Source organism: Actinoplanes missouriensis 431 (assembly GCF_000284295.1).
Lineage (GTDB): Bacteria > Actinomycetota > Actinomycetes > Mycobacteriales > Micromonosporaceae > Actinoplanes > Actinoplanes missouriensis.
Window position 1 is genome coordinate 627522 of the sequence record NC_017093.1, and the last position, 54107, is coordinate 681628.

68 protein-coding genes, 4 tRNA genes and 1 riboswitch (2 of these 73 cut by a window edge) are annotated in these 54107 nt (G+C 68.0%); of the genes, 67 read left to right on the forward strand and 5 right to left on the reverse strand.

Annotated features, from left to right (window positions below; all coding sequences use genetic code 11):
- The 3 genes from AMIS_RS02925 to AMIS_RS02935 form a co-directional block, all read right to left on the reverse strand.
- Window positions 1-322, reverse strand: partial view of a barstar family protein gene (locus tag AMIS_RS02925; RefSeq protein ID WP_386934276.1) — the 5' portion only. The gene continues 71 nt to the left of window position 1, outside the view; 322 of the gene's 393 nt are visible here — the first part of the coding sequence; the start codon lies at window positions 320-322; the stop codon falls past the left edge of the window.
- A 167-nt stretch (window positions 323-489) separates the two neighbouring features.
- Window positions 490-798, reverse strand: a complete 309-nt coding sequence (locus AMIS_RS02930; protein WP_014440698.1) for a hypothetical protein — start codon at window positions 796-798, stop codon at window positions 490-492.
- Between the two features lie 284 nt (window positions 799-1082).
- Window positions 1083-1163 (reverse strand) — tRNA-Tyr (locus tag AMIS_RS02935).
- 147 nt (window positions 1164-1310) lie between these two features.
- Between AMIS_RS02935 and AMIS_RS02940 the strand changes: the two genes are divergently transcribed.
- The 3 genes from AMIS_RS02940 to AMIS_RS02950 all read left to right on the forward strand — a co-directional run bounded on the left by AMIS_RS02940 (window position 1311) and on the right by AMIS_RS02950 (window position 3011).
- Window positions 1311-1802, forward strand: coding sequence for a YajQ family cyclic di-GMP-binding protein (locus tag AMIS_RS02940; protein WP_014440699.1), 492 nt, complete (start codon window positions 1311-1313; stop codon window positions 1800-1802).
- Between the two features lie 31 nt (window positions 1803-1833).
- A complete protein-coding gene (locus AMIS_RS02945; RefSeq protein ID WP_014440700.1) occupies window positions 1834-2121 on the forward strand; it encodes a hypothetical protein in 288 nt (95 codons plus the stop codon).
- Window positions 2122-2195: 74 nt separating this feature from the next.
- Window positions 2196-3011 (forward strand): sulfurtransferase, encoded by an 816-nt coding sequence (locus AMIS_RS02950; protein WP_014440701.1) that lies wholly within the window; start codon window positions 2196-2198, stop codon window positions 3009-3011.
- Here AMIS_RS02950 and AMIS_RS02955 read toward each other — a convergent pair.
- Window positions 3008-3319 (reverse strand): hypothetical protein, encoded by a 312-nt coding sequence (locus tag AMIS_RS02955; RefSeq protein WP_014440702.1) that lies wholly within the window; start codon window positions 3317-3319, stop codon window positions 3008-3010. The two genes, AMIS_RS02950 and AMIS_RS02955, sit on opposite strands and share 4 nt — an antisense overlap.
- Before the next feature lie 436 nt (window positions 3320-3755).
- Between AMIS_RS02955 and AMIS_RS02960 the strand changes: the two genes are divergently transcribed.
- From AMIS_RS02960 to truA, 55 genes are all read left to right on the forward strand, one after another.
- The gene (locus AMIS_RS02960; protein ID WP_014440703.1) at window positions 3756-6284 is read left to right on the forward strand and encodes a putative bifunctional diguanylate cyclase/phosphodiesterase; all 2529 of its coding nucleotides are present in this window, start codon (window positions 3756-3758) and stop codon (window positions 6282-6284) included.
- A 96-nt stretch (window positions 6285-6380) separates the two neighbouring features.
- Window positions 6381-6453 (forward strand) — tRNA-Thr (locus AMIS_RS02965).
- Window positions 6454-6502: 49 nt separating this feature from the next.
- Window positions 6503-6575: transfer RNA gene (locus tag AMIS_RS02970), tRNA-Met, on the forward strand.
- A 116-nt stretch (window positions 6576-6691) separates the two neighbouring features.
- Entirely contained in the window at window positions 6692-6859 is a 168-nt protein-coding gene (gene rpmG / locus AMIS_RS02975; protein ID WP_014440704.1) for a 50S ribosomal protein L33, read from the forward strand.
- A gap of 69 nt (window positions 6860-6928) precedes the next feature.
- A complete protein-coding gene (locus tag AMIS_RS02980; protein ID WP_014440705.1) occupies window positions 6929-7381 on the forward strand; it encodes a MaoC family dehydratase N-terminal domain-containing protein in 453 nt (150 codons plus the stop codon).
- A complete protein-coding gene (locus tag AMIS_RS02985; RefSeq protein WP_014440706.1) occupies window positions 7378-7785 on the forward strand; it encodes a MaoC family dehydratase in 408 nt (135 codons plus the stop codon). Before AMIS_RS02980 ends, AMIS_RS02985 begins: the two co-directional genes overlap by 4 nt.
- A gap of 81 nt (window positions 7786-7866) precedes the next feature.
- Window positions 7867-7939, forward strand: a tRNA-Trp gene (locus AMIS_RS02990).
- A gap of 108 nt (window positions 7940-8047) precedes the next feature.
- Window positions 8048-8416 (forward strand): preprotein translocase subunit SecE, encoded by a 369-nt coding sequence (secE, locus tag AMIS_RS02995; protein ID WP_014440707.1) that lies wholly within the window; start codon window positions 8048-8050, stop codon window positions 8414-8416.
- Window positions 8417-8479: 63 nt separating this feature from the next.
- Window positions 8480-9229, forward strand: a complete 750-nt coding sequence (gene nusG, locus AMIS_RS03000; protein WP_014440708.1) for a transcription termination/antitermination protein NusG — start codon at window positions 8480-8482, stop codon at window positions 9227-9229.
- A gap of 76 nt (window positions 9230-9305) precedes the next feature.
- Entirely contained in the window at window positions 9306-10025 is a 720-nt protein-coding gene (rplA, locus tag AMIS_RS03005; RefSeq protein WP_014440709.1) for a 50S ribosomal protein L1, read from the forward strand.
- A 72-nt stretch (window positions 10026-10097) separates the two neighbouring features.
- Window positions 10098-11024: an ATP-binding cassette domain-containing protein gene (locus tag AMIS_RS03010; RefSeq protein WP_014440710.1), complete on the forward strand. Its 927-nt coding sequence runs from the start codon at window positions 10098-10100 to the stop codon at window positions 11022-11024.
- Window positions 11021-11719: a hypothetical protein gene (locus tag AMIS_RS03015; protein ID WP_014440711.1), complete on the forward strand. Its 699-nt coding sequence runs from the start codon at window positions 11021-11023 to the stop codon at window positions 11717-11719. Before AMIS_RS03010 ends, AMIS_RS03015 begins: the two co-directional genes overlap by 4 nt.
- Window positions 11720-12042: 323 nt before the next feature.
- Entirely contained in the window at window positions 12043-12588 is a 546-nt protein-coding gene (gene rplJ / locus AMIS_RS03020; protein ID WP_014440712.1) for a 50S ribosomal protein L10, read from the forward strand.
- Window positions 12589-12645: 57 nt separating this feature from the next.
- Window positions 12646-13029: a 50S ribosomal protein L7/L12 gene (gene rplL, locus AMIS_RS03025; RefSeq protein ID WP_014440713.1), complete on the forward strand. Its 384-nt coding sequence runs from the start codon at window positions 12646-12648 to the stop codon at window positions 13027-13029.
- Between the two features lie 570 nt (window positions 13030-13599).
- Complete coding sequence (rpoB, locus tag AMIS_RS03030; protein WP_014440714.1) at window positions 13600-17040, forward strand: DNA-directed RNA polymerase subunit beta; 3441 nt, start codon at window positions 13600-13602, stop codon at window positions 17038-17040.
- Between the two features lie 88 nt (window positions 17041-17128).
- The gene (locus AMIS_RS03035) at window positions 17129-21019 is read left to right on the forward strand and encodes a DNA-directed RNA polymerase subunit beta' (RefSeq protein ID WP_014440715.1); all 3891 of its coding nucleotides are present in this window, start codon (window positions 17129-17131) and stop codon (window positions 21017-21019) included.
- 66 nt (window positions 21020-21085) lie between these two features.
- The gene (locus AMIS_RS03040; RefSeq protein ID WP_014440716.1) at window positions 21086-21433 is read left to right on the forward strand and encodes a hypothetical protein; all 348 of its coding nucleotides are present in this window, start codon (window positions 21086-21088) and stop codon (window positions 21431-21433) included.
- A 44-nt stretch (window positions 21434-21477) separates the two neighbouring features.
- Window positions 21478-21960, forward strand: coding sequence for a hypothetical protein (locus tag AMIS_RS03045; RefSeq protein ID WP_231859221.1), 483 nt, complete (start codon window positions 21478-21480; stop codon window positions 21958-21960).
- Between the two features lie 459 nt (window positions 21961-22419).
- The gene (rpsL, locus tag AMIS_RS03050) at window positions 22420-22794 is read left to right on the forward strand and encodes a 30S ribosomal protein S12 (protein WP_014440718.1); all 375 of its coding nucleotides are present in this window, start codon (window positions 22420-22422) and stop codon (window positions 22792-22794) included.
- A 1-nt stretch (window position 22795) separates the two neighbouring features.
- Window positions 22796-23269 (forward strand): 30S ribosomal protein S7, encoded by a 474-nt coding sequence (gene rpsG / locus AMIS_RS03055; protein WP_014440719.1) that lies wholly within the window; start codon window positions 22796-22798, stop codon window positions 23267-23269.
- An 85-nt stretch (window positions 23270-23354) separates the two neighbouring features.
- Complete coding sequence (gene fusA / locus AMIS_RS03060; RefSeq protein WP_041830459.1) at window positions 23355-25451, forward strand: elongation factor G; 2097 nt, start codon at window positions 23355-23357, stop codon at window positions 25449-25451.
- A gap of 118 nt (window positions 25452-25569) precedes the next feature.
- The gene (tuf, locus tag AMIS_RS03065; RefSeq protein WP_014440721.1) at window positions 25570-26763 is read left to right on the forward strand and encodes an elongation factor Tu; all 1194 of its coding nucleotides are present in this window, start codon (window positions 25570-25572) and stop codon (window positions 26761-26763) included.
- Window positions 26764-27139: 376 nt separating this feature from the next.
- Window positions 27140-27448, forward strand: coding sequence for a 30S ribosomal protein S10 (rpsJ, locus tag AMIS_RS03070; protein ID WP_007073037.1), 309 nt, complete (start codon window positions 27140-27142; stop codon window positions 27446-27448).
- A gap of 12 nt (window positions 27449-27460) precedes the next feature.
- Window positions 27461-28111 carry a 50S ribosomal protein L3 gene (gene rplC, locus AMIS_RS03075; RefSeq protein ID WP_014440722.1) on the forward strand — a complete coding sequence of 217 codons (651 nt, stop codon included), beginning with the start codon at window positions 27461-27463 and terminating at the stop codon, window positions 28109-28111.
- Window positions 28108-28758, forward strand: coding sequence for a 50S ribosomal protein L4 (rplD, locus tag AMIS_RS03080; protein WP_014440723.1), 651 nt, complete (start codon window positions 28108-28110; stop codon window positions 28756-28758). Before rplC ends, rplD begins: the two co-directional genes overlap by 4 nt.
- On the forward strand, window positions 28755-29057 hold the full coding sequence (gene rplW / locus AMIS_RS03085) for a 50S ribosomal protein L23 (RefSeq protein WP_014440724.1): 303 nt from the start codon (window positions 28755-28757) through the stop codon (window positions 29055-29057). Before rplD ends, rplW begins: the two co-directional genes overlap by 4 nt.
- A gap of 14 nt (window positions 29058-29071) precedes the next feature.
- Entirely contained in the window at window positions 29072-29911 is an 840-nt protein-coding gene (gene rplB / locus AMIS_RS03090; protein ID WP_014440725.1) for a 50S ribosomal protein L2, read from the forward strand.
- 12 nt (window positions 29912-29923) lie between these two features.
- Window positions 29924-30205, forward strand: a complete 282-nt coding sequence (gene rpsS, locus AMIS_RS03095; RefSeq protein WP_014440726.1) for a 30S ribosomal protein S19 — start codon at window positions 29924-29926, stop codon at window positions 30203-30205.
- A gap of 37 nt (window positions 30206-30242) precedes the next feature.
- Window positions 30243-30683: a 50S ribosomal protein L22 gene (rplV, locus tag AMIS_RS03100; RefSeq protein WP_014440727.1), complete on the forward strand. Its 441-nt coding sequence runs from the start codon at window positions 30243-30245 to the stop codon at window positions 30681-30683.
- Window positions 30683-31534, forward strand: coding sequence for a 30S ribosomal protein S3 (rpsC, locus tag AMIS_RS03105; protein WP_014440728.1), 852 nt, complete (start codon window positions 30683-30685; stop codon window positions 31532-31534). Before rplV ends, rpsC begins: the two co-directional genes overlap by 1 nt.
- A gap of 3 nt (window positions 31535-31537) precedes the next feature.
- A complete protein-coding gene (gene rplP, locus AMIS_RS03110; protein ID WP_014440729.1) occupies window positions 31538-31963 on the forward strand; it encodes a 50S ribosomal protein L16 in 426 nt (141 codons plus the stop codon).
- The gene (gene rpmC, locus AMIS_RS03115) at window positions 31963-32196 is read left to right on the forward strand and encodes a 50S ribosomal protein L29 (RefSeq protein WP_014440730.1); all 234 of its coding nucleotides are present in this window, start codon (window positions 31963-31965) and stop codon (window positions 32194-32196) included. The genes rplP and rpmC overlap by 1 nt, the downstream gene beginning before the upstream one ends.
- Entirely contained in the window at window positions 32193-32468 is a 276-nt protein-coding gene (gene rpsQ, locus AMIS_RS03120) for a 30S ribosomal protein S17 (protein WP_014440731.1), read from the forward strand. Before rpmC ends, rpsQ begins: the two co-directional genes overlap by 4 nt.
- A gap of 97 nt (window positions 32469-32565) precedes the next feature.
- Window positions 32566-32934, forward strand: coding sequence for a 50S ribosomal protein L14 (gene rplN / locus AMIS_RS03125; protein WP_007073026.1), 369 nt, complete (start codon window positions 32566-32568; stop codon window positions 32932-32934).
- Window positions 32931-33251: a 50S ribosomal protein L24 gene (rplX, locus tag AMIS_RS03130; RefSeq protein WP_157434727.1), complete on the forward strand. Its 321-nt coding sequence runs from the start codon at window positions 32931-32933 to the stop codon at window positions 33249-33251. Before rplN ends, rplX begins: the two co-directional genes overlap by 4 nt.
- Window positions 33251-33820 (forward strand): 50S ribosomal protein L5, encoded by a 570-nt coding sequence (rplE, locus tag AMIS_RS03135; RefSeq protein WP_014440733.1) that lies wholly within the window; start codon window positions 33251-33253, stop codon window positions 33818-33820. Before rplX ends, rplE begins: the two co-directional genes overlap by 1 nt.
- A 2-nt stretch (window positions 33821-33822) precedes the next feature.
- Window positions 33823-34008 carry a type Z 30S ribosomal protein S14 gene (locus tag AMIS_RS03140; protein ID WP_014440734.1) on the forward strand — a complete coding sequence of 62 codons (186 nt, stop codon included), beginning with the start codon at window positions 33823-33825 and terminating at the stop codon, window positions 34006-34008.
- Window positions 34009-34124: 116 nt separating this feature from the next.
- Window positions 34125-34532 carry a 30S ribosomal protein S8 gene (rpsH, locus tag AMIS_RS03145; protein ID WP_014440735.1) on the forward strand — a complete coding sequence of 136 codons (408 nt, stop codon included), beginning with the start codon at window positions 34125-34127 and terminating at the stop codon, window positions 34530-34532.
- 14 nt (window positions 34533-34546) lie between these two features.
- The gene (gene rplF, locus AMIS_RS03150; protein ID WP_014440736.1) at window positions 34547-35086 is read left to right on the forward strand and encodes a 50S ribosomal protein L6; all 540 of its coding nucleotides are present in this window, start codon (window positions 34547-34549) and stop codon (window positions 35084-35086) included.
- Entirely contained in the window at window positions 35083-35478 is a 396-nt protein-coding gene (rplR, locus tag AMIS_RS03155; protein WP_014440737.1) for a 50S ribosomal protein L18, read from the forward strand. Before rplF ends, rplR begins: the two co-directional genes overlap by 4 nt.
- 13 nt (window positions 35479-35491) lie before the next feature.
- Window positions 35492-36115 carry a 30S ribosomal protein S5 gene (gene rpsE, locus AMIS_RS03160; RefSeq protein ID WP_014440738.1) on the forward strand — a complete coding sequence of 208 codons (624 nt, stop codon included), beginning with the start codon at window positions 35492-35494 and terminating at the stop codon, window positions 36113-36115.
- Entirely contained in the window at window positions 36115-36297 is a 183-nt protein-coding gene (rpmD, locus tag AMIS_RS03165) for a 50S ribosomal protein L30 (RefSeq protein WP_014440739.1), read from the forward strand. The genes rpsE and rpmD overlap by 1 nt, the downstream gene beginning before the upstream one ends.
- Complete coding sequence (rplO, locus tag AMIS_RS03170; protein WP_014440740.1) at window positions 36297-36746, forward strand: 50S ribosomal protein L15; 450 nt, start codon at window positions 36297-36299, stop codon at window positions 36744-36746. Before rpmD ends, rplO begins: the two co-directional genes overlap by 1 nt.
- A 401-nt stretch (window positions 36747-37147) precedes the next feature.
- On the forward strand, window positions 37148-38488 hold the full coding sequence (gene secY / locus AMIS_RS03175; protein ID WP_014440741.1) for a preprotein translocase subunit SecY: 1341 nt from the start codon (window positions 37148-37150) through the stop codon (window positions 38486-38488).
- A 74-nt stretch (window positions 38489-38562) separates the two neighbouring features.
- Window positions 38563-39216 (forward strand): adenylate kinase, encoded by a 654-nt coding sequence (locus AMIS_RS03180; RefSeq protein ID WP_014440742.1) that lies wholly within the window; start codon window positions 38563-38565, stop codon window positions 39214-39216.
- 1 nt (window position 39217) lies between these two features.
- Window positions 39218-40051: a type I methionyl aminopeptidase gene (map, locus tag AMIS_RS03185; protein WP_014440743.1), complete on the forward strand. Its 834-nt coding sequence runs from the start codon at window positions 39218-39220 to the stop codon at window positions 40049-40051.
- 48 nt (window positions 40052-40099) lie between these two features.
- The gene (locus AMIS_RS03190) at window positions 40100-40534 is read left to right on the forward strand and encodes a DUF1707 SHOCT-like domain-containing protein (protein WP_231859222.1); all 435 of its coding nucleotides are present in this window, start codon (window positions 40100-40102) and stop codon (window positions 40532-40534) included.
- A 236-nt stretch (window positions 40535-40770) separates the two neighbouring features.
- Window positions 40771-40992, forward strand: coding sequence for a translation initiation factor IF-1 (gene infA, locus AMIS_RS03195; protein ID WP_007073013.1), 222 nt, complete (start codon window positions 40771-40773; stop codon window positions 40990-40992).
- A 52-nt stretch (window positions 40993-41044) separates the two neighbouring features.
- A complete protein-coding gene (rpmJ, locus tag AMIS_RS03200; RefSeq protein WP_014440745.1) occupies window positions 41045-41161 on the forward strand; it encodes a 50S ribosomal protein L36 in 117 nt (38 codons plus the stop codon).
- A gap of 163 nt (window positions 41162-41324) precedes the next feature.
- Window positions 41325-41705 (forward strand): 30S ribosomal protein S13, encoded by a 381-nt coding sequence (gene rpsM, locus AMIS_RS03205; protein ID WP_014440746.1) that lies wholly within the window; start codon window positions 41325-41327, stop codon window positions 41703-41705.
- A 17-nt stretch (window positions 41706-41722) separates the two neighbouring features.
- A complete protein-coding gene (rpsK, locus tag AMIS_RS03210) occupies window positions 41723-42130 on the forward strand; it encodes a 30S ribosomal protein S11 (protein ID WP_014440747.1) in 408 nt (135 codons plus the stop codon).
- Between the two features lie 14 nt (window positions 42131-42144).
- Complete coding sequence (gene rpsD / locus AMIS_RS03215) at window positions 42145-42771, forward strand: 30S ribosomal protein S4 (RefSeq protein WP_014440748.1); 627 nt, start codon at window positions 42145-42147, stop codon at window positions 42769-42771.
- Between the two features lie 83 nt (window positions 42772-42854).
- Window positions 42855-43877: a DNA-directed RNA polymerase subunit alpha gene (locus AMIS_RS03220; RefSeq protein WP_014440749.1), complete on the forward strand. Its 1023-nt coding sequence runs from the start codon at window positions 42855-42857 to the stop codon at window positions 43875-43877.
- An 83-nt stretch (window positions 43878-43960) separates the two neighbouring features.
- Window positions 43961-44542 carry a 50S ribosomal protein L17 gene (gene rplQ / locus AMIS_RS03225; RefSeq protein WP_014440750.1) on the forward strand — a complete coding sequence of 194 codons (582 nt, stop codon included), beginning with the start codon at window positions 43961-43963 and terminating at the stop codon, window positions 44540-44542.
- A gap of 101 nt (window positions 44543-44643) precedes the next feature.
- Entirely contained in the window at window positions 44644-45459 is an 816-nt protein-coding gene (truA, locus tag AMIS_RS03230) for a tRNA pseudouridine(38-40) synthase TruA (protein WP_014440751.1), read from the forward strand.
- Between the two features lie 52 nt (window positions 45460-45511).
- Here the strand turns inward: truA and AMIS_RS03235 are convergent, their stop codons facing one another.
- A complete protein-coding gene (locus AMIS_RS03235) occupies window positions 45512-46225 on the reverse strand; it encodes a hypothetical protein (protein WP_014440752.1) in 714 nt (237 codons plus the stop codon).
- A gap of 96 nt (window positions 46226-46321) precedes the next feature.
- On the opposite strand from AMIS_RS03235, the gene AMIS_RS03240 reads away from it, so the two are divergent.
- From AMIS_RS03240 to thiC, 9 genes are all read left to right on the forward strand, one after another.
- Window positions 46322-46927, forward strand: a complete 606-nt coding sequence (locus AMIS_RS03240) for a class I SAM-dependent methyltransferase (RefSeq protein ID WP_014440753.1) — start codon at window positions 46322-46324, stop codon at window positions 46925-46927.
- 29 nt (window positions 46928-46956) lie between these two features.
- Entirely contained in the window at window positions 46957-48603 is a 1647-nt protein-coding gene (locus tag AMIS_RS03245; RefSeq protein ID WP_041829530.1) for an ABC-F family ATP-binding cassette domain-containing protein, read from the forward strand.
- A 171-nt stretch (window positions 48604-48774) separates the two neighbouring features.
- Window positions 48775-48885: riboswitch (TPP riboswitch) on the forward strand.
- Window positions 48879-49469: a thiamine phosphate synthase gene (locus AMIS_RS03250; protein WP_014440755.1), complete on the forward strand. Its 591-nt coding sequence runs from the start codon at window positions 48879-48881 to the stop codon at window positions 49467-49469. Its footprint overlaps the riboswitch before it by 7 nt.
- A complete protein-coding gene (gene thiO, locus AMIS_RS03255) occupies window positions 49466-50473 on the forward strand; it encodes a glycine oxidase ThiO (protein WP_014440756.1) in 1008 nt (335 codons plus the stop codon). The genes AMIS_RS03250 and thiO overlap by 4 nt, the downstream gene beginning before the upstream one ends.
- Window positions 50473-50673 carry a sulfur carrier protein ThiS gene (gene thiS / locus AMIS_RS03260; RefSeq protein ID WP_014440757.1) on the forward strand — a complete coding sequence of 67 codons (201 nt, stop codon included), beginning with the start codon at window positions 50473-50475 and terminating at the stop codon, window positions 50671-50673. Before thiO ends, thiS begins: the two co-directional genes overlap by 1 nt.
- A 1-nt stretch (window position 50674) precedes the next feature.
- A complete protein-coding gene (locus tag AMIS_RS03265) occupies window positions 50675-51418 on the forward strand; it encodes a thiazole synthase (protein WP_014440758.1) in 744 nt (247 codons plus the stop codon).
- The gene (locus tag AMIS_RS03270) at window positions 51412-52014 is read left to right on the forward strand and encodes a thiamine phosphate synthase (RefSeq protein ID WP_014440759.1); all 603 of its coding nucleotides are present in this window, start codon (window positions 51412-51414) and stop codon (window positions 52012-52014) included. The genes AMIS_RS03265 and AMIS_RS03270 overlap by 7 nt, the downstream gene beginning before the upstream one ends.
- On the forward strand, window positions 52011-52778 hold the full coding sequence (thiD, locus tag AMIS_RS03275; RefSeq protein WP_041830462.1) for a bifunctional hydroxymethylpyrimidine kinase/phosphomethylpyrimidine kinase: 768 nt from the start codon (window positions 52011-52013) through the stop codon (window positions 52776-52778). The genes AMIS_RS03270 and thiD overlap by 4 nt, the downstream gene beginning before the upstream one ends.
- 73 nt (window positions 52779-52851) lie before the next feature.
- Window positions 52852-54107: the 5' portion of a phosphomethylpyrimidine synthase ThiC gene (thiC, locus tag AMIS_RS03280; RefSeq protein ID WP_014440761.1), read on the forward strand. It continues 268 nt past the right edge of the window; only the first 1256 of its 1524 coding nucleotides appear in the window; the start codon lies at window positions 52852-52854; its stop codon lies beyond the right edge, outside the window.

Genomic DNA, 54107 nt, shown 5'->3' on the forward strand with positions numbered 1-54107 from the left:
CGTGACCAACCCGAGCCGCTTCGATCCGTACCCGCATAGATTCGCGATGACTCGGATGACAGGTAAGAAGCCACCGTTCCATATTCCGTGCGGCTTCGGCATGTCCGAGCGCTTCTCGGCTGCGCTCATGATGACGCCAGACAACCCGGAAATCACCGTCGTCGGGCGTACCGAAGCCGCCGCGTAAGCAGTCGGCGAAGGCGTCGAGGTTGCGGCCGAAGTACCCACCGCAGCCCATCGTCTCGCCGACGACGGCGTAGAAATCATCCAGGCTGTTGATCCGCCGGCCATCGAGAACATAGATCTCCGTCACGAGCGCCATGGTAGGAGCGAAAGAGACTGAGGCTGGGAGATTTTGGCTGAAGCGTTCGCAGCGGCACACCGGCCAGATCGCCATTTCAAGAGCCTGGTCCCAGATTGCGAAGGTGAAGCGGCTGGTGGTCTGGTGCGGATCCCAGCCGGAAAGCGGGGGCTGTTCGTACGCGCCGTTCAAGGCACCGGAGAGCGATCATCATTCTCCGGCCGGCTCAGCGACTTCGCCTGCTCCACGAGTTGCTGGACCTGCTGCGGAGCGAGCCTGCTGGCCGCTGCAACCAGGCTGCCGATCTCTCGGGCAGCCGGGTACGAATCGGGCGGCGCGGCGTGGCTGCCGGCAGGCAGCCCAGCGATCACCAGCAGGTCGGCAAGCGGCATCTCCAGGATCGGCGCGATGTCGTGGAGGAGTTCCGGGCTCGGCTCCAACCTGCCACTGAGTAACTGATTGATGGTCGACTCGGCACGCGCCGATGCGCGGCTCACGGCCCGTGCGGTGAGTCGACGGTTGGAAAGCAGGCCCCGATGATCTCTGCGAAGTCGGCGCTCATCGATGTACGCTACCGGCCGCCTCCGCGCGGCAGCGAAGGGTGCGGTAGGTCTTCTCCACTCTGAGCCCCGGCTGCGCGGTGCCGAGGAGGCCCATGGCCGGAGGACGAGTGTGCTCTCGTCTGCCCACGACTGCTCGTCGAGAGTTGGGCTCACTGGATCACAACGAGAACGGCCCCGGACCGCGTTTCCGCTGGCACCGGGGCCGTTCTACTTCCCTGTGGCGGGTAGAGGATTCGAACCTCTGTAGCTTTCGCGACGGATTTACAGTCCGCTCCCATTGGCCGCTCGGGCAACCCGCCTGGGAACCACCGCGGTCTCCCGCAGCAGCGGACATCAGGATAGCCGTACCGCGGGCGGCCCTCGCAACCGGGTACGGTCGGCATGTCGCGGGGCCCGGATTGCCCCGCTGAAGCACCACTGGGACGAAGACAAGCAGGAGTCTGATCATGGCAGCCAGCCCGTCGTTCGACATCGTGAGCAAGGTCGACCGGCAGGAGGTCGACAACGCGTTCAACCAGGCGGAGAAGGAGCTCGCCACCCGGTTCGACTTTCGGGGTACGGGCACCGTCGTCGCCAAGTCGGGGGAGGCGTTCACCATCACGTCCGAGACGGAGGAGCGGGCCACCGCGGCGCTCGACGTCTTCAAGGAGAAGCTGGTGAAGCGGAACATCTCCCTGAAGTCGCTGGACGCCGGGGAACCGCGGCAGTCCGGCAAGACGTACAAGATTGATCTGAAGGTCGTCGAGGGCATCGAGTCCGACAAGGCCAAGGCGATCAGCAAGAAGATCCGCGACGAGGGGCCGAAGGGCGTGCAGGCGCAGATCCAGGGCGACCAGCTGCGCGTCACCGGCAAGAAGCGGGACGACCTCCAGGCGGTCATCGCGCTGCTCAAGCAAGAGGATTTCGGCGTCGCCCTGCAGTTCACGAATTACCGCTGAGTGACGGCCGCCCGCGTCGCAGACTGATGCGGTGGGTACAGCGGTGCTGGGCGGCCTGATCGGGCTGCTGTTGCTGGCGTTCGGCGCGCGCGTCCTGGTCAGTGGGCGCGCCCCGGCGGTGATCGGCCGGTCGTTCCGGACCGATCGGGAGGCCGGCTTCTATCACCTGCTGTTCGGCCTGGCAGTCCTGATCTTCGTGGGGGGTGCCCGCCTGGCGGGTGGGTCCTCCGGCACGACCGCGTCCGTCATCTCGGTGGCCCTGGTCGCGGTCGCCGTCGTCCGCTTCCGGCCACGGGCCCGGGCCCGCAGAGACGACTGATCGGGTACGGGAAATCGCGGCGTACCGTCGATGCGGGAACCGCACCGGCCCGTAGTCATAAGGAGACGGACATCGTGATCGACCCGGTCGTGGACGTGGAGTGGCTGCGCGATCACCGTGACGACGTCGTCCTGGCGGACGTCCGGTGGTATCTGGACGGGCGGTCCGGCCGTGACGCGTACGCGAAGGGCCATCTTCCCGGCGCCGTCTTCATCGACCTGGACACCGCGCTGGCCCGGCACGGCTCGCCGGCTGAGGGCCGGCATCCGCTGCCGGATCCGGGCACGTTCGCCGCGGCGATGGCGGCGGCCGGGATCGGGGACGACGACACCGTGATCGGTTATGACGACGCCGGCGGCGTGATCGCGGCCCGGCTCGTCTGGATGCTCCGGGCGATCGGCCACGACGCGGCGCTGCTGGACGGCGGGCTGGCCGCCTGGACCGGCGACCTGACCACCGAGGTGCCGCAGCCGGCGCCGGCGTCGTTCACGGCGCGGGACTGGCCGGCCGGGCGGCTCGCCACCATCGACGAGGCGGCGGCCGGTGATCGGGTGGTGCTGGACGCCCGGGACCGGTCCCGTTACCGGGGTGACGCGGAGCCGGTGGATCCGCGGCCCGGTCACATCCCGGGCGCGCGGAGCCTGCCCACCCGGGAGAACCTGGGCGCCGACGGGCGGTTCCGGCCGGTGGGCGAGCTGCGGGACCGGTTCGCGGAGCAGGGCGTGAGCGACGCCGCCGACGTCATCTCCTATTGCGGGTCCGGCGTGACGGCCTGCCACAACCTGATCGCGTTGGAGCACGCGGGTCTCGGTGCCGGCCGGCTCTTCCCGGGCTCCTGGTCGCAGTACGCGCACACCACCCGCCCGGCCGCGACCGGCGACCAGCCCTAGTTCTGCGCGTCGAGCCAGCGCTGGTGTGCCTCCCAGGCAGCCTGTTTGCTGCTGCCGACGGCGGCGCCGATCTGTGCCCAGGAGGCCCCGGCGCCCCGGGCGGTGCGGATCATCGGCTGCCGTCCGTAACCGGCTTTGCGGATCACCACCTCGCTGAGCGCGAGCATCTCCAGGGCTTCGTCGCGGGTGAGGCGGGGGCTGCCCTCCGGGTCCATGGTGGCGAGGGCGTCGCGCATGCGCAGATCGTTGTACCGGGCGGTCGCCGTCACGAGGGTGTGGCGGGGTTCGAGTTCCTCCGGTGTCGTCACTGGACGATGGTTGCGTCAAGCCAGCCTGACGTCAAGCAACCTTGACGGACAGAGGCGAATTGCCCTCACTTCTACCCGTAAATCCGGCACAAAGCCCTCAATTTTTGAACTCGCTGTCGCGGGATTGACTCAACCGTTCGGCCATTGTTTCGGGAAGTCTCGGTTCGACCCGCCGGTGGACGCTCCCCGTCGCACAACTGGTGTGGCAACATCAGGATACCGAACCTGAGTACACGCGCCAACAGGAGTCATGCATGTCTGCAAGGAAACTGAGCCGCCTCGCCGGTTTGGTGCTAGTGCTTGCGGCTGTTTTCGGTGGACTCGCCGCTGGTCACACCGCGTCTGACAGTGCCACGGCGGTTCGCTACACCACGCTTGACTTCGACTGGACCTGATCGTCCAGCTCACTTTTCCGCGCGACCTGAAGAGGAGCGCCATGGCCGGCCCTTCACGATCCCGGCGGCGTTCCGCGGATTACGCGTGGCTGATCACCGGTCCGCTCGGTCTGTTCGCATTCGCCTGCACGATCGGGTTCTGGATCGACGATCCGGGGTGGTACCGGGACGCACTTCCGGCCCTGGTCATCCTGGCGCTCTATCTGGTCAGCCAATTCGCCGCGTTCAACGTGGTGATCCGGCGCAGCGGCCTGACCGTGACGGTGACCGAGGTCCCGCTCGTCCTCGGCCTCTACTACATATCGCCGGTCCTGATGATCGGTGTGGTCGTCATCGGCGCCCTGTCCATGCAGGTGCGCTACACGACTGCACCGGTCAAGGCCTGGTTCAACGTGGCCAAGCAGGCGGCGAGCATCTGTGCGTCGCTGCTGGTGATCGAGGCCTTCCCGCCGATCGTGAACGCCGGACCGGGCACCTGGGGGATCCTGGCCGTCGCCGTGGCGGTCAACGTCCTGGTGCAGCTGGCCTGCTTCGCCGGTGTGATGAGCGTGGTGCAGGGCGGCCGGGCCGCCCCGGACATGCTCCGGGCCAGCCTGCCCAACCAGATGATCGCCGGGGTCAACGCGGCGGTCGGCCTGCTCTTCCTGATCGCCCTGGAGGCGACCAAATGGTCGGCGATCCTGCTCGGGGTCCTGGCCGTCGCCCTGACGCTGCTGCTGCGCTCGTTCGCCGGCTTCTTCCGGCAGCACCGCACCCTCGCCGACGTCTACGAGCTCACCCAGGCGCTGCGCAAGGAGAGCTCGGACAGCGCGCTGCCCGACGTCCTGCTCGGCCGGGTCCGCGAGCTGATGCGCTCGGAGTACGCGACGCTCTGGCTCGCCCCGCAGGACCGCTATCCCGAGGTGCTGCTCACCGCTCAGGTGGACAACAAGGGACTGCTCGACATCTCGCCGGTGCCCGCCGTGATCCGCGACCACGCGATCCAGGAGCACCGGGTGATCGGGGTCGGTTCCCGGTTCCCGGAGACCGAGCACCTGCGTGCGGAGCTGCGCTCGACCCGGGCGAAAGACGTGCTGGTCGTCCCGCTCCGGTCCGGTCAGACGGTGATCGGCACCCTCGAGGTGGTCAACCGGCTGGGGGAGAGCCGCAGCTTCCGGGACAGCGACGTGCAGGTCCTGGAGACCATCGCGGCGCACGCCGCGGCCACCGTGGAGAACTCGCGCCTGGTCGACCGGCTGCGCCACGACGCGTACCACGATCGGCTGACCGGGATGCCGAATCGGCGCCGGATCGTCGACGCGCTGGCCGAGTCGGTGCGGGTGCACGCCGAGCACGAGGTCGTCGCGGTGGTGCTCTTCGACGTGGACGGCCAGCGCAACGTCAACGAGTCGATGGGCCACGCGGCCGGCGACAAGCTGCTCTCCGAGGTCGCGGCCCGGCTGCGCGGCATCGCGGACTCCGGCGCGCTGGTCGGCCGGATCGGCGGCGACGAGTTCGTGGTCACGCTGCGGGCCGAGAGCCTCGAGGCGACCATCACGCTCGCCACCCAGATGCGGGAGCGCCTGCGCGGTCCGATGGCGGTCGGCTCGCTCACCCTGGACGTGGACACCGCGGTCGGCGTGGCGGTCTATCCGGATCACGGCAGCGACCCCGAGACCTTGCTGCAGCGCGCCGAGCTCGCTGCCAACGCGGCCAAGGCCCTTCCGTACGGTGTTCAGCCCTTCCACCCCGCCCTGGAGTCCCGTGCGGTCCGCCGCCTGGGCATCGCCGCCGACCTGCGCCGCGCTCTGGACAACGGGCAGCTGGAGGTCTACTTCCAGCCCATGGTCACGCTCGCCGACCGGCACGTGGTGGGCGTGGAGTGCCTGGCCCGCTGGTCGCATCCGGCGCACGGCGAGGTCGCCCCGGAGGACTTCGTGGCGGTCGCCGAGCACACCGGCCAGCTGGCCCGGCTCACCGAGGTGGTGCTCCGGGCCGGCCTGCAGCGCTGCCGGGACTGGGCCGCGGCGGACCGCCCGCTGGCGATCGCGGTGAATCTCTCGGCGCGGACGCTGCTCGACTCCCGCTTCCCGGACCTGGTCGAGGAGATGCTGACGGAGTACCGGGTCGATCCCGGCCAGCTGACCTTCGAGATCTCCGAGCCGGGGATGCTCAACGACATCGAACGGGTGCTGCCCACGCTGTACCGGCTGCGTGACCTCGGCCTCCGGCTCAGCGTCGACGACTTCGGCACCGGTGCCTCCTCACTGGCGTACCTGCGGCAGTGGCCGGTGCACGAGGTGAAGATCGACGACACGTTCGTGCAGGGCATGGCGACCGACAACGGCGATCTCGCGATCGTCCGGGCGGTGGTCGGGCTCTCCCGGGAGTTCGGGCTCACGGTGGTGGCCGAGGGGGTGGAGAGCGAGCTCACCCTGGACCTGCTGGAGGAGATGGGCTGTGAGCTCGGCCAGGGTTACCTCTTCAGCCGGCCGTTGCCGTTCGAGCGGCTGGAGGCCTGGCTGTCCGCTCAGACCGAGCCGGAGTCCACTCCGACCGGAGAGGTCCGCAGGCTCCGAGCGGTGATCTGAGCAGGCCTTTCACGGGGGTGGGGGTACCGATTTCACCCCCGGCCAGAGGCCGTGTAGTCTTACTCCTGCAGCGAGCGAGAGATCGCGAAGCAGCAAGCCCCCTTAGCTCAGTCGGCAGAGCGTCTCCATGGTAAGGAGAAGGTCTACGGTTCGATTCCGTAAGGGGGCTCTTCCGGGTTCGTTCCCGCCCCGCCGGCGATGAACTATGAGCCTGGCTCGGCGGTGTAGCTCAGATGGCAGAGCAAGCGGCTCATAATCGCTGTGTCGCCGGTTCAAGTCCGGCCACCGCTACTTGGTAAAATCCCTGGTGGTTCCCCGTCTTGGGGCCCACTTTGCAGAGCGACGGCCCTAGCGTCTACGCTGGTACGTCGACAGTTAGAACCCCGTTAGCAGGAAGGCACCCCGCCGTGGCCAAGGCGACCGACGTCCGTCCGAAGATCACCCTGGCGTGTACGGAGTGCAAGGACCGGAACTACATCACCAAGAAGAACCGGCGTAACGACCCGGACCGGATTGAGCTGAAGAAGTTCTGCCCCCGTGACGGGAAGCACACCCTGCACCGCGAGACGCGCTGATCTCAGCGTCAAAAGTTTCACCCTGCGCCGTCCGGAGTCATCCGGGCGGCGCAGAGTAGTTTGTGGGGCATGTCCCTGGACCAGTCTTTCGTCGGCCGCAGCTGGCCGGCCACCGAGCCCTATCTCGTGGGCCGGGAGAAGATCCGCGAGTTCGCCCGGGCGATCGGGGCCACCGACGCGGAGTACCACGACCCCGAGGCGGCCCGTGCCGCCGGTTACCCCGACGTGGTTGCCCCACCCACGTTCCCGGTGGTTTTCACCATGGCCTCGAGCCGTCAGATCATCTCTGACCCGGCGCTCGGCCTCGACTACAGCCGTGTGGTGCACGGCGACCAGAGATTCGCCTACACCCGCCCGGTCGTCGCCGGTGACGCCCTGATCTGTGTCAACTCGGTCGAGGACATCACCAGCCGGGGCGGGCACGAGTTCATCACCACGCGGACCGAGGTGAGCACGGAGGCCGGCGAGCCGGTCGTCACGGTCTGGTCGAAACTGGTGCAGCGCGGCGAGGAGGCGGCATGAGCGGGCTTGCGGGCGAGGTTCTGGAGCCGCAGACGTTCCGGGTCACCCGGGCGGATCTGGTCCGTTACGCGGGTGCCTCGGGTGACTTCAACCCGATCCACTGGAGCGAGCGGACCGCCACCGGTGTCGGCCTGCCCGGTGTCATCGCACACGGCATGTTCACGATGGCTCTGGTGGGCCGCGCGGTCACCGCGTGGGCCGGCGCCGCCGACGCGGTCGTCGAGTTCAGCGTGCGGTTCGCCCGGCCGGTGCCGGTGCCGGACACCGACGAGGGGACCGAGATCGTGGTGGGCGCCACGGTCAAGGAGATCACCGATGACGGACACACCCGGCTGAGCCTGACCGCCACGTGCAACGGCGACAAGGTACTGTCCTTGGCACAGGCGCTCATCAGGAAGCGGTAGCCCGGGTTGGGATAACGCCGGGCGTACCCGTACACTGGTGCGCCGTGGGGCACTGAACCGTCTTCGGTCCAGGTCCCGCGAAGGGGTGTAGCTCAATTGGCAGAGCAGCGGTCTCCAAAACCGCAGGCTGCAGGTTCAAGTCCTGTCACCCCTGCGCAAACCTCCTCGACGTGCCCGCCCGGTGCGCGGTTCGCACAATCTCCGCGTCCGATCGAGTGCTGACGGGAACATCAACACCCACCGACGACGGAAGTAGGGCGAAGTGGCCGAGAAGGACCGGCCCGGTGACGACGTCCCGGGCGACGACGAGGTACTCGCCGACGCCGCCGCCGGCGGTGGCGTGCCGGACGACGGCGCCGACACCGCGACCGGCAGTGGCGGGACCGCGCTGGCCGAGCGTTCGGCCGACTCGGACAGCCCGAAAGCCAAGAAGCGTCGCGGCGGACCGATCGGCCGGGTGGGTGGCTTCTTCCGCGAGGTCGTCAGCGAGCTCCGCAAGGTCATCTGGCCGACCCGCAAGGAGCTGCTGACCTACACGAGCGTTGTGATCGTCTTCGTGACGGTCGTGACCGCGATCGTGTCAGGCTTGGACTACGCCTTCGGTAAGGGCATTCTCTGGGCTCTCGGCTGATCCGCCGTTTTCCCCGTACGAGTGCTGGAACCGAAGAGACCTGATCTGGAGAAGTGAGCGAGCGTGCCTGAGTACGACGACGAGACCGCGCAGTTTGCTGACGAGCAGTCGTCGCTGGACACCGACGAGTCGGTAGAGGCGGCCGCGACGTCGGTCGCCACCCAGGCGCCCGAAGCGGACGAGACCTCCGAGCCGGCTGCGGCTCCCGAGGCCGACGAGGACTACGACCCCGTCAAGGAGCTGCGGCAGAAGCTGCGGTACGCGCCCGGCGACTGGTACGTGGTGCACTCCTACGCCGGTTACGAGAACAAGGTCAAGACCAACCTCGAGACCCGCATCACGAGCCTCGACATGGAGGAGTTCATCTTCCAGGTCGAGGTTCCGACCCGCGAAGAGGTCGAGGTCAAGAACGGCAAGCGCAACCAGGTGCAGGCCAAGGTCTTCCCCGGTTACATCCTCGTCCGGATGGATCTCACCCCGGAGTCCTACTCCTGCGTGCGCAACACGCCCGGCGTGACCGGCTTCGTCGGCGCGACCGACCGGGTCGACCGTCCGGCGCCGCTCTCCCTCGACGAGGTGCTGAAGTGGCTGGCCCCGGCCGTCGCGGCCGAGGAGAAGAAGGCGAAGCCCGAGGTCAAGGTCCTCGACTTCGAGGTGGGTGACTCGGTCACCGTCACGGACGGCGCCTTCGCGTCGCTGCCGGCCTCGATCAGCGAGATCAACGCCGACCAGCAGAAGCTCAAGGTCCTGGTGTCGATCTTCGGCCGGGAGACCCCGGTCGAGCTGAACTTCAACCAGGTCACCAAGATCTGATCGTCAGGATCTCTGGCGATATCAGTGGGAGGGGCCGCCGCGTGCGGCCCCGCCATCAACCACAGGAGTAAGTGAAATGGCACAGCGCAGCAAGGCGTACCGCAACGCCGCCGAGAAGATCGACGCCAACAAGCTCTACGAGCCCAAGGACGCGGTCGCTCTCGCCAAGGAGACCAGCCCGGTCAAGTTCGACGCCACCGTCGAGGTCGCGATGCGCCTCGGTGTCGACCCGCGTAAGGCCGACCAGATGGTCCGTGGCACCGTCAACCTGCCGCACGGCACCGGCAAGACCGCCCGCGTGATCGTTTTCGCCCAGGGCGCGAAGGCTGAGGAGGCCGTCGCGGCCGGCGCCGACGAGGTCGGCACCGACGAGCTCGTGGCCCGCATCCAGGGTGGCTGGCTGGACTTCGACGCCGCGATCGCGACGCCGGACCAGATGGCCAAGATCGGTCGGATCGCCCGGATCCTCGGCCCGCGTGGCCTCATGCCGAACCCGAAGACCGGCACCGTGACCATGGACGTCACCAAGGCCGTCAACGAGATCAAGGGTGGCAAGATCACCTTCCGGGTGGACAAGCACTCGAACCTGCACATGATCATCGGCAAGGCGTCCTTCTCGCCGGAGCAGCTGGTCGACAACTACGCCGCGGTGCTCGACGAGGTCCTCCGGGCCAAGCCGTCCGCCGCCAAGGGCAAGTACCTGAAGAAGGTCACCGTCGCCACCACGATGGGCCCGGGCGTCCAGGTCGACCCGAACGCCGTGAAGAACCTGCGCGGCGACTCCAACGAGGGCTGACCGCCCGCGTAAGCAATACGAACGAGGCCTCCGGGACACCCCGGGGGCCTTTTTCATGGCAGGCTTCCGGCCATGCGTTTCGAGGGCATCTGGTTCCGGTACGCCCGCCGCGCCCCCTGGGCTCTGCGGAACGCCGAGGCGACGGTCGAACCCGGCAGCGTCGTCGTGGTCCTCGGTCACAACGGGGCCGGCAAGTCCACGCTGCTCCAACTGGCCGCCGGCGTGCTGCGGCCGGTGCGCGGCGCGATCCGGGACCGGCCCGCGGTGATCGGCTGGGTGCCGGAACGCTTCCCGGCCACGCAGCCGTTCTCCGCGCTCGGGTACCTGCGGGCGATGGCTGCGGTGCGCGGCCTGGGACCGGGCGCCGCCGAGCACTGGATCGAGCGCCTGGGACTGACCGCGCACGCGGGCACCCCGCTCGGCGACCTCTCCAAGGGCACCGCGCAGAAGGTCGGCCTCGCCCAGGCCCTGCTCACCCCGCCCGGCCTGCTGGTGCTGGACGAGCCGTGGGAAGGGCTCGACGCGGCGTCCCGCTCGCTGATCCCGGAGATCGTCGCCGAGGTGACCGGGCGCGGGGGAGTGGTCCTGGTCAGTGATCACCGAGGGGAGATCGCCAGCCTCCCGGGGGCGCTGCACTGGACCGTCACCGACGGGGAGTTGCGCGTCACGGATACGCCGGCGCACGTCCCGGCACAGTCCACGGGCGTCCCGCCGGACGAGGTGATCGTCGAGGTGGCGGTGCAGCGGCAGGACGCCGCCCTGGCGGTGGCCGGGCTGCGTGCCTCCGGTCACCGTGTCCTTGGGGTACGGGAGAGACCCGTCCCCGCCGAGCCGTCCGCCACGGGTTCCGGCCCCGCCACGACCGGTCCCGCCACGACCGGTCCCGCCACGACCGGTCCCGCCACGACCGGTCCCGCCACGACCGGTCCCGCCACGACCGGTCCCGCCACGACCGGTCCCGTGACCACCGGTCCGGCCGTCACCGAGGAGGAGCGATGATCGCGCTGGCCCGGATGCGGACGGCCGGCTTCCTGCGCAGCGGCCGGGCCCTGGCCCCGCTGGTCGCCGTGCTCGTGGTGCTGTCGGTGCTCTACGGCGGCGGCGCGTCCCCGGCCGCCGCGGCCTACGGATACTCGGCGGCGGCGCTCTTCGCGGTGCTGGCCTGGATCACCAAGCTGGTGCTGGACACCGAGCCGGACGTGCAGCGGCAACTGGCCCGGCTCGCCGTCGGCCCGGCCCGGGAGGCCGCGGCCGGCCTGCTGGCGGCCGCCGTCCTCGGCGCCGGGGTGTGCCTGCTGGCGATGCTGGCGCCCTGGGCGTTCGGCGGCATCCGGGGTCCGGAGGCCGGCTCCGGCGAGCCGTCGACCGCGGTGGGTGTGCTGCTCGGCGTGGCGGCCCATCTGCTGGCGCTGCTCGGCGCCCTCGCGCTCGGCGCGCTGGCCGCCCGGGCGGTGACCCGGCGGGTGCTGCCCGGGGTGGCGGTGCTGGTCACCGGGGCGGTCCTGGTGATCGTGCTGGGCCTGCGGGACTCGATCGCGCCGTGGTTGGTGCCGCCGGTGATGGCCACCGCGCGGGCGCTGAGCGAGGGTGCCGCGCCGGCCGCCGGGACCCTGCTCGGACTTACCGCGTGGACGCTCCTGTGGTGTGCCGTGGTGCTCGCCGTCTATGCCCGGCTGCGCCGCGGACGGTCCTGACCCGGTGGTCGCTCTGCCGACCGATCGGGGGCGGATCGGAAGCCGGAGAAGTGCGGGACGGGGCCGATTTGGTTTGGGCGGCTGTTGCGCGTACTGTTGCTTCTCGAAGTTCCACCCATAGACCGCTGGTCGCCGCAGCAGCCGTCACCACGACGGAGGCCGCGGCCGAAGGTCCCGCACGAGTGGGCGACCTGCGCAGGGCGAACGGTTGTGATTCAGCGGCACGCTCCGGTGTGCCAGTTGTCGCCCCGTGCCCCTGCGCCGGGGCGTTTTTCTTGTGCGGACCCTCTCGACCAGTGGCTGGACACTGAGAGAGGAGGGACATGGCGGACAAGCCGGTCCGGGCCGACAAGGCTTCGGCCGTTTCCGAGCTCACGGACCACTTCCGTGCCTCGACGGCCACCGTGTTGACCGAATACCGCGGCCTCACCGTGAAGGAGCTCACCGAGCTCCGTCGCTCGCTGGGCAGCGAAGCCAAGTACGCGGTCGCGAAGAACACTCTCGCGAAGCGTGCGGCGACCGACGCGGGCATCGAGGGTCTCGACGCTCTGTTCACCGGTCCTACCGCGCTCGCCTTCGTGAAGGGCGATGTGGTCGAGGCGGCCAAGGGCCTTCGTGCCTTCGCCAAGGCCCACCCCGTTCTCGTCATCAAGGGCGGTGTCTTCGAGGGCAAGGCTCTCACGGCGGACGAGGTCAACAAGCTTGCTGACCTCGAGTCCCGCGAGGTGCTGCTGGCCAAGCTGGCCGGCGCCATGAAGGGCAACCTCACCAAGGCGGCCGGGCTGTTCCAGGCCCCGCTGTCGCAGGTGGCGCGCCTCGGTGCGGCCCTGCAGGAGAAGCGCGAGAAGGAAGGTTCCGCCGAGGCCTGATCGGCCTTGCGGTTCCGAACAAACTTTTTAGTTCAAAGCTAGGAAAGGTTGCCTGATATGGCGAAGCTCAGCACCGACGAGCTGCTTGACGCGTTCAAGGAGATGACGCTGATCGAGCTCTCCGAGTTCGTGAAGCAGTTCGAGGAGACCTTCGAGGTCACCGCCGCTGCCCCGGTTGCGATCGCGGCCGCCGGTGGCGCTGCGGCTCCGGCCGAGGCCGAGGCCGAGAAGGACTCCTTCGACGTCGTCCTCGAGAGCGACGGCGGCAAGAAGATCCAGGTCATCAAGGTCGTGCGTGAGCTGACCGGCCTGGGCCTCAAGGAGGCCAAGGACGCCGTTGAGGGTGCCCCCAAGGCCATCCTCGAGGGTGTCAACAAGGAGAAGGCCGAGGCCGCCAAGGCCAAGCTCGAGGGCGAAGGCGCCAAGGTCACCCTCAAGTGATCTAACGCTCCTCAGCGTTGCTTGTCGATGGCGGGAATCCATGATGGGTTCCCGCCATCGGTGCATTTCGGTGTCCGTTCCGGCTGCTCAGGACGAGCCGGCCGGAGCCTGACCGAGACACGCCGCAAAGCATGTCAAAGCTCGCTATCCATGCGTTATGGTCCCTTTGGTGCGCCAGCCGGATGACTGCACCCGTCCGACCCGCGGCACAGCCCTTGACTGTGTGTCCGCTGACAGGCACGCTGACATCAGCAAGTTTCCGCGCTTGCGACAGTCGCGCTGTGGGTAATCGGTGGAGTGCCGATCCTCGCAGACCGGCACCCGAGGAAGAGTCGCCGCGTTTCTGAGCGGCCCCACCGCTGGTGAGGGCATGTTCCGCGGGCCACCTCAGGTGTGGGCTGGACAGCGGTTAGCCGAGCGGCTACACTGCTAGTTTGCGCTGCCTTCTGTCTTGATGCCTGTCGGGATATCCATGTGGATTGATTCCCGGGGGCTCATTGGAGTGCACGCAGACAAAGCCGCAGCAGATTTTCAGCCGCACCGCAGCACCGGTCCTCGGAAGGACGCATCTTGGCAGCTTCCCGCCCTGCGAAGACCAGCCGTACGTCGAGCGCTTACGCACCCCGCCGGGTTTCTTTCGGCCGGATCACCGAGCAGCTAGAGGTCCCCAACCTCCTCGCCCTCCAGACGGACTCCTTCGACTGGCTGGTTGGCAACGAGGCTTGGCAGGCCCGGACGACGGACGACCCGCACGCCCACTCGGGCCTCGCAGAGATCCTCGAAGAGATCAGTCCCATTGAGGACTTCTCCGGCACCATGTCGCTGTCCTTCTCGGCTCCGCGATTCGACGAGGTCAAGGCCTCGATCGAGGAGTGCAAGGAGAAGGACCTGACCTACTGTGCCCCGCTGTTCGTGACCGCGGAGTTCACCAACAACACCACTGGCGAGATCAAGAGCCAGACCGTGTTCATGGGTGACTTCCCGATGATGACCCCCAAGGGGACGTTCGTCATCAACGGCACCGAGCGGGTCGTGGTGAGTCAGCTCGTCCGCTCGCCGGGCGTGTACTTCACCAAGGAGCCGGACAAGACCTCCGACCGTGACCTCACCAGCGTCAAGGTCATCCCGAGCCGGGGTGCCTGGCTGGAGTTCGACATCGACAAGCGTGACACCGTGGGTGTTCGCATCGACCGCAAGCGCCGGCAGGCCGTCACGGTCCTGCTCAAGGCGATCGGCTGGTCGGCGGATCAGATCCGGGAGCGGTTCGGCTGGTCCGAGCTGCTCATGACCACGCTCGAGAAAGACCACATCGCAGGGCAGGACGAGGCCCTGCTAGACATCTACCGCAAGCTGCGTCCGGGCGAGCCCCCCACCCGGGAGAACGCGCAGACCCTGCTCGACAACCTCTTCTTCAACCCGAAGAGGTACGACGTCGCCAAGGTCGGCCGGTACAAGTTCAACAAGAAGCTCGAGATCGACGTCCCGATCGTCCGGGGCACGCTCTCCGAGGAAGACATCGTCAAGACCGTGGACTACCTCTGCCGGCTGCACGCCGGTGAGGAGGGCTACGAGGCCGACGACATCGACCACTTCGGCAACCGCCGTCTGCGGACGGTCGGCGAGCTCATCCAGAACCAGGTCCGCGTCGGCCTGTCCCGGATGGAGCGCGTCGTCCGCGAGCGGATGACGACCCAGGACGTCGAGGCGATCACGCCGCAGACCCTGATCAACATCCGTCCCGTGGTGGCGGCGATCAAGGAGTTCTTCGGCACGTCGCAGCTGTCGCAGTTCATGGACCAGACCAACCCGCTGGCGGGCCTGACCCACCGGCGCCGGCTGAGCGCGCTCGGCCCGGGTGGTCTGAGCCGTGAGCGGGCCGGCTTCGAGGTCCGTGACGTGCACCCGTCGCACTACGGCCGGATGTGCCCGATCGAGACCCCCGAGGGTCCGAACATCGGTCTGATCGGTGCGCTCTCGACGTTCGCGCGGGTCAACCCGTTCGGCTTCATCGAGACGCCGTACCGCAAGGTCGAGAACGGTGTCGTCACCGACGAGGTGCACTACCTCACGGCCGACGAGGAAGACCGGTTCATCAAGGCCCAGGCGAACGCCGTGCTGTCCAGCGACAACACGTTCGCCGAGGACCGCGTCCTGGTCCGCCGTAAGGGCGGTGAGGTCGACTACGTCCCCGGTGGCGAGGTCGACTACATGGACGTCTCGCCGCGGCAGATGACCTCGGTCGCGACCGCGATGATCCCGTTCCTCGAGCACGACGACGCCAACCGTGCCCTCATGGGCGCGAACATGCAGCGTCAGGCCGTTCCGCTGGTCAAGGCGGAGTCGCCGCTGGTCGGCACGGGCATGGAGTACCGCGCCGCGGTCGACGCCGGTGACGTGGTCGTCGCCGAGGTCGGCGGCGTCGTCGAGGACCTGTGCGCCGACTACGTGACGGTGCACCAGGACGACGGTCACCGTCGTACCTACCTGCTGCACAAGTTCCGCCGCAGCAACGCCGGTTCCTGCGTCAACCAGAAGCCGGTCGTCTTCGAGGGTGACCGGGTCGAGGCCGGCCAGGTCATCGCCGACGGTCCCTGCACCGACGAGGGCGAGATGGCCCTGGGACGCAACCTGCTGGTCGCGTTCATGTGCTGGGAAGGCCACAACTACGAGGACGCGATCATCCTGTCGCAGCGCCTCGTGCAGCAGGACGTGCTCACCTCGATCCACATCGAGGAGCACGAGGTCGACGCCCGTGACACCAAGCTCGGCCCGGAAGAGATCACCCGCGACATCCCCAACGTCAGCGAGGAAATGCTCGCCGACCTGGACGAGCGCGGCATCATCCGGATCGGCGCCGAGGTCGTCCCCGGCGACATCCTGGTCGGCAAGGTCACGCCCAAGGGCGAGACCGAGCTGACCCCGGAGGAGCGGCTGCTCCGCGCGATCTTCGGTGAGAAGGCCCGGGAGGTCCGGGACACCTCGCTGAAGGTTCCGCACGGCGAGACCGGCACCGTCATCGGTGTCCGGACGTTCTCCCGCGAGGACGGCGACGAGCTGCCCCCGGGTGTGAACGAGCTGGTGCGGGTCTACGTCGCGCAGAAGCGGAAGATCCAGGACGGTGACAAGCTCGCGGGCCGCCACGGCAACAAGGGCGTCATCTCCAAGATCCTCCCGGTCGAGGACATGCCGTTCCTCGAGGACGGCACCCCGGTCGACATCGTGCTCAACCCGCTGGGTGTGCCCTCGCGTATGAACATCGGACAGGTCCTGGAGACCCACCTCGGGTGGATCGCCAAGACCGGCTGGTCGGTCGAGGGCGAGGACGCGGACTGGAAGCGTCAGCTCCGCGCCATCGAGGCCCACGAGTCCCCTGCTGACAGCAACGTCGCGACCCCGGTCTTCGACGGCGCCCAGGAGGAGGAGATCAAGGGTCTGCTCGAGTCGACGCTGGTGAACCGGGACGGCAAGCGCCTGGTGAACGGCGACGGCAAGGCCCAGCTGTTCGACGGTCGCTCGGGTGAGCCGCTGCCGGACCCGATCTCGGTCGGCTACGTCTACATCCTCAAGCTCAACCACCTGGTCGACGACAAGATCCACGCGCGGTCGACCGGTCCGTACTCGATGATCACGCAGCAGCCGCTCGGTGGTAAGGCTCAGTTCGGTGGCCAGCGGTTCGGTGAGATGGAGTGCTGGGCGATGCAGGCCTACGGTGCGGCCTACGCACTGCAGGAGCTGCTGACCATCAAGTCCGATGACGTCCTGGGCCGCGTGAAGGTCTACGAGGCCATCGTCAAGGGCGAGAACATCCCGGAGCCGGGAATCCCGGAGTCCTTCAAGGTGCTCCTCAAGGAGCTGCAGTCGCTGTGCCTGAACGTCGAGGTGCTCTCCAGCGACGGTGTGGCCCTGGAGATGCGCGAGACGGACGACGAGGTCTTCCGGGCCGCGGAAGAACTCGGCATCGACCTGTCCCGGCGCCCGAACGAGGGCGTCAGCAGCGTCGAAGAGATCTGACGGTAAGCGTCCCCGGGGTGCACACCCCGGGGACGCTCCCCGCCGGCCTTGAATTCACCCGAGCAACGAAACACGAGGGATAGTCCAAGTGCTCGACGTCAACTTCTTCGACGAGTTGCGCATCGGCCTTGCTACCGCTGACGACATCCGGCAGTGGTCGCACGGCGAGGTCAAGAAGCCCGAGACGATCAACTACCGCACCCTCAAGCCCGAGAAGGACGGACTCTTCTGCGAGAAGATCTTCGGTCCGCAGCGGGACTGGGAGTGCTACTGCGGCAAGTACAAGCGGGTCCGGTTCAAGGGCATCATCTGTGAGCGCTGCGGCGTCGAGGTGACCCGGTCCAAGGTCCGCCGTGAGCGCATGGGTCACATCGAGCTGGCCGCGTCGGTGACCCACATCTGGTACTTCAAGGGCGTCCCGAGCCGGCTGGGTTACCTGCTGGACCTCGCGCCCAAGGACCTCGAGAAGATCATTTACTTCGCTTCGTACGTGGTGACGAGCGTGGACGCCGAGGCGCGTCACCGCGACATGTCGACCATCGAGAACGAGATCTTCGCCGAGAAGCGCCAGTCGGAGAACGGCCGTGACTCGGAGATCGAGAAGCGGGCCGCCAAGCTGGAGCAGGACCTGGCCGAGCTCGAGGCCGAGGGTGCCAAGGCCGATGTGCGCCGCAAGGTCAAGGAAGCCGGCGAGCGCGAGATGCGCCAGATCCGGGACAAGGCGCAGCGCGAGATCGACCGCCTCGACGAGGTGCTCGACACCTTCCGCAAGCTCGACTCCAAGCAGCTGGTCACCGACGAGCTGCTCTACCGCGAGCTCCGGGACCGCTTCGGTGAGTACTTCACCGGCGGCATGGGCGCGGAGGCCATCAAGGCCCTCCTCGAGAACATGGACCTGGACGCCGAGGCGGAGAACCTCCGGGAGATCATCCGCACCGGTAAGGGCCAGCGGAAGATCCGGGCGCTCAAGCGGCTCAAGGTCGTCGCGGCGTTCCTGAACACCCGCAACTCGCCGCTCGGCATGGTGCTGGACTGCGTTCCGGTCATCCCGCCGGACCTGCGCCCGATGGTCCAGCTCGACGGTGGCCGCTTCGCCACCAGCGACCTGAACGACCTGTACCGCCGCGTCATCAACCGCAACAACCGCCTCAAGCGACTGATCGACCTCGGCGCGCCCGAGATCATCGTCAACAACGAGAAGCGGATGCTGCAGGAGGCCGTCGACGCCCTGTTCGACAACGGCCGTCGTGGCCGGCCGGTCACCGGTCCGGGTAACCGCCCGCTCAAGTCGCTCTCCGACATGCTCAAGGGCAAGCAGGGCCGGTTCCGTCAGAACCTGCTCGGCAAGCGCGTCGACTACTCCGGCCGTTCGGTCATCGTCGTCGGCCCGCGGCTCAAGCTGCACCAGTGCGGCCTGCCCAAGCAGATGGCGCTGGAGCTGTTCAAGCCGTTCGTGATGAAGCGCCTGGTCGACCTGAACCACGCGCAGAACATCAAGTCCGCCAAGCGGATGGTCGAGCGTCAGCGCCCGGTCGTGTGGGACGTGCTCGAAGAGGTCATCAGCGAGCACCCGGTGCTGCTGAACCGCGCGCCGACCCTGCACCGCCTCGGCATCCAGGCCTTCGAGCCGCAGCTGGTCGAGGGCAAGGCGATCCAGATCCACCCGCTCGTCTGCACGGCGTTCAACGCCGACTTCGACGGTGACCAGATGGCGGTCCACGTGCCGCTGTCCGCCGAGGCCCAGGCCGAGGCGCGGATCCTGATGCTGTCCTCGAACAACATCCTCAAGCCGGCCGACGGCAAGCCGGTCACCATGCCCACCCAGGACATGGTCATCGGTCTGTACCACCTGACCCACCTCACGCCCGGCGCCAAGGGCGAGGGCCGGGTGTTCAGCTCGGACGCCGAGGCCCGGATGGCGTACGACAACGGCGAGCTGCACCTGCAGGCGCCGGTGAAGATCCGTCTGCGTGAGGTCATCGGTGTCGACAACGGCGCCAAGGGCGAGGCCTGGACCGCTCCGGAGGACTGGACCGAGGGCGAGCCCGTCCTGGTCGAGACCACCCTGGGCCGCGTGATCTTCAACGAGACGCTCCCGGTCGGGTACCGGTACGTCAACTACGAGATCCGCAAGGGTCAGCTGTCGGCGATCGTCAACGACCTCGCCGAGCGCTTCCCGAAGGTCGTCCTCGCGGCGACCCTGGACGCGCTCAAGGAGGCCGGCTTCCACTGGGCCACCTGGTCCGGTGTGACGATCGGCATGGGCGACGTCATCGGTCCCCCGCGCAAGCCGGAGATCCTCGCCCGCTACCAGGTCGAGGCGGACCGGATCGACAAGCAGTACCAGCGTGGTCTGATGACCGCCGAGGAACGTCGCGGCGAGCTCATCGAGATCTGGACCAAGGCGACCAACGAGATCTCCAAGGAGATGGAGACCGCGCTGCCGCAGGAGAACCCGCTCTGGGTGATGATCAACTCCGGCGCCCGCGGTAACCTCCTCCAGCTCCGGCAGATCGCCGCGATCCGTGGTCTGGTGGCCAACCCCAAGGGTGAGATCATCCCGCGGCCGATCACCTCGTCGTACCGCGAGGGTCTGACCGTGCTGGAATACTTCATCTCCACCCACGGCGCCCGTAAGGGTCTGGCCGACACCGCGCTGCGTACCGCCGACTCGGGTTACCTGACCCGTCGTCTGGTGGACGTGTCGCAGGACGTCATCATCCGCGAGGAGGACTGCGGCACCGACCGCGCGATCCCGATGCAGGTGGGCGAGCGGGAGCCGGACGGCACCCTGGTCGTGCACACGCACGCGGAGACCGGCGTGCACGCCCGTACCCTGGCCGACGACATCGACGACGCCAACGGCAACCGTGTGGTGTCGCGTGGCGACGACCTCAACTCGATCATGGTCGACAAGCTGGTCGCCGCGGGCGTGGAGAACGTCCGGGTGCGCAGCGTGCTGACCTGTGAGTCGAAGCTGGGCGTCTGCGCGGCCTGCTACGGCCGTTCGCTGCCGACCGGCAAGGCGGTCGACATCGGCGAGGCCGTCGGCATCATCGCGGCCCAGTCCATCGGTGAGCCGGGTACCCAGCTGACGATGCGTACCTTCCACACCGGTGGTGTCGCGGGTGAGGACATCACCCAGGGTCTGCCGCGTGTGCAGGAGATCTTCGAGGCCCGCGTGCCGAAGGGTAAGGCGCCCATCGCCGACACCCCCGGCCGCATCCGCATCGAGGACGGCGAGCGTTCGCGGAAGATCATCGTGATCCCGGACGACGGCAGCGACGAGATCGTGTACGACAAGATCTCGAAGCGCGTCAAGCTGCGGGCGCACGACGGCGACCACGTCAACGTCGGCGAGAAGCTCACCGAGGGCACCATCGACCCGCACGAGCTGCTGCGCATCATGGGTCCGCGCGCGGTCCAGGTCCACCTGACCAGTGAGGTCCAGGAGGTCTACCGCTCGCAGGGTGTGCTCATCCACGACAAGCACATCGAGATCATCATCCGCCAGATGCTCAAGCGGGTGACGGTCATCGACTCCGGCGCGACCGAGTTCCTGCCGGGTGTGCTGGTCGACCGGGCGCTCTTCGAGTCGGAGAACCGCCGTCTCGTGGGCGAGGGTGGCGAGCCCGCCGCCGGCCGTCCGGTGCTGATGGGTATCACCAAGGCCTCGCTGGCGACCGACTCGTGGCTCTCCGCGGCCTCCTTCCAGGAGACCACCCGGGTGCTCACCGACGCTGCGATCAACTCGCGCAGCGACTCGCTGGTGGGCCTCAAGGAGAACGTCATCATCGGTAAGCTCATCCCGGCCGGTACCGGTATCAGCAAGTACCGGAACATCCGGGTCGAGCCGACCGAGGAGGCCAAGGCCAAGGTGTACTCGATGACCGGGTACCCCGAGACCGACTACGGCTTCGGGCCGGCCAGCGGGCAGGCTGTGCCGCTGGACGACTTCGACTTCGGGTCGTACCGCTAAGGGTTTCTGACACAGGGGCGGTCGCGCATGGCGCGGCCGCCCCTGTGGCGTTCTTAAGATGGACGGATGACCGTCTCCCCAGTGCCGACCCGTCACCCGCTGGATCCGGAGCCGGTGCCGTCCACCAAGTCCCGTGCGGTGTTCGCGCTCGGGCTCGTCGGGCTGCTGACCGGAGTGTTCATCGGCGGGGTGATACCGGCCACCGTGGCGCTGCTGCTGGCCCGGCAGGCACACCGTGAGGCGTATGCGGCGGGCGGTTATCTGACCGGCTCGGCGTGGATCCGGCGGGGACGCCGGCTGGCCTGGGCCGGCCTGGTGCTCGCGCTGGCGTCGCTGGTGGTGGCCGTGATCGCCGGCCTGCTGCATTTCGCCGCGGCGCCCGGCGGGACGGACTTCGCGCCCGGGACCGACTGACGCCGGGCTGCGCCCCGGCTCGGACGGGTGACATGCTTTCCCCCATGACGCAGCCGCCGCAGTCCTTCTACGGCCCGCCACAGCAGCCCTCCTACGGCCCGCCGCCGGTGGCGCCGCCGTCCGTGGGCTGGCAGCTGGAACGCGTCGACGCGGTCGGTGGCACCGGGTTCGGCCTGGCGCAGCTGAGGGTCGTGCCGATCACATCCGGCCTGGCGATCGGCTCGCTGGTGGCCGGGATCGGTGCGATCCTGGTTTCCACGCTGGCTCTCTGCTTCGGCGCGGTGGGTGCCGGCGAGGGCTGGGGGGTCTGGGTGGGTGGCGCGTTCACCCTGCTCAGTGTGCTGGCCGGTGTGGGAGCGGTGACCGCCGGGATGATCGCTCTTCGGCAGATCCGCCGGTCCGGTCAGCCCGGCCGGGTGCGATTCACCGGCCGAGGGGTGGGCATCGCCGGCATCTCCTGCGGCGCGGCCGGCGCGGGAATAGGTCTGGTCGGTCTGTTGCTGGGACTGGTGTTGCAGATGTCGTGAGTGGCCACGCCCGGCTACCGACCAGTTACGCGGAGGCCACCGTACAGCTCTGTGGGCTCCGGGATCCGGCACCGCGGCGATGCCGCGCCGGAGCACCCGGTACACTGGTATACGGAGATGTCCATCGTGGGAGCCTGAGCTCATTTTGACCTGGGTGCCTATGGTGGGTAATCTTTCCCTTCGTGCCCGGGCTCGCCCGGGCAACTCGTGCGTGCACCCGATTCGGAAGGTACGACGGGGATAGCGGCACGACGGGCGGAGCTCGGTGAGAGCACCTGTCCCGACAGAGACAAGACCCGAAACGCGTGGTCTACCCACGCGTGGCGGGACCGTGAGCCGGACGACACGCCCGACCGCGGGTGCGGGAGACGCCCTCCAGGGCGAAGCCCGCACACAGAGGCAGAAATACTCGGTGCGGCCGTAAAAACAGGAAGCGGCCGAAGGGAGCGGAGAAACCCGGTGCCCACGATCCAGCAGCTGGTCCGAAAGGGCCGCCAGGCGAAGACGAGCAAGACAAAGACGCCGGCGCTGAAGGGAAGTCCTCAGCGGCGCGGCGTGTGCACGCGCGTGTACACCACTACCCCCAAGAAGCCGAACTCTGCGCTGCGCAAGGTCGCTCGTGTGAAGCTGAGCAGCCAGATCGAGGTCACGGCGTACATCCCGGGCGTCGGTCACAACCTGCAGGAGCACTCCATCGTGCTCGTGCGCGGCGGCCGTGTTAAGGACCTTCCGGGCGTTCGCTACAAGATCGTTCGTGGTTCGCTGGACACCCAGGGTGTCCGCAACCGCAAGCAGGCCCGCAGCCGTTACGGCGCGAAGAAGGAGAAGAGCTGACATGCCGCGTAAGGGACCCGCTCCGCGCCACCCTGTGGTCGCAGACCCGGTGTACAACTCCCCGCTGGTGACTCAGCTGGTCAACAAGATCCTGATCGGCGGCAAGCGTCAGCTCGCCGAGCGCATCGTGTACGGCGCCCTCGAGGGTGCCCGCGAGAAGAGCGGTGGCACCGACCCGGTGGTCATCCTCAAGCGTGCGATGGACAACGTGAAGCCGACCCTCGAGGTCCGCAGCCGCCGCGTCGGTGGCGCGACCTACCAGGTTCCGGTCGAGGTCCGCACCCCGCGTCAGACCACGCTCGGCCTGCGCTGGCTCGTCCAGTACTCCAAGGCTCGCCGTGAGAAGACCATGATCGAGCGCCTGCAGAACGAGCTGCTCGACGCCAGCAACGGCCTCGGCGCTGCTGTCAAGCGGCGCGAGGACACCCACAAGATGGCGGAGTCCAACAAGGCCTTCGCGCACTACCGCTGGTAAGACCCTGCTGCAGGCCCGGCCTTGTGCCGGGCCACGGCAGTCGTACCGGTCCACGAGACGACGACGAAGAAAAGTAGGGATGGAAGTGGCCGCCGCAGACGCGCTCGCCAAGGTTCGCAACATCGGCATCATGGCGCACATCGACGCTGGTAAGACCACGACGACTGAGCGGATCCTGTTCTACACCGGTATCACGTACAAGATCGGTGAAGTCCACGAGGGCGCTGCCGTCATGGACTGGATGGAGCAGGAGCAGGAACGCGGTATCACCATCACCTCCGCCGCCACCAAGTGCGAGTGGAAGGGTCACACGATCCAGATCATCGACACGCCCGGCCACGTCGACTTCACGGTCGAGGTCGAGCGGTCGCTGCGTGTGCTCGACGGTGCGGTCGCGGTGTACGACGGTGTTGCCGGCGTCGAGCCGCAGACCGAGAACGTCTGGCGTCAGGCGGACAAGTACAACGTCCCCCGGATGTGCTTCGTCAACAAGCTCGACCGGACCGGTGCCGACTTCTTCCGCTGCGTGCAGATGATGATCGACCGGCTGAACGCCACCCCGCTGGTCCTGCAGATCCCGATCGGGCTCGAGGGCGACCACATCGGTGTCGTCGACCTGATCGAGATGCGCGCGCTCACCTGGCGTGGTGAGACCCAGAAGGGCGAGGACTACGCGATCGAGGAGATCCCCGCCGACCTCGCCGACCAGGCCGCCGAGTGGCGCGAGAAGCTGCTCGAGACCCTGGCCGACGTCGACGACGCGGTGATGGAGAAGTACCTCGAGGGCGAAGAGGTCTCGGTCGAGGAGATCAAGGCCGCCATCCGGCGCGCCACGATCGCCAGCAAGGCGAACCCGGTCCTCTGTGGCTCGGCGTTCAAGAACAAGGGCGTGCAGCCCATGCTCGACGCGGTCGTCGAGTTCCTCCCGTCGCCGCTGGACATCCCGGCGATCGAGGGCACCGCGACCGACGGCGAGACCCCGCTGCTGCGCAAGCCGTCTAACGACGAGCCCTTCTCGGCGCTGGCCTTCAAGATCCAGACCGACAAGCACCTCGGCAAGCTGACCTACGTCCGGGTCTACTCCGGCACGCTCGAGTCCGGTTCTCAGGTGGTCAACTCCACCAAGGACCGCAAGGAGCGGATCGGCAAGATCTACCAGATGCACGCGAACAAGCGTGAGGAGCGCAGCACCGCGCAGGCCGGCGACATCATCGCCGTCCAGGGTCTCAAGCAGACCACCACCGGTGACACGCTCTGCGACCCGGCGAACCCGGTCATCCTGGAGTCGATGACCTTCCCGGAGCCGGTCATCCAGGTCGCCATCGAGCCGAAGACCAAGTCGGACCAGGAGAAGCTGGGCACCGCGATCCAGCGTCTGGCCGAGGAGGACCCGACCTTCCGCGTCTTCAACGACGAGGAGACCGGGCAGACCATCATCGCCGGCATGGGCGAGCTGCACCTCGACATCCTCGTCGACCGCATGCGGCGCGAGTTCAACGTCGAGGCGAACATCGGTAAGCCGCAGGTGGCGTACCGCGAGACGATCCGCGGCACCGTGGAGAAGCTCGACTACGTGCACAAGAAGCAGACCGGTGGCTCGGGTCAGTACGCGAAGGTCGTCGTCAAGGTCGAGCCGCTGTCGCTCGACGCCGACGGCCCGACCTACGAGTTCGTCAACGCCGTCACCGGTGGCCGCGTGCCCAAGGAGTTCATCCCCTCGGTCGACGCCGGTGCGCAGGACTCCCTGCAGTACGGTGTGCTCGCCGGTTACCCGCTTGTCGGTGTGAAGTTCACGCTCCTGGACGGTCAGTACCACGAGGTCGACTCGTCCGAGATGGCGTTCAAGATCGCCGGCTCCATGGCGATGAAGGAAGCGGCCCGCAAGGCCGATCCTGCCCTCCTGGAGCCGATGATGGCCGTTGAGGTCACCACCCCTGAGGACAACATGGGTGACGTCATCGGCGACCTCAACTCCCGTCGTGGCATGATCCAGTCGATGGAGGAGCGCCACGGCGCTCGCGTCGTCAAGGCTCTGGTGCCGCTCTCGGAGATGTTCGGCTACGTCGGCGACCTGCGGTCGAAGACTGCCGGCCGGGCCAGCTACAGCATGCAGTTCGACTCCTACGCCGAGGTTCCTCAGAACGTGGCTAAGGAGATCATCGCCAAGGCCACCGGCGCCTGACGCGGTGAGGCACGTGCGGTCCGTCGAGGACCGCACGTGCACGAGCAGTCGACAGAGTCCTGAGCGCCTTATCGGCGTGCCGGGCGAAAAGTAATGATCAGTCCACAGGAGGACACCAGTGGCGAAGGCGAAGTTCGAGCGGACTAAGCCGCACGTCAACATCGGCACCATTGGTCACATCGACCACGGTAAGACGACGCTGACTGCGGCCATCACGAAGGTCCTGCACGATGAGTACCCGGACCTGAACCCGTACACCCCGTTCGACGAGATCGACAAGGCGCCGGAGGAGAAGGCCCGCGGCATCACGATCTCGATCGCGCACGTCGAGTACCAGACCGCGTCGCGTCACTACGCGCACGTGGACTGCCCCGGCCACGCTGACTACATCAAGAACATGATCACCGGTGCCGCGCAGATGGACGGCGCGATCCTGGTGGTTGCCGCGACCGACGGCCCGATGCCGCAGACCAAGGAGCACGTGCTCCTGGCCCGCCAGGTCGGCGTTCCGTACATCGTCGTCGCCCTGAACAAGAGCGACATGGTCGAGGACGAGGAGCTCCTGGAGCTCGTCGAGCTCGAGGTTCGCGAGCTGCTCAGCACCTACGAGTTCCCGGGCGACGACCTGCCGGTCGTCCGCGTCTCGGCGCTCAAGGCGCTCGAGGGCGACCCGGAGTGGACCGGCAAGCTCATGGAGCTGATGAACGCGGTCGACACCGCGATCCCGCAGCCCGAGCGTGAGACCGAGAAGCCGTTCCTCATGCCGATCGAGGACGTCTTCACGATCACCGGCCGTGGCACCGTGGTGACCGGTCGCGCCGAGCGCGGCATCCTCAAGCCGAACGAGGAGGTCGAGATCGTCGGTATCCGCGAGAAGTCGACCAAGACCGTTTGCACCGGCATCGAGATGTTCCGCAAGCTGCTCGACGAGGCCCGCGCGGGTGAGAACGTCGGTCTGCTGCTCCGCGGCATCAAGCGCGAGGACGTCGAGCGCGGCATGGTCGTCGTGAAGCCGGGCACCACGACTCCTCACACGGAGTTCGAGGGCCAGGTCTACATCCTCTCGAAGGAGGAGGGTGGCCGGCACACCCCGTTCTTCCAGAACTACCGGCCGCAGTTCTACTTCCGCACCACGGACGTCACCGGCGTCGTCACGCTGCCCGAGGGCACCGAGATGGTCATGCCCGGCGACTCCACCTCCATGTCCGTGAAGCTGATCCAGCCGATCGCCATGGAGCAGGGCCTGAAGTTCGCGATCCGTGAGGGTGGCCGCACCGTCGGCGCCGGAACGGTCACGAAGATCAACAAGTGATTGATGGTTGTCCACGGGGTTAACCTGTGGGCAACCTCATCGGTGACCCCGATTAGCGTTGTCGGCGAGAATCCGGCATACTAGTCAGGTTGCGTCCGCGCGGGGTGGGTAGCTGTTCGAGGCAATGCCGCTCGTCAGTTGCCCACCCTCGCCGGGTGTCCGGGTGTGGTTCGTTTGCCGCCCGACACCCTCAGATCCTCGCGATCGATCCGCACCAGGTGACCTGGGGCGGAGCCTGGAGTGCCCAGCACTCTGTGAACAGGCGCGACACGCCCGACCGCGGGGGTCGGACAACGCAGGATCAACGGTCCTGCGGGCATGCGGAGGCCACCGCTTTCGCACGTAGCGGCATCGAGAGAAGGAAACAGAAGCCACCATGGCGGGACAGAAGATCCGCATCCGGCTCAAGGCCTACGACCACGAGGTCGTCGACTCCTCGGCGCGGAAAATCGTCGAGACGGTGACGCGTACCGGGGCGCAGGTCGCAGGCCCGGTGCCGCTGCCCACGGAGATCAACCGTTTCTGCGTGATCCGTTCGCCGCACAAGTACAAGGACTCGCGCGAGCACTTCGAGATGCGCACGCACAAGCGTCTGATCGACATCATCGACCCGACTCCGAAGACGGTCGACTCGCTCATGCGCCTCGACCTGCCGGCTGGCGTCGACATCGAGATCAAGCTGTAGGGATCGCGACTAATGGACAGGCAAGTTAAGGGGATCCTGGGCGCCAAGCTCGGCATGACCCAGGTCTGGGACAACAACAAGGTCGTCCCGGTGACCGTGGTTCAGGCCGGCCCGTGCGTCGTGACCCAGGTCCGCACCGATGAGAAGGACGGCTACTCGGCTGTCCAGCTGGCATACGGCTCGATCGACCCGCGCAAGGTCAACAAGCCTGAGGCCGGCCACTACGCCAAGGCCGGCGTGTCGCCGCGGCGCCACCTCGTGGAGCTGCGCACCGTCGACGCCGGCGAGTACGAGCTCGGCCAGGAGGTCACCGTTGACTCCTTCGCTGCCGGCAGCGCCATCGACGTGACCGGCAAGACCCGCGGTAAGGGCTACGCCGGTGTCATGAAGCGCCACGGCTTCCACGGTCTGCGTGCCAGCCACGGTGTCGAGCGCAAGCACCGCTCGCCCGGCTCGATCGGCGCCTGCGCCACTCCCGGCCGCGTCTTCAAGGGCGTCCGGATGGCGGGTCGCATGGGTGGCAAGCGGTTCACCGTGCAGAACCTGACGATCCAGGCCGTCGACACCGAGCGGAACCTGATCCTGGTCAAGGGCGCGGTTCCCGGTCCCAAGGGCGCGCTGATCCTGGTCCGTTCCGCGGCGAAGAAGGGCGGTGCCAAGTGAGCTCGGTTGACGTGATCAACGCCGAGGGCAACAAGGCCGGCTCGGTCGAGCTTCCCTCGAACGTCTTCGACGTCCAGGCGAACATCCCGCTGATGCACCAGGTCGTCGTGGCGCAGCTGGCCGCCGCCCGTCAGGGCACGGCCAAGGCGAAGACCCGCGGCGAGGTCGCCGGCGGCGGCAAGAAGCCGTACAAGCAGAAGGGCACCGGTCGCGCCCGTCAGGGCTCGATCCGCGCGCCGCAGTTCACCGGTGGTGGCGTCGTGCACGGCCCCGTGCCGCGCGACTACAGCCAGCGGACCCCCAAGAAGATGAAGGCCGCTGCTCTGCGCAGCGCCCTCTCGGACCGGGCCCGGGACGGCCGCGTGTTCGTCGTCGAGTCCTTCGTCACCGGCGAGAAGCCGTCGACCAAGGCCGCCGTGACGGCGCTGCGCAAGGTCGCCCAGACGACCAAGGTTCTCGTCGTTCTGGACAGCCAGGACGAGTTGAACTGGGTCTCGCTGCGCAACGAGCCGACCGTGCACCTCATCGAGGCCGGCCAGCTGAACACCTACGACGTGCTGGTCGCGGACGAGGTTGTCTTCACGAAGGTCGCGCTCGACGAGTTCCTGGGCGGTTCCGCCGAGACGTCCGAGGAGGGCGACAAGTGAGCACGATCGCCGACCCGCGCGACATCATCGTCGCCCCGGTGGTCTCCGAGAAGAGCTACAGCGTTCTCGACCAGAACTGGTACACGTTCCTCGTCCACCCGGACGCGAACAAGACCCAGATCAAGATCGCGATCCAGCAGATCTTCAACGTCCGCGTGCTGTCCGTGAACACCGCTAACCGTGAGGGCAAGCGCAAGCGCACCCGCACCGGCTGGGGCCAGCGTAAGGCCACCAAGCGCGCGATGGTGAAGCTGGCTGACGGGGACCGCATCGAGGCCTTCGGCGGCCCGGTCAGCTAAGGGGTTCATGAATCATGGCTATCCGTAAGTACAAGCCGACCACGCCGGGCCGCCGCGGCTCGAGCGTCGCCGACTTCGCTGAGATCACCCGGTCGACGCCGGAGAAGTCTCTGCTGGTCCCGCTGCCCAAGAAGGGCGGCCGCAACGTCCACGGCCGGATCACCACCCGGCACCAGGGCGGCGGTCACAAGCGTCAGTACCGGCTGATCGACTTCAAGCGGAACGACAAGGACGGCGTGCCGGCCAAGGTCGCTCACATCGAGTACGACCCGAACCGCACCGCCCGTATTGCGCTGCTCCACTACGCGGACGGCGAAAAGCGCTACATCGTGGCGCCGAAGGACCTCAAGCAGGGTGACCGGGTCGAGTCGGGCGTTGGCGCCGACATCAAGCCCGGCAACAACCTGCCGCTGCGCAACATCCCGGTCGGTACGACGATCCACAACGTGGAGCTTCGTCCCGGCGGTGGCGCCAAGCTGGCCCGTTCGGCCGGCGTCGGCATCCAGCTCCTCGGCCGTGAGGACGTGTACGCCACGCTGCGTATGCCCTCCGGCGAGATCCGTCGCGTCGACGTGCGCTGCCGCGCCACCGTCGGCGAGATCGGCAACGCCGACCAGTCGAACATCAACTGGGGCAAGGCTGGTCGTATGCGGTGGAAGGGCAAGCGCCCGACCGTCCGTGGTGTCGCCATGAACCCTGTCGACCACCCGCACGGTGGTGGTGAGGGTAAGACCTCGGGTGGTCGCCACCCGGTGAACCCGGCGGGTAAGCCCGAGGGCCGTACCCGTCGCAAGGGCCAGCCGAGCGACAAGCTGATCGTTCGCCGCCGCTACGCCACCCGCAAGCGCGGGTAACGGGAGTAGAAGATGCCTCGCAGCCTGAAGAAGGGCCCGTTCGTCGACGACCACCTGATCAAGAAGGTGGAAGTCCAGAACGAGAAGAATTCCAAGAACGTCATCAAGACCTGGTCGCGGCGCTCGACGATCATCCCCGACATGCTCGGGCACACGATCGCCGTGCACGACGGGCGCAAGCACGTCCCGGTGTTCATCACCGAGGCCATGGTCGGTCACAAGCTGGGCGAGTTCGCTCTGACCCGTACGTTCAAGGGTCACGAGAAGGACGACCGCAAGAGCCGTCGTCGCTAAGCAGATACACGGATTAGAGGATCAAGGAGCTACAGCGATGCCAGTTAAGGGCGACGCTCCGGTGCTTCCGGGCGCGCGGGCGGTTGCGCGACACGTGCGCATCTCGCCGAACAAGGCGCGCCGGGTGGTCAACCTCGTCCGCGGTCTGCCCGCGAAGGAGGCGCTCACCGTCCTGCAGTTCGCGCCGCAGGCCGCCAGCGAGCAGGTTTACAAGGTGCTTGCCAGCGCGATCGCGAACGCTGAGAACAACGAGCGGCTCGACCCCGACGCTCTCCTCGTGAGCGAGGCGTTCGTCGACGAGGGTCCGACGCTCAAGCGGTTCCGTCCGCGGGCGCAGGGCCGGGCGTACCGGATCCGCAAGCGCACCTGTCACATCACCATCGCGGTCGAGGCGGTCCAGGCGACCCGCCCGGCGAAGAAGGCCGCCGCCAAGCCGGCGCCGAAGGCCGAGTCCCAGAGCACGGAGGGTGCCGAGTAATGGGTCAGAAGGTTCACCCCACCGGGTTCCGTCTCGGCATCTCCACCGACTGGAAGAGCCGCTGGTTCGCGGACAAGCTTTACAAGGACTACATCGGCGAGGACGTCAAGATCCGCCGCATGATGTCCAAGGGGCTTGAGCGCGCCGGCATCTCCAAGGTGGACATCGAGCGCACCCGTGACCGGGTTCGCGTCGACATCCACACCGCCCGGCCGGGCATCGTCATCGGCCGTAAGGGCGCGGAGGCCGACCGGATCCGCGGCGAGCTCGAGAAGCTCACCGGCAAGCAGGTCCAGCTGAACATCCTCGAGGTGAAGAGCCCCGAGTCGGACGCTCAGCTCGTGGCGCAGGGCGTCGCCGAGCAGCTGTCCAGCCGGGTCAGCTTCCGCCGGGCGATGCGCAAGGCCATGCAGTCGGCCATGAAGAACCCGATCTGCAAGGGCATCCGCGTGCAGGTCTCCGGCCGCCTCGGCGGCGCGGAGATGAGCCGCACGGAGTTCTACCGTGAGGGTCGCGTTCCGCTGCACACCCTCCGCGCCAACATCGAGTACGGCTTCTTCGAGGCCCGTACCACGTTCGGCCGGATCGGTGTGAAGGTCTGGATCTACAAGGGCGACGCCGTTCCGGGTCGCGAGGCCGTGGCTGAGGCGCCCGCGCGCCCCCGTCGTGACCGTGCCGACCGTCCCGAGCGTCCCCGTCGTGGCCGTTCCGGTTCGTCCGGCACGACCGCCGGCGGCACCGAGGCGGGTCGCGCTGCGGCCCAGTCCCGGACCACCGGTGACGGCGACAACGTGAATGACGCCGCGGTTGCCGCGGCCCCGGCCGTGGCCGAGACGCAGCAGGAGGGCTGACACATGCTGATGCCGCGTAAGCCCCCAAAGGGCTTTCGTAAGCCGCATCACCCGGACCGCAGTGGCGCGTCCAAGGGCGGCAACCGGGTCGTCTTCGGCGAGTTCGGTATCCAGGCTCTGGAGCCGGCGTACGTGACGAACCGGCAGATCGAGTCGGCGCGTATCGCGATGACCCGCCACATCAAGCGTGGTGGCAAGGTCTGGATCTCGATCTTCCCGGACCAGGCTCTGACCAAGAAGCCGGCCGAGACCCGCATGGGTTCCGGTAAGGGTTCTCCCGAGTGGTGGGTGGCGAACGTCAAGCCGGGACGCATTCTCTTCGAGATGTCGTTCCCGAACGAGACGGTCGCGCGTGAGGCGATGCGCCGCGCGATCCACAAGCTCCCGATGAAGTGCCGCATCGTGACACGCGAAGTGGGTGAAAGCTGATGGCAGCGGGCGTTAAGGCAGCCGAGCTGCGCGAACTCTCCGAAGAGGAGCTTGTTTCGCGGCTGCGGGAGGCCAAGGCGGAGCTGTTCAACCTTCGTGTGCAGCGCGCGACCGGCCAGCTCGACAATCACCGTCGGCTGCAGGTCGTCCGCAAGGACATCGCGAAGATCTACACGATCATGCGTGAGCGCGAGCTGGGGCTCTCGGTTGCGCCGGATGAGGTGACAGCATGAGTGAGAACACCACCGCCGCACCGCGCGCCCAGCGCAAGGTGCGCGAAGGCCTCGTGGTCAGCGACAAGATGGACAAGACCGTCGTCGTCGAGGTCGAGGACCGGGTCAAGCACGCGCTGTACGGCAAGGTCATCCGTCGTACCCGCAAGCTGAAGGTGCACGACGAGCAGAACGCGGCGGGCATCGGCGACCGGGTTCTGATGATGGAGACTCGTCCGCTCTCTGCCACCAAGCGGTGGCGGATCGTGGAGATCCTCGAAAAGGCCAAGTGAGTGCGGTGGGGCCGGCTCCGGCCGGCCCCACCGGACCATCGTTCCGCCAAGCTTCGGGTGAACGTTCCCGGAGAACTGGCAGACATAGGAGACAGACGTGATCCAGCAGGAGTCGCGACTGCGTGTCGCCGACAACACGGGTGCCCGGGAGATCCTGTGCATCCGCGTACTCGGGGGCTCCGGTCGCCGTTACGCGAGCATCGGCGACGTCATCGTGGCCACGGTCAAGGACGCCATTCCCGGTGCCGGTGTGAAGAAGGGTGACGTCGTCAAGGCGGTCGTCGTTCGCACCGCCAAGGAGAAGCGGCGCCCGGACGGCTCGTACATCCGCTTCGACGAGAACGCCGCCGTCATCATCAAGGACGGCGGGGACCCCCGCGGCACCCGCATCTTCGGCCCGGTCGGGCGCGAGCTGCGCGACAAGCGGTTCATGAAGATCATCAGCCTGGCGCCGGAGGTGCTCTGACCGTGAAGATCAAGAAGGGCGACACGGTCGTCGTCATCGCCGGCAAGGACAAGGGTGCCAAGGGTAAGGTCATCGCGGCCTTCCCGCGGCAGGACAAGGTCCTGGTCGAGGGCGTCAACCGAGTCAAGAAGCACGAGCGCATCCGCACGAACCAGCGGGGCTCGAAGACCGGTGGCATCGTTACGCAGGAAGCCCCCGTTCACATCTCCAACGTGCAGGTGCTGGACGACCAGGGCAAGCCGACTCGTATCGGCTACCGGATCGACGAGAACGGCAACAAGGTCCGCATCGCGCGTACGACCGGTAAGGAACTCTGATGACTGCCGCCACCGAGACCAAGACGCTGCCGCGCCTCAAGACCAAGTACCGGTCCGAGGTCGTGCCGGCCATCAACGAGCAGTTCAAGTACGGCAACCCCATGCAGATCCCCGGCCTGGTCAAGGTCGTCGTGAACATGGGTGTCGGCGAGGCTGCTCGTGACGCCAAGCTGATCGACGGCGCGGTTCGGGACCTGACCACGATCACCGGCCAGAAGCCGCTGATCCGCCGGGCGACCAAGTCCATCGCGCAGTTCAAGCTGCGTGAGGGCATGCCGATCGGCGCGAAGGTCACCCTTCGTGGCGACCGGATGTGGGAGTTCCTGGACCGGCTGCTGTCGATCTCGCTGCCGCGTATCCGTGACTTCCGCGGCCTCGACGGCCGGAAGCTGGACGGCCACGGGAACTACACCTTCGGTCTGACCGAGCAGTCGGTGTTCCACGAGATCGACCAGGACCGGATCGATCGCCCGCGGGGCATGGACATCACGGTGGTCACCACCGCCAAGACCGACGACGAGGGCCGGGCGCTGCTCAAGCTCCTGGGCTTCCCGTTCAAGGAGAACTGAGCATGGCGAAGAAGGCGCTGATCATCAAGGCAGCGGCGAAGCCGAAGTTCGCTGTGCGTGCCTACACCCGGTGCCAGAAGTGCGGTCGCCCGCACTCGGTCTACCGCAAGTTCGGCCTCTGCCGCGTTTGCGTGCGGGACATGGCCCACCGCGGTGAGCTCCCCGGCGTGTCCAAGGCCAGCTGGTAACCCATCCAACCGCCCCGCCCACCGCTCGTCAGCGGAGTAGAGGCCGGGTTTGTGCAATACCGCTTCGCCGTAGGCCCGCCCGCGGGAACCCCGGCGAGAAAGGTTGACGAATACCCATGACGATGACGGACCCGATCGCAGACATGCTCACGCGTCTGCGTAACGCCAACCAGGCGTACCACGACAAGGTGACGATGCCCTACTCGAAGATCAAGGCGAACATCGCCGAGGTCCTCAAGGCTGAGGGTTACATCGCCTCGTGGACGTCTGAGGAGCCCGAGGAGGGCGCGGTCGGCAAGCGTCTGGTCGTTGAGCTCAAGTACGGCCAGAACCGTGAGCGCAGCCTCGCCGGCATCAAGCGCGTCTCGAAGCCCGGCCTGCGGGTTTACGCCAAGTCCGACGAGCTGCCCCGCGTGCTCGGTGGTCTCGGTGTCGCGATCATTTCGACGTCCCAGGGATTGCTGACCGACAAGCAGGCCCGCAAGCGGAGCGTTGGCGGGGAAGTCCTCGCCTTCGTCTGGTAACTGGAGACTTAGACATGTCGCGAATCGGACGTAAGTCGATCCCGGTGCCGTCCGGAGTCGACATCACCATCACGGGCCAGACCGTCAAGGTCAAGGGCCCCAAGGGCGAGCTGTCGCACACCGTCGCCGAGCCGATCACGGTTTCGCAGGACGGCGGAGAGCTGCACGTCAACCGCCCCAACGACGAGCGCAAGGCCAAGGAACTGCACGGCCTCTCGCGTACCCTCGTCGCCAACATGATCATCGGTGTCACCGAGGGCTACAAGAAGACCCTCGAGATCAACGGCACCGGTTACCGTGTGACCGCCAAGGGCAAGGACCTGGAGTTCGCTCTCGGTTTCTCGCACCCGGTGAACATTGTGCCCCCGGCCGGCATCACCTTCTCGGTGGAGAAGCCGACCCAGTTCACGGTCTCCGGCATCGACAAGCAGCTGGTCGGTGAGGTCGCCGCGAACATCCGTAAGATCCGCCCGCCGGAGCCCTACAAGGGCAAGGGCGTCAAGTACCAGGGCGAGGTCATCCGCCGCAAGGCTGGAAAGGCAGGTAAGAAGTGACCGCCACGCTGCTCAAGCGCCGCAACGGCGGCGGGGTCGCCGCCGCGCGTGCCGTTGGCAAGGCGCGTCGGCACTTCCGGGTCCGCAAGAACATCCGCGGCACTGCCGAGCGTCCCCGCCTGGTCGTCACCCGGTCCACGCGGAACATCACCGCGCAGATCATCGACGACCTCAAGGGCCACACGCTGGTCTCGGCGTCCACGCTCGACAGCTCGATCCGTGGTGGCGAGGGCGCCAAGAGCGTCCACGCCGGCAAGGTCGGCGCGCTCCTGGCCGAGCGGGCCAAGGCCGCGGGTATTTCCAAGGTCGTCTTCGACCGCGGTGGCAACAAGTACGCGGGCCGGATTGCCGCGCTTGCGGACGCCGCCCGCGAAGCCGGACTCGAGTTCTAGGAGGAATTGACCAATGCCTGGTCAGCAGCGCCGAGGCGGCGGGTCCGGCGGTAACACCGAGGGTGGCAACCGCAGGGACAACCGCCGTGAGGGCGGCCGCGGCAACGCGCCCGTCGAGAAGACCCCGCACCTCGAGCGGGTCGTCGCGATCAACCGTGTCGCGAAGGTCGTCAAGGGTGGTCGTCGCTTCAGCTTCACCGCCCTGGTGATCGTCGGCGACGGTGACGGCACCGTCGGCATCGGCTACGGAAAGGCCAAGGAGGTGCCCGCGGCCATCGCCAAGGGCGTCGAAGAGGCCAAGAAGCACTTCTTCAAGGTCCCGCGTATCGGTGCGACCATCCCGCACCCGATCACCGGTGAGGCTGCCGCGGGCGTCGTCCTGCTCAAGCCGGCTTCCGCTGGTACCGGTGTTATCGCCGGTGGCCCGGTGCGTGCCGTGCTGGAGTGTGCCGGTATCCACGACATCCTGTCGAAGAGCCTCGGCTCCTCGAACCCGATCAACATCGTGCACGCGACGGTGGCTGCTCTGAAGGGCCTCGAGTCGCCGGAGAAGGTCGCGGCTCGCCGTGGCCTGCCGGTCGAGGACGTGGCGCCGGCTGCCATGCTGGCGGCGCGTGCGGAAGCGGCGGTGCGCTGATGGCACGCTTGAAGGTCACCCAGGTCCGGTCCGGTATCGGCCGTAAGCAGAACCAGCGGGACTCCCTGCGGTCGCTCGGCCTGAAGCGGATCAACGACGTGGTGGTCAAGGAGGACCGTCCCGAGATCCGGGGCATGATCTTCGCCGTGAACCACCTCGTGAGTGTTGAGGAGGTCGAGTAATGGCGATCAAGATCCACCACCTGCGCCCCGCGCCCGGTGCCAAGACCGCGAAGACCCGTGTCGGTCGTGGTGAGGGCTCCAAGGGCAAGACCGCCGGTCGCGGTACCAAGGGCACCGGCGCCCGGAAGAACGTCTCGGCGGCGTTCGAGGGTGGGCAGATGCCCATCCACATGCGCCTGCCGAAGATGAAGGGCCTGCGCAACAAGCCGCGCAACAAGGTCGTCTTCCAGGTCGTCAACCTGGACCGTCTCGCCGAGCTGTTCCCGAACGGCGGCGAGGTCGGTCCGGCCGAGCTGGTCGAGGCCGGCGCTGTCCGCAAGGGTCAGCCGGTCAAGGTCCTGGGCTCGGGCGAGCTGGGCGGCGTGTCGCTGACGATCAAGGCGCACGCGTTCAGCGAGTCGGCCAAGGAGAAGATCGCGGCTGCCGGTGGTTCCGTCACCGAGCTGTAGTTCGTGAAACGGTGGGAGGCCGTGGTACCGGGGAAGCCCGGCGCCACGGCCTCTTGTCGTTGAGGGGCCTGTGAAGCGCGTGGGGCGGATAAGGTGGCCGCAACCGTACGGAACACGGCCGTAACATCCGGTGCCCTCAGGGGCGTTCTGAGCGGGCCGCGCTGCCGTATGGTGAGAACCGGCCGGGACGGGTGACCGGCCAAGGTGGAGCACGCCCGGTTCGTACACGAATCCGGACAGTTGTGTTGTACTGGGGCATCGGACCATGCGACGCCGGTGGTTGAGCTCTCGGCGTTGCTGATACAGTGCTCCGCTGGCGGCCTCTACGGCTGCCCAATGATGTGTGCCCGAACTTCCGGGATACCGCAACCCAGAGTGTGGCGACCACGCAGGAGGATCAGTTGTTGTCCGCCTTCTCGAGCGCGCTTCGGACGCCTGACCTGCGGAAGAAGCTACTCTTCACGGTAGCGATTATCGCGATCTACCGTCTCGGTGCCACATTGCCCAGCCCCGGTGTGTCCTACGCCAATGTGAAGGCCTGTCTGGCTCTCACCGAGGCTTCCGGCAACGGCGTGCTGAACCTTCTGAACCTCTTCTCCGGCGGTGCGCTGCTTCAGCTCTCCGTTTTCGCGCTGGGCATCATGCCGTACATCACGGCGTCGATCATCCTGCAGCTGCTCACGGTCGTGATCCCGCGACTCGAGCAGCTCCGCAAGGAGGGCCAGTCCGGCCAGGCGAAGATCACGCAGTACACCCGGTACCTGACGCTCGGCCTCGCCGTGCTGCAGGCCAGCGCGTTCGTCGCCCTGGCGCGGACCGGTCAGCTCTTCGGCAACGTCTGCGACCAGGACAACCCGGCGTACCAGATCATCCCGGAGGACACCGGTCTTCCGATGTGGCTGACGCTGACCGTCCTGGTGATGACGATGACCGCCGGCACCGGCGTGGTCATGTGGCTCGGCGAGCTGATCACCGACCGCGGCGTCGGCAACGGCATGTCGGTCCTGATCTTCACCTCGATCGCGGCCCGCCTCCCCGGCGAGGGCTGGACGATCAAGACGTCGAGCGGCACCGGCAAGTTCCTGCTGGTCATCGGCCTGGTCCTGGTGATCATCGCGCTGGTCGTCTTCATCGAGCAGGCCCAGCGCCGCATCCCGGTCCAGTACGCGAAGCGCATGATCGGCCGGCGGATGTACGGCGGCACCTCCACCTACATCCCGCTGAAGGTCAACCAGGCTGGTGTCGTTCCGGTCATCTTCGGGTCCTCGCTGCTCTATCTGCCGCAGCTGTACCTGCAGTTCTTCGACCAGAACAACCTCAAGGGTTACCAGATCTGGATCCAGAACAACCTGGCTGACCCGACGAGCCCGATCTACATCGGCCTCTACTTCCTGCTGATCATCTTCTTCACGTACTTCTACGTGTCGATCACGTTCAACCCGACTGAGGTCGCGGAGAACATGAAGAAGTACGGTGGTTTCGTTCCGGGCATCCGTCCGGGCAAGCCGACCGCCGACTACCTGGACTTCATCCTCAGCCGTATCACGCTGCCGGGCGCTCTTTACCTGGCCATGATCTCGGTGTTGCCGAACTTCTTCTTCATCTGGCTCAACCAGCAGCAGTACCAGAACTTCCCGTTCGGTGGTACCGCAGTGCTGATCATGGTGGGCGTGGGTCTGGAGACGGTGAAGCAGATCGAGAGCCAGCTCATGCAGCGGAACTACGAAGGGTTCCTCCGGTAGTGGGGACGCAGGGCCGGGGGGCTCTGGCGTCGACGGTGGGCGTGGTTTCTCCTGACCGAAGCGAGGCGATGTAGGTGCGGCTGGTACTGGTGGGCCCTCCGGGGGCCGGCAAGGGGACCCAGGCTGAGTTCATCGCCGCCCATCTCGCCGTACCGAAGATCTCGACCGGTGACATCTTCCGCGCCAACGTGTCGCAGGGGACGCCGCTCGGCGTCGAGGCCAAGCGCTACATGGATGCCGGCCAGCTCGTCCCCGACGAGGTGACCATCAACATGGTGCGGGACCGGCTCGCCGAGCCGGACGCGAGCGACGGCTTCCTGCTGGACGGCTTCCCGCGGACCGTGCCGCAGGCGCAGGCGCTGGACAAGCTCCTCGCCGACCTGGGCACCGCGCTGGACATCGTGATGGAGCTCGTGGTCGACGACGACGAGGTGATCCGCCGGCTCTCCGGCCGGCGGACCTGCCGTGGTTGCGGAAAGATCTGGCACGTCGAGTTCGACCCGACGAGCAAGGAGAACATCTGCGACCGCTGCGGCAGCGAGCTGTTCCAGCGTGACGACGACAAGGCCGAGACGATCGCGAACCGGCTGGTGGAGTACTCGGACAAGACCGCGCCGCTGGTCGACTTCTACGGCGCCCAGGGCAAGCTCGTCGGCATCGACGCGACCGGACCGGTCGAGGACGTGACCGTGCGCGCGATCGACGCCCTGCGCTCCTACGGGGGCTGACGTGGCACGTAACGAGCAGAACATCCAGCTGAAGTCGGTCGAGCAGTTCGAGCTGATGCGGGCGGCCGGCCTGGTCGTGGCGGCCGCTCTGGACGCCATGCGGGACGCGGTGGCACCCGGTGTGTCGACCGGCGACCTGGACGCGATCGCGGAGAAGGTGATCCGGGACGCCGGGGCCATCCCTTCGTTCAAGGGCTACCACGGCTTCCCGGCCTCGATCTGCGCCTCGGTCAACGAGCAGGTGGTGCACGGCATCCCGAGCACCGAGCAGATCCTGCGCGAGGGTGACCTGATCTCCCTGGACTGCGGGGCGATCCTGGAGGGCTGGCACGGCGACTCGGCGATCACCGTCGGGGTCGGCGAGACCGATCCGGCGTTGCTGCGGATGGCCGAGGTCGCCGAGGACGCCATGTGGGCGGGTATCGCCGCGGCGGCCCGGGGCGTGGCGAACGGCCGGGGCCGGCTGACGGACATCTCCTTCAACATCGAGAAGGTGATCCGCAAGGCCGGCCGGTACGGGATCGTCGACGGTTACGGCGGCCACGGCATCGGCACCGAGATGCACCAGGACCCGCACGTGCTCAACCACGGCAAGCCGGGCCGCGGTGTCCGGGTGGTCCCGGGCATGGCTCTGGCGATCGAACCGATGATCACGATGGGCTCGCCCCGGACCGTCGAGCTCGACGACGGCTGGACCGTGGTGACCCGGGACGGCTCCCGCGCCGCGCACGTTGAGCACACCATGGCGCTGCTGGACGACGGCGTGTGGGTGACCACCGCCCCCGACGGCGGCCGGGCCCGTCTCGGCGATCTGGTGACCGCCAAACAGCCTTAGCAACGCCGCCCATGGATGAACTGGACCCCGGCTGGCATGCTGGGGTCCATGGGGCGCGAGGGAATGCGAGCGGGCGACGCCGACCGGCAACAGGTGGCGGATCAGCTGAAGAAGGCGCTCGACGAGGGTCGGCTCGATCTCGGGGAGTACGACGAGCGGATCCAGCGGGCGTACGGCGCGCGGACCTTCGCCGATTTCGACGGGCTGCTGGACGACCTGCCGGGCACGGTCCCGGTGCAGAAGTCGCAGATCCAGCCGGCGCCACCGGCGCCCGGCGCCCCGGTCTCCGCGGCCGCTGAGGCGCACGGCCGGCGGAGCGGTGTCCAGCCCGCGATCGGCCTCTTCCTGCTCTGCACGGTGATCTGGGGCATCTCCAGCCTGGCCTCCGGTGAGGCGTATTACTTCTGGCCGGCCTGGGTGCTCATCCCGGTGGCGTTCGCGGTTCTGGCGCGACTCGGAGATCGGGACAAGCGACGCCACTGAGGCGATAAAGTCGTACATGTCCCGGCGCTGACACGCCCGACCCCGGGTTGCGGAACCCTCGGTTTGGCGTCGGTGTAACGGGCGCGTAGACTAGCTTGCTGGCGCGCAGCGTCCTCTCCTCCATGTCCTCAAGCGCTTCGAGGGCGGGGGAGCCGCGGCTGGTCCGAGCGGTTTTTCAGCTCGGGTAAGACGTTGCACAGCCTGCCCCAAGAACCCGATGTCAGGTAGCGGAGGACATGCCAAAGAAAGACGGAGCCATCGAGATCGAAGGCCGAGTGATCGAGCCCCTGCCGAACGCTATGTTCCGCGTGGAGCTCGCCAATGGTCACAAGGTCCTGGCACACATCTCCGGCAAGATGCGGCAGCACTACATCCGCATCCTTCCCGAGGACAGGGTCGTCGTCGAGCTCTCGCCGTACGACCTGACCCGTGGGCGAATCGTCTACCGCTACAAGTAAGCAGCGGGTCGCGGGGTTTTCTATCCCGTCTGACTGAGAGTTAAGGCAAACCGTGAAGGTCAAGCCGAGCGTCAAGCGGATCTGCAACAACTGCCGGGTCATCCGGCGGCACGGCCGGGTCATGGTCATCTGCAGCACCGACCCGCGCCACAAGCAGCGCCAGGGCTGATCACAGCCTCGTCGCAGGATCCGTACCACTGAACAAGCTCGTCCCAGCCGCGCGTGCACGCGCATGAGCGGCTGTACCCCCGGTCGGAGGCCGGGGCCCGCCCGGGCAGGCGGGGTGGGACAGGCACAGACCTCCGTGAGAAACCTGAGGAGTACGCCCACTTATGGCTCGTCTCGTCGGCGTTGATCTCCCCCGCGAAAAGCGGATGGAGATCGCGCTCACCTACATCTTCGGCATCGGTCGCACCCGTGCCGTCGAGGCACTGACTGCTACCGCAATTGACCTGAACAAGCGCGCCAAGGACCTCACGGACGAGGAGCTGGTCCAGCTCCGCGACTACATCGAGTCCAACTTCAAGGTTGAAGGCGACCTGCGCCGCGAGGTCGCTGCGGATATCCGCCGCAAGGTTGAGATCGGCTGCTACGCCGGCATCCGCCACCGCAAGGGCCTGCCCGTGCGTGGACAGCGGACCCGGACCAACGCTCGTACCCGCAAGGGCCCGAAGCGCACGGTCGCCGGTAAGAAGAAGCCCGGTCGGAAGTAATAGGAGCGCACTGACTTATGCCACCGAAGGCACGCGCAGGGGCCGCCGTCAAGAAGGTCCGGCGCAAGGAACGCAAGAACGTCGCCCACGGGCAGGCGCACATCAAGAGCACCTTCAACAACACCATCGTGTCGATCACCGACCCGACCGGTGCTGTGATCTCCTGGGCCTCGTCCGGCCAGGTGGGCTTCAAGGGCTCCCGCAAGTCGACCCCGTTCGCCGCGCAGCTGGCCGCCGAGGCCGCCGCGCGTCGTGCCATGGAGCACGGCATGCGCAAGGTGGACGTCTTCGTGAAGGGTCCCGGTTCCGGCCGGGAGACCGCCATCCGTTCGCTGCAGGCCGCCGGCCTCGAGGTCGGACAGATCTCCGACGTCACGCCGCAGCCGCACAACGGTTGCCGCCCGCCGAAGCGTCGCCGGGTCTAAGGGGGAATTGACTGATGGCTCGTTACACCGGTGCTGACTGCAAGCGCTGCCGCCGCGAGAAGATGAAGCTCTTCCTCAAGGGCAGCAAGTGCGATGGACCGAAGTGCCCCTTCGAGTCCCGCCCGTTCCCGCCCGGCCAGCACGGCCGTGGCCGGACCAAGGAGACCGAGTACCTTCTGCAGCACCGCGAGAAGCAGAAGGCGCGTCGGGCGTACGGCGTTCTGGAGAAGCAGTTCCGCGGCTACTACGAGGAAGCCGTGAACAAGCCGGGTAAGACCGGTGAGGTTCTGCTGCAGATCCTCGAGACCCGTCTCGACAACGTCGTCTACCGGGCCGGCTACGCCGCGTCCCGCGACATGGCCCGGCAGCTGGTCAAGCACGGCCACTTCCTGGTCAACGGTTCCAAGGTCGACATCCCGTCGTACCGGGTCAAGGAACACGACATCGTCACCGTGCGTGAGAAGTCGAAGGAAATGACCCCGTTCGTCGTGGCGCAGGCCCAGGCCGGCTCCCGCCCCGTTCCGGCGTGGCTCGAGCCGATCCCGGCCGAGATGAAGATCCTGATCCACTCGATCCCGGCCCGCGCTGTCATCGACACGCAGGTTCAGGAGCAGCTGATCGTGGAGCTTTACTCCAAGTAACAAAGTTGCCCGGCGCCTCGAAGGCGCCGGGCAATCGGTGATGGCCATCAAATAGTGGGTGGCCTGACAGAAAGAAGAACAGCGTGCTCATCAGCCAGCGGCCGACCCTCTCGGAGGAGTCGCTCAGCGAGACCCGCTCCCGGTTCACCATCGAGCCTCTGGAGCCGGGCTTCGGCTACACCCTCGGTAACTCGCTGCGTCGGACCCTGCTGTCGTCCATCCCGGGCGCGGCGGTCACCAGCATCAAGATCGACGGCGTGCTGCACGAGTTCACCACGATCCCCGGTGTCAAGGAGGACGTGGTCGAGCTGGTCATGAACGTCAAGGAACTGACCGTCAGCTCCGAGCACGACGAGCCGGTCAGCATGTACCTGCGCAAGCAGGGCCCTGGCGACGTGACCGCCGGTGACATCCAGCCCCCGGCTGGCGTCTCCGTGCACAACCCCGACCTGAAGCTGGCCACCCTGAACAGCAAGGGCCGGCTCGACATGGAGCTCACCGTCGAGCGGGGCCGTGGCTACGTCACGGCGGCGCAGAACAAGAGCGCCGGCGCCGAGATTGGCCGGATCCCGGTCGACTCGATCTACTCGCCGGTCCTCAAGGTGACCTACCGCGTCGAGGCGACCCGTGTCGAGCAGCGCACCGACTTCGACCGCCTGATCATCGACGTCGAGTCGAAGGCGTCGATCTCGCCGCGGACCGCGCTGGCCTCGGCCGGCTCGACCCTCGTCGAGCTGTTCGGCCTGTGCCGGGAGCTGGACGAGACCGCCGAGGGCATCGACATCGGCCCGTCGCCGCAGGACGCTCAGCTGGCCGCCGATCTGGCCCTGCCGATCGAGGAGCTGGACCTCACCGTCCGGTCGTACAACTGCCTCAAGCGCGAGGGCATCAACAGCGTGGGCGAGTTGATAGGGCGTACGGAGGCTGACCTTCTGGACATCCGGAACTTCGGCCAGAAGTCGATCGACGAGGTCAAGATGAAGCTCGCCGGAATGGGCCTGGGGCTGAAGGACAGCGCGCCTTCCTTCGACCCGGCGCACGTCGTGGACTCGTTCGGCGACGTGGACTACGACACCGACGACTACCGCGAGACCGAGCAGCTGTAAGTCCGGCTGCCGCGCGCCATAACCCTGCTGCCCGAGGCGGCTCCGCCGCACTGCTCGACATATTCACGAGGAGCATCGAAGAAATGCCCACGCCCACCAAGGGTGCCCGCCTCGGCGGCAGCCCGGCACACGAGAAGCTCATCCTGGCGAACCTGGCCACTGAGCTCTTCCGGCACGGGAAGATCAAGACCACCGAGACGAAGGCCCGGCGGCTGCGTCCGCTGGCCGAGCAGCTCATCACGAAGGCCAAGCGCGGCGACCTGCACGCCCGTCGCCGGGTTCTGACCGTCGTGAAGGACAAGGACGTCGTGTACGCCCTGTTCGAGCAGATCGCTCCGCGGTACACGAACCGCCCCGGCGGCTACACCCGGATCACCAAGACCGGCCCCCGCAAGGGCGACGCCGCTCCGATGGCCGTCATCGAGCTGGTCGAGGAGCTGCAGGTCGCGGCCACCACCGCCGCGCCGTCGAAGGCTGACCGCAAGGCGGCCGCGCAGCAGGCCAAGGTCGAGGCGCTCGCGCCCGAGGACGACGCGCCGAAGAGCGCGCCGGCCGCGGACACCGACGCTGACCAGGACGCCGAGGCGCCCGTGAACGCGTCCGGTGACAAGGGTGCCGAGGGCCCCGGCGACCAGGCCGAGGGCGACGACACCACCAAGGCCTGATACTCAGGTTTTTCGGAAAGCCCGGTACCCGTTCGGGGTGCCGGGCTTTTCGCTTGGCGGAAATCAAAACACTTCACCTGTACGCGAGGAGCACGCCCGTAATGTCGGAATCCATCCGCCTTCGGCTGGACGTGTCGTACGACGGCGCCGGCTTCTCGGGCTGGGCCGCCCAGCCGACCCGCCGGACGGTCGCCGGCGTGCTCACCGAGGCGCTGGGCCGGCTCGTCGGACCGGAGACGCCGCTCGGGTTGACGGTTGCCGGGCGTACCGATGCGGGGGTGCACGCCACCGGACAGGTCTGCCACATCGACCTGCCGATCGAGGACTGGGAACGGCTCTCCGGATCGCTGCTGCGCCGGCTCGCCGCCCTGATGCCGCCGGACGCCCGGGTCCGCGCGCTCCGGCCGGTCCCGGACACCTTCGACGCGCGCTTCTCGGCGACGTTCCGGCGGTACGAGTACCGCGTCTGCGACGAGCAGTGGGGTCCGGAGCCGCTGCGCCGGCACGACACGCTCGGCTGGCTGCGACCGCTCGACCTGGACCGGCTCAACGCCGCCGCGGCCGGGCTGCTCGGCGAGCACGACTTCGCGGCGTTCTGCAAACGCAAGGAGCATGCCACCACGATCCGGGCGATCAACCGGCTGGACTGGCGCCGGGACCCGGACGGGGTCCTGGTGGCGACCGTGCAGGCGGATGCGTTCTGCCAGGCGATGGTCCGCAGCCTGGTGGGGGCGATGCTCTTCGTCGGCGACGGCCGCCGGGAGCCGGAGTGGCCGGGGCGGCTGCTCACGCTCCGGGAACGCTCCAGCGAGGTGACGGTGGCGGCCGCGCACGGGTTGACCCTGGTGGCGGTCGGTTACCCGGACGAGGCGGAGTACGCCGCGCGGGCCGAGGCCACCCGCCGCCTCCGAGGCTGAGCTCCACACACAGGGCGAACGTCAGCCGAGCGCCTGGAATCCACACGCGGGCTCAGGTGGTTGGCAGGGCTGTGCTCAGGTGGATGTCGAGCAGGTCGGTGGTTACCCGGGTCACCGCCGGATCGGTGCCGGGGACCAGCTCACCCGTGGAACTGACGATCACGCAGTAGATCAGGTAGCGGTCGTGCGTGCGCCAGGCGACGGGGGTGCCCGGCGGGGTGTCGGCGCCGGTCAGCGTGGCGAAACTGCCGTCGCCGGTTTCGACCAGGTCGCGCACCACCTCGCTGACGGCTGCCGCGCTCGGCGTGTCCGGCAGGGTCAGCACACCGGCCGTCACCCGATAGTCGGCATACGGGACGGTGAGGACTGCCCGGATCGACTGCGAACACCCGTACCCCTGGAGCACCGACCGCAAGGCGCCGGTGACGGCGACCGGGCAATCGGCCTCGGCCCGCGCCTGGCTCGCCCGGAAGAGGGACGCCTGCTCGGGGAAGACGTCGCTCGCGGTGAGCGGTCCGGACGATCCGGAGGCCGGTGGGTGGCGTTCGTCGGCGACGATCAGCACGCCGACCATCACGCAGATGCCGAGCACGATCAGGGCGGCCAGGCCGCGGGTGAGCAGGTGGGCCGTTCGGAGGGGTTCCCGCCGCAGATGCCGGCGGCTGTGTGCCCGGGAGCGATGCTGGCCGGTGGTGATCGGGAACGGCCTCAGGACCAGAGCGTGCGCGGCATGGTGGGCGGGGCGCGTCGGGATGGCGTACCGCATGAGGCCCAAGCTAGGCGGGGACGCTGATCTATGAACGCACAGTTTGTCCGGTACCCCGATGTCCCGCCGCTCGTTCGGCGGCGGGAGACTTGCCGGGTGAGTGCCGACCATTACTTCTCCGCCGACCCGGATGCGCCGCTGCGGCGCAGCGAGATCGAGTTCAGCGTCGCCGGCAAGAACCACCGGCTCGCCGTCGCGTCCGGGGTGTTCTCGGCCGGGCGGCTGGACCCGGGCACCGCCGTGCTGCTCCGCAAGGCCGGGCTGCCGGACGCCTCGGCCGAGGGGACGTTTCTCGACCTGGGCTGCGGTTATGGCCCGATCGCCCGGGTGCTGGCGACCGAGGCGCCGGCGGCGACCGTGTGGGCCGTGGACGTGAACTCCCGCGCCCGGGAGTTGACCGCCGAGAACACCAAGAATTTGAGGGTACGGGTGGCAGCGCCCGACGACGTGCCCGCGGACGTGGAGTTCCAGCAGATCTGGAGCAACCCGCCCACCCACGTCGGCAAGGCGGAGCTGCACGGGCTGATGGAACGCTGGCTGCCGCGGCTGGCACCGGACGGTGTTGCCTGGCTGGTGATCAACCGGAACCTCGGTGGTGATTCGCTGCACACCTGGCTGACCGGCCTCGGCTGGCAGGTCGAGCGTGTGGCCAGCCAGCGGGGGTTCCGAGTCCTGAAGGTCACCCGAAAATCGGCTGACTGACCGAGCGGTCACCGGGGAGGATGCCGGGCATGGGTTACGTGGATGTCGCCGGCGCCGGTTTCGTGCTCCCGGACGGGCGGGAGCTCTTCGCCGACGTGTCGTTCCGGGTCGGCGAGGGCGCGAAGGTGGCGCTGGTTGGGCCGAACGGGGCCGGCAAGACGACGCTGATGCGCATGGTCGCGGGAGACATCCCGACCCAGAGCGGCACGATCGCGCGGTCCGGAGGGCTCGGCGTGATGCGCCAGTTCATCGGCATGATCGGCGACGACCGTACCCTGGAAGATCTTGCTTTGTCGCTTGTCGCGCCCGCGCTCGGCACGGCAGGTGAGCGACTGCGCGCCGCGGCCGCGGCCCTCGACGAGACCGAGAAGAGTCAGATCGGGTACGCGAACGCGCTCGCCCACTGGGGTGAGGCCGGTGGTTACGAGGCAGAGGTCCTCTTCGACACGGTCGCTGTCTCGATCCTGGGCAAGTCGTGGGAGGAGACCAAGGACCGGATCGTGCGGACCCTCTCCGGCGGCGAGCAGAAACGGTTTGCGCTGGACCTGCTGCTCCGCGGGAGCGACGAGGTGCTGCTGCTCGACGAGCCGGACAACTTCCTCGACGTCCCCGCGAAACGCTGGCTGGAACAGCGGATGCGGGAGTCGTCGAAATCGATCCTCTACGTCTCGCACGACCGGGAGCTGCTGGCGCAGACCGCGAACCGGGTGGTGGCCGTGGAGGGCGGCGGCGCGTGGACCCATCCGGGCGGCTTCGCCTCTTGGCACGAGGCCCGGTCGAACCGGCACGAGCGGATGGAGGAGCTGCGCCGCCGCTGGGACGAGGAGCACGAGAAACTCCGCGAGCTGGTCTTCACGCTGAAGAACAAGGCGGCCTACAACGACGGTCTCGCCTCGCGTTACCAGGCCGCGCAGACCCGGCTGCGCAAGTTCGAGGAGGCCGGCCCGCCGCCGCTGCCGCCGAAGGAGCAGTCCCTGCGGATGAACCTGCGCGGCGGGCGCACCGGCAAGCGCTCGGTGATCTGCGAGCAGCTCGAGCTGGAGAACCTGACGTTCCCGTTCGACCTGGAGATCTGGTACGGGGACCGGGTCGCCGTCCTCGGCGCGAACGGCACCGGCAAGTCCCACTTCCTGCGGCTGCTCGCGGCCGGCGGCTCCGAGCCCGATCTGGAGCACAAGCCGGTCGACGGCGCGCCGCTGACGCATGTGATGCACGGCGGCGTGGCCCGGCTCGGCGCGCGGGTGCGTCCGGGGCACTTCTCGCAGACCCACGACCGGCCGGAGCTGATGGAGAAGACGCTCGTCGAGATCCTCTGGCGGGGCGACGAGCACCGGTCCGGAGTCGACCGGGCCGGGGCGATGAAGGCGCTCAACCGGTACGAGCTGGCGGCACAGGGCGACCAGCGGTTCGGCACGCTCTCCGGCGGTCAGCAGGCCCGGTTCCTGGTGCTGCTGCTGGAGTTGTCCGGTGCCACGTTGCTGCTGCTCGACGAGCCGACGGACAACCTGGACCTGGCGTCGGCGGAGGCGCTGGAGGAGGGCTTGAAAGCCTTCGACGGTACGGTGATGGCTGTCACCCACGACCGCTGGTTCACCCGCTCCTTTGATCGTTTCGTGCTGTTCAGAGGCGATGGCGAGGTCGTCGAGGTTCCCGAACCGGTTTGGGACGTCCGCTGAGCTAGCTGGCTTCGCTTCGCTCCGCGGCGATTGCCTTGTAACCGGTGAGTTAGGGCGCGGTTTTCCGCCATCCGCAAACCCCGCGGCCGTCGGAAAACCGAGTCCTAACTCACCGGCGGCAATCGCTGGAGTCATCCGTGACGAGTCGTGTTATGGTCCGGTCACAACAAAGAAAAACCCCACGGGAGTCCGGGCACCGGGCTGAGAGGGGGGCTGACGCGGCCCCCGACCGTCGAACCTGATCCGGGTCATGCCGGCGCAGGGAGGAGTGCTTCATGCACGGTTCGTTGTCGTTTCCCCGGCTCCACGTCATCACCGACTCGCTCGACGTCGTCCGCGGCGTCGCCGGCCAGCCCGACGTCGCCGTTCAGATCCGGGTCAAGACGAGCGACGCCCAGGCGTACGCGCTGACCGTCGCGGCCCTCGAGATCCTCCGCCCGGCGGGCACGATGTGCCTGGTCAACGACCGGGTAGCGGTGGCGCTGGCGGCCGGCGCGGACGGTGTGCACGTCGGCGCCGACGACCTGCCGGTGGACGCCGCCCGGCGGATCCTCGGCCCGGACGCGGTGATCGGCGCGACCTGCCGGAACCCGACGGACGCCCGGGCCGCCGTCGCCGCCGGCGCCTCCTATCTGGGCACCGGGCCGGCGTTCGCGACGTCCACGAAGGACGGCCTGCCACCACCGATCGGCCCGGCCGGTGTCGCCGCCGTCGTCGACGCGGTGCCGGGCACGCCGGTGCTGGCGATCGGTGGGATCACTGCCGACCGGGTGCCGGTCCTGCCGTCGCACGGGGTCGCCGCGATCGGCGCGTTCGTGACCGATCCGAAGCGGGCGGTCGCCGAGTTCCTGGAGGCCCTGCGATGAGGGTCGCGATCGTCGGCGGCGGGATCATCGGGCTTGCCGTCGGCCGGGAGTTGCTGCTCCGGGGAGCGGACGTCACGGTCTACGACCCGGCGCCGGAGGGAACCGGGGGCGCCTGGCACGTGGCGGCCGGGATGCTCGCTCCGGGTGGGGAGTCGGCGTTCGAGTTTCCGTTCCTGGAGCCGCTGCTGGAGGCGTCCAACGCGCTCTGGCCCTCGTATGCGTCGTCACTGGGAGACGTCGGATATGACGAGGCCGGCACGTTGAGCGTGGCACTGACCGCCGACGATCTGGCGGAGGCGAAGCGGGAGTGGCAGCACCAGAAACTCACCACGCTGACCGGCTCGCAGGTGCGTGACCGGGAGCCGTCGCTGTCGCCGCGGATCCGGGCCGGGGCCTACTCGCCGACGGAGCGGCAGGTCGACCCGCGCAAGGTGGTGGCGGCGCTGCGCTTCGCATTGGACGGTCGCGTGGCCCTCAAGCATGTAACCGACATCTCCGAAATTTCTGCCGATACCGTTGTGGTGGCGGCCGGCCTGGGCACGGCCGCGCTGACCGGACTTCCCATCCGCCCGGTGAAAGGCCAGGTCCTGCGCCTGCGCGGCGAACCCGGCCTGCTCCGGCACGTGATCGACGGCGCCGCCGACGGTCGGCACGTCTACCTGGTGCCGCGCGCCGACGGTGAAGTGGTGGTCGGCGCCACCCAGGAGGAGCGCTCCGACCGGGCGGTCACCGCGGGCGGGGTGCACGACCTGCTGCGCGCCGCGCTCGACCTGGTCCCCGGCCTCTCCGAGCACGAGATCATCGAACTCACCGTCGGGCACCGGCCCGGCACGCCGGACAACGCGCCGATCCTCGGCCGGCTCGACGACCGGACCGTGGTGGCCGCCGGTCACCACCGCAACGGGGTGCTGCTCGCCCCGATCACCGCGCGGCTCATCGCGGACCTGGTGCTCACCGGAGCCGCGGACCCACTGCTGGACGCCTTCACCCCCGGGAGGTTCTGATGCGCCTGACGATCAACGGCCAGGACCGGAGCAGGACCGAGAGTTGCACCGTCGCGACCCTCGTTGCCGAGATCATCGCCGCCCAGCGTGGGGTGGCGGTCGCCGTCAACGGAACCGTGGTGCCGCGCTCGGCGTGGAATGAGGTGGACCTGGCCGACGGTGACCGGGTCGAGGTGCTCACCGCTGCTCAGGGGGGTTGAGATGTTCCTCCCCGAGAACGGACTCATCCTCGGTACCGGCGGCGCGCAGAGCCTCGCGATCCTGGAAGAGGCGATCGCGGCGTCCGAGACCACGCTCGTCACGGTGGCGCTGCGCCGGGTCGACGCGGCAGGTCCGGGACTGCTGCCGATGCTGGACCGGCTCGGTGTGCGGGTGCTGCCGAACACCGCGGGCTGCTACACGGCGGGTGACGCGGTGAAGACCGCGCAGATGGCCCGGGAAGCGTTCGAGACCGACCTGATCAAGCTTGAGGTGATCGGCGACGAGCGGACCCTGCTGCCGGACGGTGTGGAACTGCTCCGAGCCGCCGAGACGCTCGTCGCGGACGGGTTCACGGTCCTGCCGTACACCACCGACGACCCGATCCTGGCCCGCCGTCTGGCCGACGCCGGATGCGCCGCGGTGATGCCCGCCGGCTCGCCGATCGGTTCCGGTCTCGGCATCTCCAACCCGCACCACATCGAGCTGATCCGGCAGAACGTGGACGTGCCGGTGGTGCTGGACGCCGGCATCGGCACCGCCTCCGACGCGGCGCTCGCGATGGAACTCGGCTGCGACGCGGTGCTCGTCGCCAGCGCGATCACCCGGGCCGACGATCCGGCGGCGATGGCGGCGGCGATGCGGCACGCGGTAGCGGCGGGACGGCTCGCCCGCGCCGCCGGGCGAATCCCACGCCGGTTCCACGCGCTCGCGTCCACGGCCGACGAGGGGATCGCGGAATGGTGACGCCGGGCGGGCTCGTCGTGCTCACCGACCGGCGGTCCGCCGCCGGGCCGCTGGTGGAGGTGGTCGCGGCGGCGGTCCGCGGCGGCGCCGACTGGGTCATTCTGCGCGAGCGCGACCTCGGGTACGAGGAGAGAGCCGCCCTCGCGGCGCAGCTGAGGCCGCTCCTGCCGCCCGGGCGACTGATCGTCGCGGGTCCGGATCCGCTGGGCGGCACGGCCGTGCACCTCTCGGCCGCCGATCCGCTGCCGTCCGGGGTTCCGCTGGTGGGCCGCTCGTGGCACGGCGCCGAGCCGCCCTCCGATGTGGATTACGTGACGTTGTCGCCGATCTACCCGACGGCGACGAAGCCGGGTTACGGGCCGGCGCTCGGCGCGGCGGGGGCGGCGGCGCTGGCCGGGCGGGTGCCGTGGCTGGCGCTGGGCGGGGTCGACTCGGCGGCGCGGGCCGCGGAGTGCGCCCGGGCCGGTGCCGAGGGGATCGCGGTGCTCGGGGCGATCATGCGGGCGGCCAATCCGGCGCGGGTGGCGAGCGAGCTGGCGGGCGCGTTCGCGGCCGCTCAGCGGGCCGCGGCGAGTGCGGGGGCGGGAGCGTGGTGACGCCGCGGGTGGTGCTCACCATCGCCGGGTCGGACTCCGGTGGGGGTGCGGGGATCCAGGCGGATCTCAAGACGTTCGCGGCGCTCGGGGCGTTCGGGACGTCGGTGCTCACCGCGATCACCGCGCAGAACACGCTGGGTGTCACGGCGATCCACGCGGTGCCCGCCGACATCGTCGCGGCGCAGCTCGACGCGGTGCTCTCAGATCTGCCGGTGGCGGCCGTGAAGGTCGGGATGGTGTCCGATCCGGCGGTGGCGAAAGTGATCGCGGAACGGGCCGGCGACCTGCCCCATCTGGTCATCGATCCGGTGATGGTGGCGACCGCCGGAAGCCGGCTCTCCGATTCGGCTGTGGTGGGAGTGCTCCTCCCGTACGCCAGTGTGCTGACGCCGAACCGGCACGAAGCCGGCGCCCTCCTCGGCCGGGTGATCGAAACGGCCGAGGAGATGGCCGAAGCCGCCGCCGAGCTCGCGAAGCTCGGCCCACGCGGGGTGGTCGTGACCGGAAGTGAACTTGCGGTCGACGTCCTGCACGTCGCGGGAGAGACCACCGTGCTGCGGGGCTCGCCGGTGGAGACCCGCAACAACCATGGGTCTGGCTGCACGTTCTCGTCGGCGATCGCGGTGCGGCTGGCCGCGGGCGACTCGGTGCCGGAAGCGGTGATGACCGCGAAGGATTACGTGTATCGCGGTCTGCGCGGCGGCGCCTCCTGGCAGCTCGGGGCGGGACCCGGGCCGCTGGACCACTTCGCCTGGTCCCTCTGAGTTCCGGCAGCACTGTCGCTGATCCTTCGCGGCCGTGTCATGCCGTTTTTATCCAATTTCGTGGAGGTTTGCCGTGAGACGTAAGACCTATGTGGACGGTCCCCGTTCGGACATCCGCGTGCCGTTCACCGAGGTGGTTCTGACCGGGGACGAACCGCCGGTGCGGCTCTACGACACGTCCGGTCCGGGCAGTGATCCGCTCGTCGGGCTGCCGCCGCTGCGCAAACCGTGGTGGACCGGGCAGACCCAGCTCGCCGCCGCGCGCGCCGGGATCGTCACGCCCGAGATGGAGTTCGTCGCGGTGCGCGAAGGCGTCACCCCCGAGCTGGTGCGCGACGAGATCGCTTCCGGTCGCGCGGTGCTGCCGGCCAACCGGAACCACCCCGAGTCCGAGCCCATGATCATCGGTTCGCGGTTCCTCGTGAAGGTCAACGCGAACATCGGCACCTCGGCCGTCACCTCGTCCGTCGCCGAGGAGGTGGAGAAGCTGACCTGGGCCACCCGGTGGGGCGCCGACACCGTGATGGACCTGTCCACCGGGCCGCGGATCCATGAGACCCGGGAGGCGATCGTACGGAACTCGCCCGTCCCGATCGGAACCGTGCCGATCTACCAGGCGCTGGAGAAGGTCAAGGGTGACCCGCTCGAGCTGACCTGGGAGCTGTTCCGGGAAACCGTCATCGAGCAGGCCGAACAGGGCGTCGACTACATGACGATCCACGCCGGGGTGCTGCTCGCGCACGTGCCGCTCGCCGCCGAACGCGTCACCGGCATCGTCTCCCGCGGCGGATCGATCATGGCGGCCTGGTGCCTCGCCGAGCACCGGGAGAACTTCCTCTACACCCACTTCCGCGAGCTCTGCGAGATCTTCCGGGAGTACGACATCACGTTCTCGCTCGGGGACGGCCTGCGCCCCGGGTCGATCGCGGACGCCAACGACGAAGCACAGTTCGCGGAGCTGCGCACCCTCGGGGAACTGACCCACATCGCCTGGGAGTACGACGTCCAGGTCATGGTCGAAGGCCCCGGCCACGTGCCGATGCACAAGATCAAGGAGAACGTGGACCTGCAGGTCGACCTGTGCGGCGGGGCGCCCTTCTACACGCTGGGGCCGCTGGCGACCGACATCGCGCCCGCCTACGACCACATCACGTCCGCGATCGGCGCCGCGATGATCGGGATGTTCGGGACGGCGATGCTCTGCTACGTCACCCCGAAGGAGCACCTCGGCCTGCCGAACAAGGAGGACGTGAAGGCGGGGATGATCGCGTACAAGATCGCGGCGCACTCGGCTGACCTGGCCAAGGGGCACGCCGGCGCGCAGGAATG

Bases quoted from the DNA above. Each gene is read 5' to 3' on its own strand.
- rpsG (WP_014440719.1), top strand. From the start codon at position 22,796: ATGCCGCGTAAGGGACCCGCTCCGCGCCACCCTGTGGTCGCAGACCCG.
- rplQ (WP_014440750.1), top strand. From the start codon at position 43,961: ATGCCCACGCCCACCAAGGGTGCCCGCCTCGGCGGCAGCCCGGCACAC.
- rplO (WP_014440740.1), top strand. From the start codon at position 36,297: ATGGCGATCAAGATCCACCACCTGCGCCCCGCGCCCGGTGCCAAGACC.
- AMIS_RS03270 (WP_014440759.1), top strand. From the start codon at position 51,412: ATGGTGACGCCGGGCGGGCTCGTCGTGCTCACCGACCGGCGGTCCGCC.
- rpsC (WP_014440728.1), top strand. From the start codon at position 30,683: ATGGGTCAGAAGGTTCACCCCACCGGGTTCCGTCTCGGCATCTCCACC.
- thiS (WP_014440757.1), top strand. From the start codon at position 50,473: ATGCGCCTGACGATCAACGGCCAGGACCGGAGCAGGACCGAGAGTTGC.
- rplP (WP_014440729.1), top strand. From the start codon at position 31,538: ATGCTGATGCCGCGTAAGCCCCCAAAGGGCTTTCGTAAGCCGCATCAC.
- rpsK (WP_014440747.1), top strand. From the start codon at position 41,723: ATGCCACCGAAGGCACGCGCAGGGGCCGCCGTCAAGAAGGTCCGGCGC.
- AMIS_RS03250 (WP_014440755.1), top strand. From the start codon at position 48,879: ATGCACGGTTCGTTGTCGTTTCCCCGGCTCCACGTCATCACCGACTCG.
- rplV (WP_014440727.1), top strand. From the start codon at position 30,243: ATGCCAGTTAAGGGCGACGCTCCGGTGCTTCCGGGCGCGCGGGCGGTT.
- AMIS_RS03235 (WP_014440752.1), bottom strand. From the start codon at position 46,225: ATGCGGTACGCCATCCCGACGCGCCCCGCCCACCATGCCGCGCACGCT.
- rpsQ (WP_014440731.1), top strand. From the start codon at position 32,193: ATGAGTGAGAACACCACCGCCGCACCGCGCGCCCAGCGCAAGGTGCGC.
- AMIS_RS03265 (WP_014440758.1), top strand. From the start codon at position 50,675: ATGTTCCTCCCCGAGAACGGACTCATCCTCGGTACCGGCGGCGCGCAG.
- rpsH (WP_014440735.1), top strand. From the start codon at position 34,125: ATGACGATGACGGACCCGATCGCAGACATGCTCACGCGTCTGCGTAAC.
- rplJ (WP_014440712.1), top strand. From the start codon at position 12,043: ATGGCGGACAAGCCGGTCCGGGCCGACAAGGCTTCGGCCGTTTCCGAG.
- rplC (WP_014440722.1), top strand. From the start codon at position 27,461: ATGGACAGGCAAGTTAAGGGGATCCTGGGCGCCAAGCTCGGCATGACC.
- rpsD (WP_014440748.1), top strand. From the start codon at position 42,145: ATGGCTCGTTACACCGGTGCTGACTGCAAGCGCTGCCGCCGCGAGAAG.
- rplA (WP_014440709.1), top strand. From the start codon at position 9,306: ATGGCACAGCGCAGCAAGGCGTACCGCAACGCCGCCGAGAAGATCGAC.
- AMIS_RS02985 (WP_014440706.1), top strand. From the start codon at position 7,378: ATGAGCGGGCTTGCGGGCGAGGTTCTGGAGCCGCAGACGTTCCGGGTC.
- rplE (WP_014440733.1), top strand. From the start codon at position 33,251: ATGACTGCCGCCACCGAGACCAAGACGCTGCCGCGCCTCAAGACCAAG.
- AMIS_RS03010 (WP_014440710.1), top strand. From the start codon at position 10,098: ATGCGTTTCGAGGGCATCTGGTTCCGGTACGCCCGCCGCGCCCCCTGG.
- AMIS_RS02940 (WP_014440699.1), top strand. From the start codon at position 1,311: ATGGCAGCCAGCCCGTCGTTCGACATCGTGAGCAAGGTCGACCGGCAG.
- rplF (WP_014440736.1), top strand. From the start codon at position 34,547: ATGTCGCGAATCGGACGTAAGTCGATCCCGGTGCCGTCCGGAGTCGAC.
- rpmC (WP_014440730.1), top strand. From the start codon at position 31,963: ATGGCAGCGGGCGTTAAGGCAGCCGAGCTGCGCGAACTCTCCGAAGAG.
- rpsS (WP_014440726.1), top strand. From the start codon at position 29,924: ATGCCTCGCAGCCTGAAGAAGGGCCCGTTCGTCGACGACCACCTGATC.
- truA (WP_014440751.1), top strand. From the start codon at position 44,644: ATGTCGGAATCCATCCGCCTTCGGCTGGACGTGTCGTACGACGGCGCC.
- AMIS_RS03190 (WP_231859222.1), top strand. From the start codon at position 40,100: ATGGGGCGCGAGGGAATGCGAGCGGGCGACGCCGACCGGCAACAGGTG.
- AMIS_RS03040 (WP_014440716.1), top strand. From the start codon at position 21,086: ATGACCGTCTCCCCAGTGCCGACCCGTCACCCGCTGGATCCGGAGCCG.
- AMIS_RS02980 (WP_014440705.1), top strand. From the start codon at position 6,929: ATGTCCCTGGACCAGTCTTTCGTCGGCCGCAGCTGGCCGGCCACCGAG.
- rplB (WP_014440725.1), top strand. From the start codon at position 29,072: ATGGCTATCCGTAAGTACAAGCCGACCACGCCGGGCCGCCGCGGCTCG.
- AMIS_RS03015 (WP_014440711.1), top strand. From the start codon at position 11,021: ATGATCGCGCTGGCCCGGATGCGGACGGCCGGCTTCCTGCGCAGCGGC.
- AMIS_RS03140 (WP_014440734.1), top strand. From the start codon at position 33,823: ATGGCGAAGAAGGCGCTGATCATCAAGGCAGCGGCGAAGCCGAAGTTC.
- AMIS_RS03045 (WP_231859221.1), top strand. From the start codon at position 21,478: ATGACGCAGCCGCCGCAGTCCTTCTACGGCCCGCCACAGCAGCCCTCC.
- rpsE (WP_014440738.1), top strand. From the start codon at position 35,492: ATGCCTGGTCAGCAGCGCCGAGGCGGCGGGTCCGGCGGTAACACCGAG.
- rpmD (WP_014440739.1), top strand. From the start codon at position 36,115: ATGGCACGCTTGAAGGTCACCCAGGTCCGGTCCGGTATCGGCCGTAAG.
- thiO (WP_014440756.1), top strand. From the start codon at position 49,466: ATGAGGGTCGCGATCGTCGGCGGCGGGATCATCGGGCTTGCCGTCGGC.
- rplL (WP_014440713.1), top strand. From the start codon at position 12,646: ATGGCGAAGCTCAGCACCGACGAGCTGCTTGACGCGTTCAAGGAGATG.
- infA (WP_007073013.1), top strand. From the start codon at position 40,771: ATGCCAAAGAAAGACGGAGCCATCGAGATCGAAGGCCGAGTGATCGAG.
- AMIS_RS02960 (WP_014440703.1), top strand. From the start codon at position 3,756: ATGGCCGGCCCTTCACGATCCCGGCGGCGTTCCGCGGATTACGCGTGG.
- AMIS_RS03245 (WP_041829530.1), top strand. From the start codon at position 46,957: ATGGGTTACGTGGATGTCGCCGGCGCCGGTTTCGTGCTCCCGGACGGG.
- rpsM (WP_014440746.1), top strand. From the start codon at position 41,325: ATGGCTCGTCTCGTCGGCGTTGATCTCCCCCGCGAAAAGCGGATGGAG.
- rpsJ (WP_007073037.1), top strand. From the start codon at position 27,140: ATGGCGGGACAGAAGATCCGCATCCGGCTCAAGGCCTACGACCACGAG.